General features: G+C 64.2%; 49 protein-coding genes (1 of these 49 only partly in view). 35 read left to right on the top strand and 14 right to left on the bottom strand.

Going from position 1 to position 57,671, the window contains the following annotated elements; translation table 11 throughout:
- A protein-coding gene (locus tag A9971_RS07970) for a CaiB/BaiF CoA-transferase family protein (protein WP_011059458.1) crosses the window boundary here: on the bottom strand, positions 1–397 show its start. The gene continues 803 nt to the left of window position 1, outside the view; 397 of the gene's 1,200 nt are visible here — the first part of the coding sequence; the start codon lies at positions 395–397; its stop codon lies off the left edge, out of view.
- Positions 398–717: 320 nt separating this feature from the next.
- Between A9971_RS07970 and A9971_RS07975 the strand changes: the two genes are divergently transcribed.
- The 6 genes from A9971_RS07975 (at position 718) to A9971_RS08000 (ending at position 10,920) form a co-directional block, all read left to right on the top strand.
- Positions 718–1,338 carry a YjfI family protein gene (locus tag A9971_RS07975; protein ID WP_011059459.1) on the top strand — a complete coding sequence of 207 codons (621 nt, stop codon included), beginning with the start codon at positions 718–720 and terminating at the stop codon, positions 1,336–1,338.
- 15 nt (positions 1,339–1,353) lie between these two features.
- Positions 1,354–2,049: a PspA/IM30 family protein gene (locus A9971_RS07980; protein ID WP_183001371.1), complete on the top strand. Its 696-nt coding sequence runs from the start codon at positions 1,354–1,356 to the stop codon at positions 2,047–2,049.
- Between the two features lie 66 nt (positions 2,050–2,115).
- Positions 2,116–2,757: an OB-fold-containig protein gene (locus tag A9971_RS07985; protein WP_011059461.1), complete on the top strand. Its 642-nt coding sequence runs from the start codon at positions 2,116–2,118 to the stop codon at positions 2,755–2,757.
- A gap of 37 nt (positions 2,758–2,794) precedes the next feature.
- Positions 2,795–4,870, top strand: coding sequence for a flotillin family protein (locus tag A9971_RS07990; RefSeq protein ID WP_011059462.1), 2,076 nt, complete (start codon positions 2,795–2,797; stop codon positions 4,868–4,870).
- A gap of 176 nt (positions 4,871–5,046) precedes the next feature.
- On the top strand, positions 5,047–10,194 hold the full coding sequence (locus tag A9971_RS07995; protein WP_183001372.1) for a DNA repair ATPase: 5,148 nt from the start codon (positions 5,047–5,049) through the stop codon (positions 10,192–10,194).
- 36 nt (positions 10,195–10,230) lie between these two features.
- Entirely contained in the window at positions 10,231–10,920 is a 690-nt protein-coding gene (locus tag A9971_RS08000; RefSeq protein WP_060842572.1) for a phospholipase D-like domain-containing protein, read from the top strand.
- 29 nt (positions 10,921–10,949) lie between these two features.
- On the opposite strand, the gene A9971_RS08005 is transcribed toward A9971_RS08000, so the two are convergent.
- Both A9971_RS08005 and A9971_RS08010 read right to left on the bottom strand, forming a co-directional pair.
- Entirely contained in the window at positions 10,950–12,680 is a 1,731-nt protein-coding gene (locus A9971_RS08005; RefSeq protein ID WP_183001373.1) for a hypothetical protein, read from the bottom strand.
- A gap of 138 nt (positions 12,681–12,818) precedes the next feature.
- A complete protein-coding gene (locus A9971_RS08010; protein WP_183001374.1) occupies positions 12,819–14,555 on the bottom strand; it encodes a hypothetical protein in 1,737 nt (578 codons plus the stop codon).
- A gap of 219 nt (positions 14,556–14,774) precedes the next feature.
- Here A9971_RS08010 and A9971_RS08015 point away from each other — a divergent pair, with 219 nt between their 5' ends.
- The 3 genes from A9971_RS08015 (at position 14,775) to A9971_RS08025 (ending at position 18,601) form a co-directional block, all read left to right on the top strand.
- The gene (locus A9971_RS08015; RefSeq protein ID WP_183001375.1) at positions 14,775–15,317 is read left to right on the top strand and encodes a YaeQ family protein; all 543 of its coding nucleotides are present in this window, start codon (positions 14,775–14,777) and stop codon (positions 15,315–15,317) included.
- Positions 15,318–15,374: 57 nt separating this feature from the next.
- Positions 15,375–17,084 (top strand): single-stranded-DNA-specific exonuclease RecJ, encoded by a 1,710-nt coding sequence (recJ, locus tag A9971_RS08020; RefSeq protein WP_060842575.1) that lies wholly within the window; start codon positions 15,375–15,377, stop codon positions 17,082–17,084.
- 410 nt (positions 17,085–17,494) lie between these two features.
- Positions 17,495–18,601: an NADH:flavin oxidoreductase/NADH oxidase gene (locus tag A9971_RS08025; protein WP_174394816.1), complete on the top strand. Its 1,107-nt coding sequence runs from the start codon at positions 17,495–17,497 to the stop codon at positions 18,599–18,601.
- A gap of 159 nt (positions 18,602–18,760) precedes the next feature.
- Here A9971_RS08025 and A9971_RS08030 read toward each other — a convergent pair whose 3' ends face one another.
- Positions 18,761–20,380: a glucan biosynthesis protein D gene (locus tag A9971_RS08030; protein WP_183001376.1), complete on the bottom strand. Its 1,620-nt coding sequence runs from the start codon at positions 20,378–20,380 to the stop codon at positions 18,761–18,763.
- A gap of 200 nt (positions 20,381–20,580) precedes the next feature.
- Here A9971_RS08030 and A9971_RS08035 point away from each other — a divergent pair, with 200 nt between their 5' ends.
- The gene (locus tag A9971_RS08035) at positions 20,581–21,114 is read left to right on the top strand and encodes a GNAT family N-acetyltransferase (RefSeq protein ID WP_019093920.1); all 534 of its coding nucleotides are present in this window, start codon (positions 20,581–20,583) and stop codon (positions 21,112–21,114) included.
- Here the strand turns inward: A9971_RS08035 and A9971_RS08040 are convergent.
- From A9971_RS08040 to A9971_RS08055, 4 genes are all read right to left on the bottom strand, one after another.
- Positions 21,111–22,304: a DUF418 domain-containing protein gene (locus A9971_RS08040; protein WP_183001377.1), complete on the bottom strand. Its 1,194-nt coding sequence runs from the start codon at positions 22,302–22,304 to the stop codon at positions 21,111–21,113. The genes A9971_RS08035 and A9971_RS08040 overlap by 4 nt on opposite strands.
- Positions 22,305–22,451: 147 nt before the next feature.
- Complete coding sequence (locus A9971_RS08045; RefSeq protein WP_227454104.1) at positions 22,452–23,474, bottom strand: hypothetical protein; 1,023 nt, start codon at positions 23,472–23,474, stop codon at positions 22,452–22,454.
- A gap of 50 nt (positions 23,475–23,524) precedes the next feature.
- Positions 23,525–23,968, bottom strand: coding sequence for a hypothetical protein (locus A9971_RS08050; protein ID WP_183001378.1), 444 nt, complete (start codon positions 23,966–23,968; stop codon positions 23,525–23,527).
- Positions 23,958–24,368: a hypothetical protein gene (locus tag A9971_RS08055; protein WP_123473877.1), complete on the bottom strand. Its 411-nt coding sequence runs from the start codon at positions 24,366–24,368 to the stop codon at positions 23,958–23,960. The genes A9971_RS08050 and A9971_RS08055 overlap by 11 nt, the downstream gene beginning before the upstream one ends.
- 272 nt (positions 24,369–24,640) lie before the next feature.
- Here A9971_RS08055 and A9971_RS08060 point away from each other — a divergent pair, with 272 nt between their 5' ends.
- The 8 genes from A9971_RS08060 (at position 24,641) to A9971_RS08095 (ending at position 34,073) form a co-directional block, all read left to right on the top strand.
- On the top strand, positions 24,641–25,366 hold the full coding sequence (locus A9971_RS08060; RefSeq protein ID WP_011059476.1) for a tellurite resistance TerB family protein: 726 nt from the start codon (positions 24,641–24,643) through the stop codon (positions 25,364–25,366).
- A gap of 216 nt (positions 25,367–25,582) precedes the next feature.
- Entirely contained in the window at positions 25,583–27,205 is a 1,623-nt protein-coding gene (locus A9971_RS08065; protein ID WP_065364560.1) for a methyl-accepting chemotaxis protein, read from the top strand.
- Positions 27,205–27,741, top strand: a complete 537-nt coding sequence (locus A9971_RS08070; protein ID WP_015634303.1) for a chemotaxis protein CheW — start codon at positions 27,205–27,207, stop codon at positions 27,739–27,741. Before A9971_RS08065 ends, A9971_RS08070 begins: the two co-directional genes overlap by 1 nt.
- A complete protein-coding gene (locus tag A9971_RS08075) occupies positions 27,738–29,012 on the top strand; it encodes a protein-glutamate O-methyltransferase CheR (RefSeq protein ID WP_041116174.1) in 1,275 nt (424 codons plus the stop codon). Before A9971_RS08070 ends, A9971_RS08075 begins: the two co-directional genes overlap by 4 nt.
- The gene (locus A9971_RS08080; RefSeq protein ID WP_015634305.1) at positions 29,009–29,695 is read left to right on the top strand and encodes a chemotaxis protein CheW; all 687 of its coding nucleotides are present in this window, start codon (positions 29,009–29,011) and stop codon (positions 29,693–29,695) included. Before A9971_RS08075 ends, A9971_RS08080 begins: the two co-directional genes overlap by 4 nt.
- A complete protein-coding gene (locus tag A9971_RS08085) occupies positions 29,692–32,016 on the top strand; it encodes a hybrid sensor histidine kinase/response regulator (RefSeq protein ID WP_123430116.1) in 2,325 nt (774 codons plus the stop codon). Before A9971_RS08080 ends, A9971_RS08085 begins: the two co-directional genes overlap by 4 nt.
- Positions 32,013–33,023 carry a chemotaxis response regulator protein-glutamate methylesterase gene (locus A9971_RS08090; RefSeq protein WP_011059482.1) on the top strand — a complete coding sequence of 337 codons (1,011 nt, stop codon included), beginning with the start codon at positions 32,013–32,015 and terminating at the stop codon, positions 33,021–33,023. The genes A9971_RS08085 and A9971_RS08090 overlap by 4 nt, the downstream gene beginning before the upstream one ends.
- Positions 33,024–33,071: 48 nt before the next feature.
- The gene (locus A9971_RS08095; RefSeq protein WP_011059483.1) at positions 33,072–34,073 is read left to right on the top strand and encodes a PleD family two-component system response regulator; all 1,002 of its coding nucleotides are present in this window, start codon (positions 33,072–33,074) and stop codon (positions 34,071–34,073) included.
- 5 nt (positions 34,074–34,078) lie between these two features.
- On the opposite strand, the gene A9971_RS08100 is transcribed toward A9971_RS08095, so the two are convergent.
- Positions 34,079–34,594 carry a hypothetical protein gene (locus tag A9971_RS08100; protein ID WP_015634307.1) on the bottom strand — a complete coding sequence of 172 codons (516 nt, stop codon included), beginning with the start codon at positions 34,592–34,594 and terminating at the stop codon, positions 34,079–34,081.
- A 188-nt stretch (positions 34,595–34,782) separates the two neighbouring features.
- Between A9971_RS08100 and prfB the strand changes: the two genes are divergently transcribed.
- From prfB to A9971_RS08135, 7 genes are all read left to right on the top strand, one after another.
- Positions 34,783–35,878 (top strand): peptide chain release factor 2 gene (gene prfB / locus A9971_RS08105; RefSeq protein WP_100255254.1). Its coding sequence is split into 2 segments (ribosomal slippage): positions 34,783–34,854 and positions 34,856–35,878, totalling 1,095 coding nucleotides; the frame shifts between segments, so codons are not numbered across the junction.
- Between the two features lie 112 nt (positions 35,879–35,990).
- Positions 35,991–37,493 (top strand): lysine--tRNA ligase, encoded by a 1,503-nt coding sequence (gene lysS / locus A9971_RS08110; RefSeq protein ID WP_072451182.1) that lies wholly within the window; start codon positions 35,991–35,993, stop codon positions 37,491–37,493.
- Positions 37,494–37,598: 105 nt separating this feature from the next.
- Positions 37,599–38,315 (top strand): TetR/AcrR family transcriptional regulator, encoded by a 717-nt coding sequence (locus A9971_RS08115; RefSeq protein WP_065364558.1) that lies wholly within the window; start codon positions 37,599–37,601, stop codon positions 38,313–38,315.
- 88 nt (positions 38,316–38,403) lie between these two features.
- On the top strand, positions 38,404–38,949 hold the full coding sequence (locus A9971_RS08120; protein WP_011059488.1) for a hypothetical protein: 546 nt from the start codon (positions 38,404–38,406) through the stop codon (positions 38,947–38,949).
- Between the two features lie 35 nt (positions 38,950–38,984).
- Positions 38,985–40,262, top strand: a complete 1,278-nt coding sequence (locus tag A9971_RS08125; RefSeq protein ID WP_011059489.1) for a flavohemoglobin expression-modulating QEGLA motif protein — start codon at positions 38,985–38,987, stop codon at positions 40,260–40,262.
- Positions 40,263–40,379: 117 nt separating this feature from the next.
- On the top strand, positions 40,380–41,306 hold the full coding sequence (locus A9971_RS08130) for an alpha/beta hydrolase (protein ID WP_183001379.1): 927 nt from the start codon (positions 40,380–40,382) through the stop codon (positions 41,304–41,306).
- On the top strand, positions 41,303–41,629 hold the full coding sequence (locus A9971_RS08135; protein WP_011059491.1) for a hypothetical protein: 327 nt from the start codon (positions 41,303–41,305) through the stop codon (positions 41,627–41,629). Before A9971_RS08130 ends, A9971_RS08135 begins: the two co-directional genes overlap by 4 nt.
- A gap of 112 nt (positions 41,630–41,741) precedes the next feature.
- Here A9971_RS08135 and A9971_RS08140 read toward each other — a convergent pair whose 3' ends face one another.
- The 3 genes from A9971_RS08140 to A9971_RS08150 all read right to left on the bottom strand — a co-directional run bounded on the left by A9971_RS08140 (position 41,742) and on the right by A9971_RS08150 (position 43,630).
- Complete coding sequence (locus tag A9971_RS08140; RefSeq protein WP_011059492.1) at positions 41,742–42,530, bottom strand: OmpA family protein; 789 nt, start codon at positions 42,528–42,530, stop codon at positions 41,742–41,744.
- A gap of 53 nt (positions 42,531–42,583) precedes the next feature.
- A complete protein-coding gene (locus A9971_RS08145) occupies positions 42,584–42,997 on the bottom strand; it encodes a DUF4398 domain-containing protein (RefSeq protein WP_011059493.1) in 414 nt (137 codons plus the stop codon).
- Positions 42,998–43,285: 288 nt separating this feature from the next.
- Entirely contained in the window at positions 43,286–43,630 is a 345-nt protein-coding gene (locus A9971_RS08150) for a hypothetical protein (protein ID WP_015634311.1), read from the bottom strand.
- Between the two features lie 204 nt (positions 43,631–43,834).
- Between A9971_RS08150 and ppc the strand changes: the two genes are divergently transcribed.
- The 7 genes from ppc (at position 43,835) to A9971_RS08185 (ending at position 51,089) form a co-directional block, all read left to right on the top strand.
- Complete coding sequence (gene ppc / locus A9971_RS08155; RefSeq protein WP_011059495.1) at positions 43,835–46,465, top strand: phosphoenolpyruvate carboxylase; 2,631 nt, start codon at positions 43,835–43,837, stop codon at positions 46,463–46,465.
- 289 nt (positions 46,466–46,754) lie between these two features.
- Positions 46,755–47,402 carry an adenylate kinase gene (adk, locus tag A9971_RS08160; protein ID WP_015634313.1) on the top strand — a complete coding sequence of 216 codons (648 nt, stop codon included), beginning with the start codon at positions 46,755–46,757 and terminating at the stop codon, positions 47,400–47,402.
- 90 nt (positions 47,403–47,492) lie between these two features.
- Positions 47,493–48,167, top strand: coding sequence for a tRNA (adenosine(37)-N6)-threonylcarbamoyltransferase complex dimerization subunit type 1 TsaB (tsaB, locus tag A9971_RS08165; protein WP_152685980.1), 675 nt, complete (start codon positions 47,493–47,495; stop codon positions 48,165–48,167).
- A gap of 186 nt (positions 48,168–48,353) precedes the next feature.
- Positions 48,354–48,656: a hypothetical protein gene (locus tag A9971_RS08170; protein WP_015634315.1), complete on the top strand. Its 303-nt coding sequence runs from the start codon at positions 48,354–48,356 to the stop codon at positions 48,654–48,656.
- A complete protein-coding gene (locus tag A9971_RS08175; RefSeq protein WP_026020060.1) occupies positions 48,653–49,513 on the top strand; it encodes a DUF72 domain-containing protein in 861 nt (286 codons plus the stop codon). Before A9971_RS08170 ends, A9971_RS08175 begins: the two co-directional genes overlap by 4 nt.
- Before the next feature lie 33 nt (positions 49,514–49,546).
- Complete coding sequence (locus A9971_RS08180; protein ID WP_015634316.1) at positions 49,547–50,377, top strand: oxaloacetate decarboxylase; 831 nt, start codon at positions 49,547–49,549, stop codon at positions 50,375–50,377.
- A 13-nt stretch (positions 50,378–50,390) separates the two neighbouring features.
- On the top strand, positions 50,391–51,089 hold the full coding sequence (locus tag A9971_RS08185) for an extensin family protein (protein WP_183001380.1): 699 nt from the start codon (positions 50,391–50,393) through the stop codon (positions 51,087–51,089).
- Positions 51,090–51,097: 8 nt separating this feature from the next.
- Here the strand turns inward: A9971_RS08185 and A9971_RS08190 are convergent, their stop codons facing one another.
- Positions 51,098–51,715 carry a hypothetical protein gene (locus A9971_RS08190; protein WP_015634318.1) on the bottom strand — a complete coding sequence of 206 codons (618 nt, stop codon included), beginning with the start codon at positions 51,713–51,715 and terminating at the stop codon, positions 51,098–51,100.
- 94 nt (positions 51,716–51,809) lie between these two features.
- Here A9971_RS08190 and A9971_RS08195 point away from each other — a divergent pair, with 94 nt between their 5' ends.
- A complete protein-coding gene (locus A9971_RS08195) occupies positions 51,810–52,592 on the top strand; it encodes a class I SAM-dependent methyltransferase (protein WP_183001381.1) in 783 nt (260 codons plus the stop codon).
- A gap of 98 nt (positions 52,593–52,690) precedes the next feature.
- On the opposite strand, the gene A9971_RS08200 is transcribed toward A9971_RS08195, so the two are convergent.
- A complete protein-coding gene (locus tag A9971_RS08200; RefSeq protein WP_011059504.1) occupies positions 52,691–53,326 on the bottom strand; it encodes a TetR/AcrR family transcriptional regulator in 636 nt (211 codons plus the stop codon).
- Positions 53,327–53,420: 94 nt separating this feature from the next.
- Here A9971_RS08200 and A9971_RS08205 point away from each other — a divergent pair, with 94 nt between their 5' ends.
- The gene (locus A9971_RS08205; protein ID WP_011059505.1) at positions 53,421–54,509 is read left to right on the top strand and encodes an efflux RND transporter periplasmic adaptor subunit; all 1,089 of its coding nucleotides are present in this window, start codon (positions 53,421–53,423) and stop codon (positions 54,507–54,509) included.
- A 6-nt stretch (positions 54,510–54,515) separates the two neighbouring features.
- Positions 54,516–57,572: an efflux RND transporter permease subunit gene (locus A9971_RS08210; RefSeq protein ID WP_011059506.1), complete on the top strand. Its 3,057-nt coding sequence runs from the start codon at positions 54,516–54,518 to the stop codon at positions 57,570–57,572.
- Positions 57,573–57,671 lie beyond the last annotated feature (99 nt).

Raw genomic sequence — 57,671 nt, forward strand, 5'->3', positions numbered from 1 at the left:
CGGTCTGGCCAAAGCCCGATAGCCGCACCATCACCAGTTTGGGGTTGAGGGCGTGCAGCACGTCCCAGCCCAGGCCGAGTTTTTCCAGCACGCCGGGGCGAAAGTTCTCGATCAGGATGTCCGCTTCGCCCAGCAGTTGCTTGAGCACCGCCAGGCCTTCCGGGTGCTTGAGGTTCAGGGTCAGGGACTTCTTGTTGCGTGCCTGGACGAACCACCACAGCGAGGTGCCTTCATACAGCTTGCGCCACTTGCGCAGCGGATCGCCGCCATCGGGTGACTCGACCTTGATCACCTCGGCACCGAACTCGGCGCAGATGCGCGAGGCGAAAGGGCCGGCGATCAGGGTGCCGAGTTCTATCACTTTCAATCCGGCGAGGGGCTTGCTGAGGCTGGTCATGGGGCATCCGCTGGGCAGGAAAATCCGCCTAGCCTAGACCATTGGTCGCCATTAAGGCAGCGCCTGACGCCTGCCTTTGCCGATTATTTCCCGCCCGGGCCAAGGATTATTGTGCTTCTCATTCTATTGGGCGGCAGGGTTTAATGACGCCGCTTGAAAAAAGAGCGGTTGCGAAAGCTGTAAAAGGGTCTATGCAGCGATGGACGCCTTGCGGCTGTTTGCCGAGCGATCTTCCTGATATTTCTTGTTACAAATGTCGCCTGTAAATTTTACATGTGATGAATTGAAAACCTTACATGTGATGTTCTAGTCTCTGCGCCATGGAAAACAAATCCTCAGCCCATTACCAACGTTTATTCCGCCAGCGCCTGCGTGATCAGGGCCTGGTGAAAAAGGAAGTCTGGATACTGCCGGAGAACGCCCAGGCGTTGCTGGCGGTTGAACGCAAACTGCGTCAGCCCTCAGAAGGGCTGGCTCCTGTGGAAAAGGATGGAGAAATGAGCATGCCGCAGATCTGGAATGCCCGATCGCTGTGCCAGGCCCTGGTAGCCACCGAGTTGTTCAGCAGTGGCGAAGCCAGCGTTGAACTGCTGGAGGGTGCCGAGCCGAGCTTGCACGTGACCATGCGCGAATACGGCGACCTGCCGTTGTTCGTGGCCCTGTCCGGCGAGCAGATCCTGGTGGAGGCGCTGCTGTGGCCGCAAAGCGAAGTGACCGATGTGGCCGCGTTCAACGAGGAAGTGTTGCTCAGCCGCCAGTTGTTCCCGCTGTCGAGCATCGGCCTGGAAACCCGCTTTGGCGGTGAGCGCCACTACATGATGTACGGCGCCCTGAGCGCAACCTCGATTCTCTCCAACGTGCTCTACGAGATCGAAACCCTGGCCAGCAACGTGATCAGGGCAACCGAGGCCTACGAAGGCTACCTGAAGGCTCAGGCCTGACCTGGAGGAATGCACATGAACGTATGGAGCAAGCTGCTCACCGCGCTGCGCGGTGGTGCCAATGAGGCGGGCGAGGCCCTGGTGGACAGCCAGGCACTGAGGATTCTCGATCAGGAGATCCGCGACGCCGACCAGGAACTGCGCAAGTCCAAGGAAGCCCTGGCCGAGATCATGGCCCGGCAGAAACTCGCCGCCGAGCGCGCCAACGGCAGCGCGGCCAAGATCGCCGAGTATGAAAGCTACGCCCTCAAGGCCCTGGAAGCGGGCAACGAAGCCCTTGCCCAGGAAGTGGCGCAAAAGATCGCCAACCTGGAAAATGACCTGGCCGTGGAGCGTGAGCAGGCCGATGGTTTTGCCGCCAGCGTCGCGCAGTTGCGCAAGGCCGTGACCCAGGCCGAGGGCAATATCAAGCATTTGAAACAACAGGTGGATACCGTCAAGGCCACCGAAAGCGTGCAGAAGGCCCAGCAGGCCGTGGCCCAGCGCTACGGCGGCTCCCAGAGCAAGCTGTACACCGCCGTGGAGTCCCTGGAGCGGATCAAGCAGAAGCAGGCCGAGCGCGCGGCAAAGATGGACGCCGCGGCCGAGCTGGCCAATACCAGCAGCCCGGACGATGCCCTGGATGCCAAGTTGCGTGAAGCCGGGATCGTTGCTGGCAGCACCAGCGCCGACAGCGTGCTGGCGCGCCTCAAGGACCGTAGCAAGTCCTGATTCACCGTTGTGTTGTAGGGGCGGGGCCGCCTGGCCTTGCCCGGCTTTTTCAGGGATAGGAAAGCAATGGAAATCTTCCTGCAGACAGTGTTGTCGTTCCCCACAGTGCTGTTCAGCTTCATGCTCTGCCTGGCCGTGATCTACTGGGCCGTGGTGGCCATGGGCATGCTTGAAGTCGACCTGCTGGACTTCGAGGCCGACTCGCTGCTCGACAGTGCCCACGCCGGCGAAGGCCTGGCCGGGCTGCTGATCAAGTTCAAACTCAACGGGGTGCCGGTCACCCTGGTGCTGACCCTGCTGATGTTCTTCAGCTGGTTCCTGACCTATTTCGCCGAACTCTACGTGCTCAGCCACCTGCCCCTGGGTTGGCTGCGCTATCCCCTGGGCCTGTTGCTGGCGGTGCTCGCACTGTTCCTGGCAGCGCCCATCAGCGCGACGATCTGTCGTCCGCTGCGCCCGCTGTTTCTCAAGATGGAGGCCACCAGCAGCAAGTCGGTGCTGGGGCAGACGGCTGTGGTACGCAGCGGCAGAGTCACCCTGGAACATGGCGAAGCCGTGCTCGAGGACGGCGGCGCGGGCCTGATCCTGCGTGTGCGTGCCGATGAGGCACGAGCTTTCAAACGCGGCGATCGCGTCGTGTTACTGGAGTATCTGGAGGCGCAACACGCCTATCGGGTCATTACAGAGGACGAGTTTCGCGGCCTCTGAGCCCGGGCTCCCTCAAGAATCAAAGGAGATTGATTGCATGAATTTACCGTCGCTGCTGCCCATCCTGCTCGGGATCGGCCTCGTCGTCCTGGTGGTCTTCGGCCTGTTGGCCCTGTTCAAGGCCTTCTATATCAAGGTTCCCCAAGGCACGGCGTTGATCGTCAACGACATGTCCTCGACCCCCAAGGTGCATTTCACCGGTGCCCTGGTGTACCCGGTGATCCACCTCAAGGAGTTCATGCGCATCTCGCTGATCACCCTGGAAGTCGACCGTCGGGCCAAGGACGGGCTGATCTGCCGCGACAACATGCGCGCCGACATCACCGTGGCCTTCTACCTGCGGGTCAATGAAACCCAAGAAGACGTGCTCAAGGTGGCCAAGGCCATCGGTGTCGACCGTGCCTCCGACCGCGCCGCGGTCAACGAACTGTTCAACGCCAAGTTCTCCGAAGCGCTGAAAACCGTGGGCAAGCAGTTCGATTTCGTCCAGCTGTTCGAGAACCGCCAGGACTTCCGCGACCGCATCATCGAGATCATCGGCAACGACCTCAACGGCTATGTGCTGGAAGACGTGGCCATCGACTACCTGGAGCAGACCGCCAAGCACTCCCTGGACCCGAGCAACATTCTCGACGCCGAGGGTATCCGCAAGATCACCGAGCTGACCGCGGCGCAGAACGTCATCACCAACGAACTGGAGCGCAACCAGGAACTGGCGATCCAGAAGAAGAACGTCGAGACCCGCGAAGCCTCGCTGTCCCTCGAACGCCAGCAGGCCGACGCCGAAGCCCGGCAGAAGCGCGAGATCGAAACCATCCGTGCCCGCGAGGAAGCCGAGACCGCCAAGGTCAAGGAAGAAGAGCGCCTGAAGGCCGAACAGGCACGCATTCAGTCCCAGCAGGAAATCGACGTACGCACCGAGAACCATCAGCGCGAAGTCGAAGTGGCCCAGCAGAACCGTCAGCGTGCGGTGGTCATCGAAGTCGAGAAAGTCACCCGCGCCAAGGACCTGGAAGTGGTGGCCCGCGAGCGTGAAGTGGAACTGCAACGCATCGAGAAAGAAAAGGCTCTGGAAGAGCAGCGCAAGAACATCGCCACCGTGATCCGTGAGCGGGTAGCGGTGGAGAAGACCGTGGCCCAGGAGGAAGAGCGGATCAAGGAAGTGCGCGAAGTCTCCGAAGCCGAGCGCGCCAAGCAAGTGGTGGTGATCCAGGCCCAGGCCGAAGCCGAGCAGGACCTGGTGCGCCAGGTGAAGCAGGCCGAAGCCGACGAGACCCGCTCCAAGCACAAGGCCGTGGAAATCAACAACCTGGCCCAGGCCGAACTGGAAGCCGCGGCCAAACAGGCCGAAGCCAAGAAACGCCTGGCCGAAGGCCTGGAAGCCGAGCGCGCCGCGCCTGGCCTGGCTGATGCCCGCGTGCTGGAAATCACCGCAGCGGCCCAGGAAAAAGAAGGCCTGGCCCAGGCTCGCGTACGCACCGAGCAGCTGATTGCCGAAGCCCGTGGCGAGCAGGAAAAAGGCCTGGCCGACGCCCGCATCATGGAAGCCCAGGCGGCCGCCAAAGAGAAGGACGGCCTGGCTGAAGCCAAGGTCATGGAAGAGAAGCTCGGTGCCCAGGCCCGTGGCGAAGAACAGTTGGGCGCGGCCAAGGCCAAGGCCACCAAGGACCTGGGTTCGGCCGAAGCCGAAGTGCTGCTGCAGCGCCTGAACGCCGAAGCCGAAGGCCTGGGCAAGAAGTTCGGTGCCCTGGACTCCCTCAGCGACAGCGCGCGGTCCCACGAAGAGTTCCGCATGCAACTGGAGAAGAACTTCGAGGAAGCGATGGCCGCCATCGCCGCCAACAAGGAAATCGCCAAGGACCAGGCCGAAGTGCTGTCGGCTGCCCTCAGCAAGGCCAAGATCGAGATCGTCGGCGGCGAAGGCGACTTCTTCAATTCCTTCGCCAAGTCGCTGTCGGTGGGCAAGGCCATCGAGGGCGTGGTGGGCAAGAGCCCGGTGGTCCAGGACGTGCTGGCACGCCTGCTCAATGGCAAGGGCGCTCCGGCCGTAGCCGCTGAGCTGGCCGCCGCTGCCGTTACGCGCAAGGCCGACGCTCCGTCTGCCGAAGCCTGAAATGCCTGACCACAGCTGATTCGCCAGCCCTCGCCTGATCCTGTAGCCGTCGTTTTTATCGACGGCTGCAGGGCAGGTGTCAGGCGGCGGGTTTCAGCTGGCTGGTTTCAGGTGCTGGGCTCCAGGTTTGAGGAGCCCGCTTTTTTGCATACCGCCGTAGATCCAGGAAGGCCACGATGTCGGACGCTCAAGTCGCAACTCCCCCACAGGACGTATTGGATAAGGCCGTCGCCGAAGGCGGCGCCTATGAGGTGCTGCACAAGCGCCTGCTGGACCAGGGCCAGCGCCTGCGGGCCACCACTGACGACCTCAACCAGCGGCGTCTCGACGAGTTCGGCAACAGCCGCATGGAAGTGGTCGGGCGGGTGCGCATCCGTACCGAGAACAACTGCATCGCCCGGGACATCGTCCAGGTCGGCGACTGCCTGTTGTTCGGCTACAACGTGTTTATCGGCCTGAAGAAGGAAACCAGCGTCGCCGACGTGTTTTCCCTTTACCGGCTGGTGGAAGAGGGCGAAGGCTACGAAGCCGAGCCCGTGCCCCTGGAAGGCAGTTTCCTTTCTGCCCAGGGCTTCCTCAACGATTTCAACGAGCTCTACACCTATTACAAGAACACCCGCCTGCTGCAACTGGCGATCCGTGACGGCAAGCTGCTGGCGAGTTTCCAGATCGGCGAGCGCGTCACCGATGTGCGGGTGTTCCGCTGGTCGATCTCGGTGGACGGACGGGACGTCCGTTACATCGACAACCGTGGCGAGCGGGATATCGCCCTGCCGGCGCCCTTCGATTTCGAATGGAAGAAGGCCACCCGCGAGATGGTGGTCGAAGGCCGCTTCCCGCACCTGAACATTCTCGACACGGTGTTCGTCGAAACCATCGGCGGCGACCTGACCATCAAGGTCGAGAACAACACCGAATCGGGCCTGGGCATCTATCGCGAAGAGGTGCTGGACAAGACCCAGTCCCTGGACGACTCGCAGATCGAATTCGCCCGCCTGGGCAGCCTGATCCTGCTCAAGGTCCTGCCGTACCGCGAAGAGCAGTGGCGCTATCTGGTGTTCAACAGCCTGACCCGCCAGGTGGAGCGCATCGACGCCATCGGCCTGGCCTGTGTGCAGTTGCCGGAAGACCACGGGATCATCTTCCCCGGCGGCTACTACCTGCAAAGCGGCGAGTACAAGACTTTCGAGCAGTCCATGGAGGGCATGCGCTACAAGCGCTCTGTGCGCTCGCCCAACGGTGAAGATGTGCAGTACATCTTCTACCACCCGGAGCAGGGCCGCTCGGTGCTGCTGACCTACAACATGATCAACCGCCAGTTGCAGAACCCGCTGTTCGGCCACGGCTACGCGCGGCTGGAAGACGGGCGCATGGTGATCTTCGCCGCCGAGGGCGACGAGCCGACCCGGGTGCATCCGATGCAGGTCTGGCAGACACCGTTCTTCACCGAGGAGTACGCCGCGCGGCAGCCGACCCGCAGCGGTTTCCTCGGGCGCATCGGCAACGCCGAACTGGTGCGCAGCGTTTCCGACCTCTACGACCTGTGCCGCGAGATCGACACCCCGGCGGTGTCGGTGCAGCGCTATTCGCTGCTGTGCCAGAACACCCGTCGGCTGTTCGATGTGTACCACTGGCTGGGCAGCGACGAGCTGGACGGCCTGGCCCCGCTGCTGCGGGAAGTGGCGTCCACGTCGGAGTTGGTGCTGGACGAATACGAGAAGGTCGAAAGCATCCGCCGCCAGTCGGACCAGGCCATGGTGGCCGCGGAGGCCAAGCAGAAAGCCCTGCTGGACAGCCTGCTGGTGGACAGCTGGGACCAGGTCCAGAGCTTCGTCGATGCGCTGAACGGCATCACCACCCAGCGCGGCCTGCTGCTGACCATTCGCGACTACCGCTACATCGACGTGGCGCGCATCGACGCCATGGAAGCCGAGCTGCTCAAGGCCCAGGAACGCACTGCCGCCGGCACCGCGACCTTCCTTGCCAGCGAGCAGGCCCTGCAACCCTTCGTCACCCAGCTCGAAACCCTGGACGCCCAGGCGCAGAAAGCCGAAACCGTGGCCCAGCTCAGCGAGCCCCTGGGCGCCCTGCAAGCCATGGCCGGGGACCTGGACATGCTGTCGAGCCTGATGGCTTCGTTGCAGATCGACGACGCCACCCAGCGCACCCGGATCATCGAATCCATCTCGCAGATCTACGCCCGCCTGAACCAGGCCAAGGCCCGCGCCGAACAACGGCGCAAGGCCCTGGGTTCGACCGAGACCGTGGCCCAGTTCGGCGCCCAGTTCAAACTCTTCAGCCAGGGCATCACCAACGCCCTGGCCCAGGCCCAGGACCCCGAGCGTTGCGATGAGCAACTGTCGCGCTTGCTGGTGCAGCTTGAGGAGCTGGAGAGTCGCTTTGGCGATCACGAACAGTTCCTCGGCGACATCCTCGGCAAGCGCGAGGAGTTGCTGGAAACCTTCGAGGCCCACAAGCAATCGCTGCTCGACGAGCGCCAGCGCAAGGCCCAGGGGCTGCTGGATGCCGCGCGGCGGATTCTCGACAGCCTCGGTCGGCGCACCGCCAAGTTCACCCAGGCCGAAGAGCTCAATGCGTTCTTCGCCGCCGACCCGCTGATCCTCAAGCTGCGGGAGCTGGCCGAGCGCCTGCGCGAGCTCAAGGACAGCGTCAAGGCCGACGATGTCGAGTCGCGCCTCAAGGGCGCCCGGGACCAGGCCGTGCGTGCCCTGCGCGACAAGACCGAGCTGTTCGAAGAGGGCGGCAACGTCATCAAGCTGGGGCCGCGCCACCGCTTCAGCGTCAACACCCAGGAGCTGGACCTGACCCTGATGCCCCGGGGCGATGAGCTGCACCTGCACCTCACCGGCACGGATTTCCTCGAACCCCTGCGCGACCCCGATCTGGAGGCCCTGCGGGACTTCTGGCAGGTAGCCCTGGAGTCGGAATCGGCCCAGTTGTACCGCGCCGAATACCTGGCCGGGCAGGTGCTGGACGCTGCCGACCGCGGCCAGGAAGGCCTGAGCCTGGAAAGCCTGAAACCCTTGCTGGCGCACCCTGAAGAACTGGCGCGGGTGATCCGCGACTTTGCCGCGCCGCGCTACAAGGAAGGCTACGAGAAGGGCATCCACGACCACGACGCCGCAGCGATCCTCCTGCAGCTGCTGCCCCTGCGCGACAGCGCCGGCCTGCTGCGTTTCGGCGCGGCGGCCCGTGCCTTTGCCTGCCTCTACTGGGATCGCCAGCAGGAACAGCCGCAACCTCGGCAATGGGTGGAACGTGCCCGTACCAGCCGGCATATCCAGCAACTGTTCGGGCGTCGTGAAGGCTTGCTGCAATTGCAGGAGGAAATCCTCGTGGCGCTGGGTGACTGGCATCAGCAGCACGCCTTCACCTTGGCCGCGGAGCTGTTGCCCGAGGCTGCCGAGTACCTGGTTCAGGAACTGGCCGCAGAACGCATCGAATTCACCTTCAGCAAATACGCCAAGCAGCTGCAGGAAGCCCTGACCCTGCGTCTGCAGGGCGCACGGATGTGGGACGACTACCAGCAGGCCCTGGCGCGGCTGGTGGAACGGCCTGCTGCACAGTGGGCGCTGACCGAGAACTGGCTCTCGGCCCTGTGCGCCGAGGGCGAGTTCGCCGAGTGGGCCGACTACGTGCCCGAGGCGGTGGCCCTGTCGCTGCTGCGGGAAGACTTTGCCAAGCGCATCACCGAAGTCGATCTGCGGTTCAAGGTCGACAACCTGATGGGCGAGCACCCGCGCATCCAGGAGCGCAGCCTGTCCCTCACCGTGGACGGCTTCTTCGCTCGCCTGCGGGCTCACCGCGAACAATTCCTGCCTGGCCTGCAGCGTTACCAGAGCCTGCGCCAGGGCATCATCAGCCGCGAACGCTCGGCCCTGCGCCTGAGCGAATTCAAGCCGCGGCCGCTGAGCTCGTTCGTGCGCAACAAGCTGATCAACGATGTGTACCTGGGCTTTATCGGCGACAACCTGGCCAAGCAGATGGGCACCGTGGGCGAGAACAAGCGCACCGACCTGATGGGCCTGTTGATGCTGATTTCGCCACCGGGCTACGGCAAGACCACCCTGATGGAGTACGTGGCGCACCGCCTGGGCCTGATCTTCATGAAGATCAACGGCCCGGCCCTGGGGCACCAGGTCCGTTCCCTGGACCCGGCCCAGGCGCCGGACGCCACTTCGCGCCAGGAACTGGAGAAGCTCAACCTGGCCCTGGAGATGGGCAACAACGTGATGCTCTATGTCGACGACATCCAGCACACCCACCCGGAATTCCTGCAGAAGTTCATCTCGCTGTGCGACGGCACCCGGCGCATCGAAGGCGTGTGGAAAGGCCGCACCAAGACCTACGACATGCGCGGCAAGAAGTTCTGCGTGGTGATGTCGGGCAACCCGTATACCGAGTCCGGCGAAGTGTTCAAGATCCCCGACATGCTGGCCAACCGGGCCGACATCTATAACCTCGGCGACACCCTGGGGGGCATGCAGGACGCCTTCGCCCTGAGCTACATCGAAAACGGCCTCACCTCCAACCCGGTGCTGGCGCCACTGGCCACCCGCGACATGGCGGACGTCTACCGCTTCGTCGCCAAGGCCGAGGGCAAGGCCTTCTCCAGCAACGAGCTGAGCCACAGCTACAGCGGTGCCGAGATCAACGAGATCACCACCACCCTGCAACGCCTGATGCAGGTGCGCGACGTGGTGCTGCGGGTCAACCAGCAGTACATCGCCAGCGCCGCCCAGGCCGACCAGTACCGCAGCGAGCCGCCGTTCAAGCTGCAGGGCAGCTACCGCAACATGAACAAGATGGCGGAGAAGATCTCGGCGGTGATGAACGACGCCGAGCTCCTGCAACTCTTGGCCGACCACTATCAGGGCGAATCCCAACTGCTGACCACCGGCGCCGAGGAAAACCTGCTCAAGCTCGCCGAGCTGCGGGGCAACCAGACCCCGGAACAGAGTGAACGCTGGGCCCAGATCAAGCGCGACTTCGTGCGCAACCGCTCCATGGGCGGCAGCGACAGCGATGTCGGCACCCGGGTCGTGGCCCAGCTCAACGATCTGGTGGAAGGCGTGCGCGGCCTGGCCCGGCCGGCGGAACAGCAGGGCATGCGTGAAGTGCTGGAAAACCTCTCCGAGCACCTGGAGCAGAGTTTCCTGCCGCTGCTCAAGGTCATGCACAAGAAGATCGACGTCGACCTGCACAGCCACCAGCGCATTGGCGACATCGCCACGCGGGTGGACGAATTGAGCCGCATGCTCAGCCACGGTGATGTGCCGACCCTCAAGGACCCCCAACCGTAGGCGCCGGCTTGCCGGCGAACAGCCAAGGATCACGACATGGATTTTGCCCACCTGGACCGGCAACTGCGCGACAGCCTGCTGGACCTGAAACTGAGCAACGAAGAACGGGACGAACTGCGCCAACTGGGCAGCGAACTGGGCAGCGACCAGGTGCGCTACCTGCGCAACCGGGCCTTTGACCTGGTGCGCGAGCTGGCGCTGGCGGACAGCGCCAATGTGCTGCCGGCGCTGAAATGGCTGGAGCAGGTGATCAAGACCCTGGACACCCACAGCGCCCCGGTGCGCGACATGGCCAGCGCCCACTTCAGCCCCGGTGAAGACTGCCGGCGCAAGATCCGCGACCTGTGCCGCCAGGCGCGAGTCTCGGTGGATATCTGCGTGTTCACCATTTCCGACGATCAACTGAGCGACGAAATCCGCGCCTGCCACCAGCGCGGCGTGGCCGTGCGGGTGATCAGCGACAGTGAAAAGCAATTCGATGTCGGCAGCGATATCGCCGCGCTGCGCGAGGCCGGGGTGCCGGTGCGGATCGACGACACGCCGTTCCACATGCATCACAAGTTCGCCGTGTTCGATGGCCGAACCCTGCTCAATGGCAGCTTCAACTGGACCCGCAGCGCCACCACCGGCAATGAGGAAAACCTGCTGGTGATCGACCACCCGCAACTGGTGGCCAGTTACCTCAAGGAGTTCAACGAACTCTGGGCCCGCTACGCGCCGCGTTAAGGCGTGTCGCGGCGGGCCAGCACCCGGCCTCAGGCAGCGCTCGGCTGACTCCAGAGGCTGTCGTCGGCCAGCCTGTCGAGGAGTTTCTGGCGCAACCTATGGGCCTGTTCCGGGGCGCTCTGGCTCAGGGTTTCCAGGGCCAGGTGCAACTGCTGCAGCGGGTTTTCGCTGTTAAACAGGCTGCCCAGTTCCAGGCCGGCAATGGCTTCTTCGAAACGTTGCTGACGGATATGGTTCAGCAGCGTGGCGTGGCTCAACTGGCTGGTATAGGAAACGTGCTGTTCCAGGCGGCTCTTGAGCTCGGCGGCCTTTGCCTGCTCGTCGATGTAGAGGTAGACCAATGCCAGCTGTGCCAGGTGGTAGTTTTTTTCCGCCGGGTCCATCGCCGCATTCTGAGCTTCGTCGTCGAGCGCTTGCACAGTCTGGTCCAGCAGTTCGATGGCTGGCCGGGTCTGTTCCAGGTCGTGCAGTAATTTGGCCTGTGCTGCCTGTTTCACCGGGCGATCGGCGTATTCGAGCTGGGTGTTGAGGAGCGCCACTTCCTCAAGACCGTTGCGGATCAGTTCGCTGTCGCGCCGCTCGGGCGCCAGGGCTGCCTGCACCCACAACTGGGTTTCCACGATCAGCAGGCGATGCCACGGCCATTGCTCAGCGCCACGCCAGGTCTCCAGTGTCAGCAGGGCCTGCTCCAGCAGGTGGGCGCACCAATGCGGGTGTTCCTCGAAGTAGGTGCGCCACAGAGAGAGCAGGCACCACAGACGCTGCGAGGGCGCGACCGCGCAGGCCTGCAAGGCCGCCTCGGCCTCGGCCAGCTCATGGCGCGCGACATGCCAGTGCAACAGGCTCAGCAGCATCTCGCTGGCGTGTCTCACCGGCACCTGGGCGATCAGCGATGCCGCCAGATCCGGACGGCTGGCGTCCAGGATCAGCTTGAGCAGCGGTGGGTAGCCGCAGTAGTCCTCGGGCTCGGGGTTCTGCGCCAGCAGTTCGAACCCGGCGTCGAATTCCCCGGCTTGTATCAGCAAGACCACGACGATGATCTGGGCCGACGCGGGCAATTGCGCGGCCATGGCCGGGAACTGCACGTCCTGCCCCTGGGCACGGTACTCGCGCAGGGTCTGTTCCACTTCATACGGGTCCAGTTCGTCGGCCGGTTGTTTGAGCAGCAGTTGCCAGGCCAGGCCGATGCTGATGGCGGCTTGCTCGGCCAGGCCCACATTGCGTTGCAGGGTTGCCAACTTTCGGTGCTCACTGGCACAGCCCTGGTTCAACTGCTCGACACCGAAGGTCACCAGCAAGGCGCGGGCCTGCTCAAGCTCACCGCGGGCCACCAACAGCGGGATGCGCAGCAGGGGGGCTGATGGCAGGGGCTGATGCAGGCGTTCCAACAGGCTCAGCACCGCCTGCGGGCCGTCCTTGTCGAGCAGGGTTTCGAGCAGTCGGTACAGCGCCATGGGCTGGCAGGTTTCATCGAGCTCGGCCAGGATTTCCAGGGCCTGGGCCTGGTTGCCTTGCCGGTACAGCGCGGCGGGCATCGGCAGCAGCCCCTGTTGCCGGGCTTTGCCCGTCAGGCGCTGGGCCAGTTGCAGGGCCACCTGCGGTTCGACGGCGCTCAGGTACGCCGCGCGATAAATCTGCGCCTCCTCGTCCAGGTTGATGCCCAGGCTGCTGCCCTGGTCATTGCTGCTGCCCTTGTGGGCGTAGACCACCAGCAGCGAGATCACGCCGGTGATGAGCAGCAGGATGAGAAACACTTCCATGATTCGGTTTTCCTTGGGGGCGAGAACTGAGCCTGGCGGACCGCGGCAATCTGCTGCCGGCATTGAAACGGCTGGAGCCGATGGTCAAGCCCTTGGACGCCAATAGCACCCCGTTGGGGGGCGCCAAAGGCCGCTGGGTCAGTTCGCCTGAGAGGCGCGCCAGGCCTGCCCGCTGCTGAACCGCTCCATCAGTTGTTGCTGAAGTTCGGCGGCGCGCTCGGGGGCGCGCTGGTGCAGCTCTTCCAGGGCCTGATACAGGCGTGACAGAGGTTTCTTGTCGCTGAGCAGGACGCTCAGGTTCAGGGCCTCGATGGCCTGGGCGTAGCGCTGGTGCTCGATGTGATTGAGCAGCAGGTCCTCTTCCAGGTCGCGACTGCCGGCCTCCAGGCTGTGCAATCGATCCTGCAGGGCCTGGGCCTGCTGTGCTTCGTCGATGCTCAGGTAGGCGCTGGCGATGTCCTCCAGGTAGAAGGTTTTGTCCATCTCATCGACCTCCGGCAGGCTGTCGCTGTCCAGCAACGCCAGGGCCTGCTCCAGCAGGGTCCTGGCCTGGGCCGTCTGCCCCAGGTCGTGCAGCAGCTTGGTCTGCTCGCGAATGCACAGCAATTGCTGTTCGCCTTCCTCCTGCTGATGCAGCCTGTGCAATTCCTCAAGGCTGCTGCGTACCAGCCAGCTGTCCCGACGATGGGCCGGCAGTCGGCTTTGCAGCTGGAGTTGGGTTCGCAGCGCCTGGATGCGCATGCCGCTCCAGAACTCATGGTCATGCTTGTAACCGTCGATCTGTTGCAGCGCCTTGGCCAGCAGTGCCTCGGCCCATTGCGGCTGCGTGGCGTGGTGCTGTTCACAGAGACTGAGCATCAGCCCCGGATGCTGGCTCGGCTCAGTTTCCAGCGTCGGCAGCAATGCTTCGGCTTCTGCGGTCTGGCCTTGTGTCGCCATGTGGTTCAGCAGGCTCAGCAGCAGGCTGTAGCGATGCAGGTCGGGGGCCTTCTCCAACAGGCGCAGGGCGTTGTCGATGGGCGGCAGGGCCAGGGCCAGGTCCATCAGTTCGCTGTGCGTAGTGGAGTAGAGATCGTCGCTGATGGGGGCCAGCAGGCTGAGGGCAGAGTCCAGTTGACCGGCCTTGATCAGGGCGGCGACCGCCTGGGCCTGCTCTTCGGCCGGTAGCGACGCGGCGCGGGTGAGGATCGAGTCGAACTGGCCCAGGGTCGCGCTGGCCTCGAACAGTTGGCGCAGAATCGACTGGCGATGGCCCTCCTCGGGCCCCTCGAACACCGACCATGCCTGCTCGACGCTGACCAGCGCCGCGTCCTGCATCCCGGCCTGATGCTGCAGGCGCGCCAGGGTCAGCAGGTTGCCGATGCTCTGGCGCTCATGGGCGGCCGCTTGGCGCGGGTCGCTCAGTTCGCCGAGCACGGCCAGGGCCCGCTCCTGTTCGCCACGGGCCTGGAGGATACGCACTTGCAGCAGCGGCCAGCTGGGCAGGGATTCCCCCCAGTTCTCCAGGAGTTCCAGGCAGGCTTGGTTATCGTCGGTGTCGAGCAGCGTTTCGATCAGGGTATTGAGTACGTAGTCCCGGGCGTGGGGCGGCAGTTGCTGGTACAGCTCCCGGGCCTGGGCCTTGTGGCCCGCCAGGTAGAGCTCGCTGGCCACCAGCTGCGAGGCCAGTTCCCGGGCTTCGCCGGGCAGTTGCTCTGCCAGTTTCAGCGCCAGCAGCGGTTCGGCCTTGCTCAGCAGCAGGGTCTGGTTGATCTGGGCGGTGAGGTTGCCGGTCAGCTCCAGGCTCTCGTTGCGATCGGCGGTTTTCTGGCGGGCATACAAAATCAGCGCGATGAACAGCAGCACGATGACAAGCAGGGTGACAAAGAGAGTCATGGACGTCCTTTTCTATTGAACTGCGGCGTTGGCGCGGTGCGCGCCGGCCGATTCGCGCGGGGGTTATAAAACCCTGGTGGCAGGCTGGCAACCAACTTTACCGAGGCAATGCATTTCTGCGGATTTCAGCGCAAGGGCCTCCGGCCGGTCAGCGGTCGGGCAGGGCGGCAGGTTTCGGGTTAGACTTGCCGCCTTTTCGCACACTCAAGAAGCCCGCACATGGCCCAGCCGTCCACCACCTACAAATTCGAACTGAACCTGACCGACCTCGACCGCGGGGTCTACGAAAGCGTCAAGCAGACCATCGCCCGTCACCCTTCGGAAACCGAGGAACGCATGACCGTGCGCCTGCTGGCCTACGCCTTCTGGTACAACGAGCAGCTGTCGTTTGGTCGTGGTCTGTCGGAAGTGGATGAGCCGGCCCTGTGGGAAAAGAGCCTGGACGACCGCGTGCTGCACTGGATCGAAGTCGGCCAGCCGGACGCCGATCGCCTGACCTGGTGCTCGCGCCGTACCGAGCGCACCAGCCTGCTGGCCTACGGCAGCCTGCGGGTCTGGCAGACCCGGGTGGTGGACGCGGTGAAGAACCTGAAGAACCTCAACATCGCCGGCGTGCCCCAGGAGGTCCTTGAGACCCTGGCCAAGGACATGCCGCGGGTCATCAAGTGGGACGTGATGATCAGCGAAGGCACGATCTTCGTCACCGACGATCGCGGCCAGCACGAAGTGCAGCTGGAATGGCTGCTGGGCGATCGCGGCTGATTGCCCGCGCCGCTCCTGAACGACCCACCGTCCCCCAAGAGAAGTTGCTGTTAGCCCATGCGTATCGAACCCCGTGAGTTGCCCGCCGTCCTGCCCTTTCTCGGCGACCTGCCGCCACTGCTGACCCGCCTCTACGCCGCCCGGGGCGTGCAGTCGGTGGAGGAGCTGGACAAGAGCCTGGCGCGGCTGATCCCGTATCAGCAGCTCAAGGGTATCGATGCCGCGGTGGACTTGCTGGTGACCGCCCTGGACCAGCGCCAACGCATCCTTATCGTCGGCGACTTCGATGCCGACGGCGCCACCGCCAGCACCGTGGGCGTGCTGGGCCTGCGCCTGCTGGGCGCGGCCCATGTCGATTACCTGGTGCCCAACCGCTTCGAATACGGCTACGGCCTGACCCCGGAAATCGTCGCCGTGGCCCTGCAGCGCGAGCCGCAACTGCTGATTACCGTGGACAACGGCATCTCCAGCGTCGAAGGCGTGGCCGCGGCCAAGGCTGCAGGCTTGCAAGTGCTGGTCACCGACCACCACTTGCCCGGCCATGAACTGCCGGCGGCGGACGCCATCGTCAACCCCAACCAGCCGGGCTGCGAATTCCCCAGCAAGGCCCTGGCCGGGGTCGGGGTGATCTTCTATGTGCTGATGGCCCTGCGCGCGCGCCTGCGCAGCCTGGGACGCTATGAAACCCGGCCGCAGCCGAACATCGGCGAGCTGCTGGACCTGGTGGCCCTGGGCAGCGTGGCGGACGTGGTGCCCCTGGACGCCAACAACCGCATCCTGGTGCACCAGGGCCTGGAGCGGATTCGCGCCGGTCGCGCCCGGCCGGGGCTCAAGGCGATTCTCGAAGTGGCCAAGCGCGATCATTCGCGCATCACCTCCACCGACCTGGGCTTTATCCTCGGCCCGCGGCTCAACGCCGCCGGGCGCCTGGACGACATGAGCCTGGGCATCGAGTGCCTGCTCAGCGACGACGTCTCGGCGGCCCGGGCCATGGCCGCCCAGCTCGACGAGCTGAACCAGGACCGCAAATCCATCGAGCAGGGCATGCAGCGCGAAGCGTTGGCCCAGCTCAAGGAACTGCCGGTGGAGTCGATGCCGTTCGGCCTGTGCCTGTTCGACGCCGACTGGCACCAGGGGGTGATCGGGATTCTCGCCTCGCGCCTGAAAGAGCGTTACCACCGGCCGACCATCGCCTTTGCCGATGCCGGTGACGGCATGCTCAAGGGCTCGGCGCGTTCGGTGCCGGGCTTTCATATCCGCGACGCCCTGGACGCCGTGGCCGCGCGCCATCCGCAACTGATCAGCAAGTTCGGCGGCCACGCCATGGCCGCCGGGCTGTCGCTGCCGGAACAGAACTTCCCGGCCTTTGCCGAGGCCTTCGACGAAGAAGTGCGGCGCCAGCTGCGCGAAGAAGACCTCACCGGGCGCCTGCTGTCGGACGGCACCCTGGCCGTGGAAGAGTTCCACCTGGAACTGGCCCGCGCCCTGCGCCATGCCGGGCCCTGGGGCCAGCATTTCCCCGAGCCGATGTTCCATGGCGTGTTCGAACTGGTGGAGCAGCGCATCGTTGGCGAACGCCACCTGAAAGTGGTGCTGCGCAGCGAATGCGGCTCACTGAAGCTGGACGGCATTGCCTTCGGCATCGACCGCGAAGTCTGGCCCAACCCGACCATCCGCTGGGTGGAGCTGGCCTACAAGCTCGACCTCAACGAGTTCCGTGGCCAGGAAACCGTGCAGTTGATGATCGCCCACATCGAACCGCGCTGACCTGCGAAAGGGCGCCGGGCCTTGCCTTGTGCGTCCTCACCACCTTCCCCCGCCTCTGCTGGCAACCCCTGTAGCCGCTGCCGAGCCTGTGGCGAGGCTGCGAAAAGGCCTGCAGGGCCTTGCCGGCAATCTTGCGCCGACCTCTGAGGGCCTTTGAAGCCCCACGTCTGCTACGCAGCCGATCGCAGCCTGCGGCAGCGGCTACAAGGGGAGCAGCGCCTTTTTTGCCCGGGCACGCATCAGGAACCCTGCCGGCGACAGTGTTGTCGACTAGTCTCTAAGCACTGTCTGATTGGCCTTGTGACCTTTTGTCATTCTTCTACCCGCGGGGGCGGGCGCTTCATTTCGCAGTCACTCGTCGACCGTTCAAACAGAACCCTGGAGCCTGACCATTGACCGAGAGGTGCCCCATGAGTCTGCTGCTTGAACCCTATACCCTGCGTCAACTGACCCTTCTCAACCGCATCGCCGTGTCGCCCATGTGCCAGTACTCGTCGGTGGACGGGTTGGCCAACGACTGGCACCTGGTGCACCTGGGCAGCCGCGCCGTCGGCGGCGCCGGGTTGATCTTCACCGAGGCCACGGCGGTCACCGCCGAAGGCCGGATCACCGCCCAGGACCTGGGCCTGTGGAACGACGCGCAGATCGAACCCTTGCAGCGCATCACCCGTTTCATCACCGCCCAGGGCGCGGTGGCGGGTATCCAGCTGGCCCATGCCGGGCGCAAGGCCAGTACTCATCGGCCCTGGCTCGGCAAGTCCGGCAGCGTCAAGCCCGAGGACGGCGGCTGGGTGCCGGTGGGGCCCTCGCGGATTGCCTTCGACCCGCAGCACACACCGCCGACCCAGCTCGATGAAGGGCAGATCGGCGAAGTCATCCAGGCCTTCGTCGCGGCCGCCAAACGCGCCCTGGAGGCCGGTTTCAAGGTGGTGGAAGTGCATGCTGCCCATGGCTACCTGCTGCATCAGTTCCTCTCGCCCCTGAGCAACCAGCGCCAGGACCAATACGGCGGTTCGTTCGAGAACCGCATTCGCCTGGTGCTGCAGGTGACCGAAGCGGTGCGCGGGGTGTGGCCCGAGGAGCTGCCGCTGTTCGTGCGGGTGTCGGCCACCGATTGGGTGGAAGATGGCTGGAACCCGGACGAGACCGTGGAGTTGGCGCGGCGCCTCAAGGACCTGGGGGTGGATTTGATCGATGTGTCGTCCGGAGGCACCGCGGCCAATGCCGAGATTCCCACCGGGCCGGGTTATCAGACGCGCTTTGCCGAGCGAGTGCGCAAGGAGTCGGGGATTGCCACCGGGACCGTGGGGATGATCACCGAACCGGCCCAGGCGGAGCATATTTTGCGTACCTGTCAGGCGGACATCATCTTCCTGGCCCGTGAGCTGTTGCGTGATCCTTACTGGCCGCTGCATGCCGATGACGACCTGGGCGGGCGCAAGGCGATCTGGCCGGCGCAGTACCAGCGGGCGACCCACAGGGACCAGCCGATTCATGAGTCGGATTTGCGCGATTAGGCTTTTGCCGATGTAAAAAACGGCCCGTGTGGGCCGTTTTTTTGTGCCTGGCTTCAGGCTGCCTTCGCTGGCAAGCCAGCTCCTACGGAGGCGGTGCGATCTGTAGGAGCCGGCTTGCCGGCGAAGAGGCCCGTAGGGCGGGCCGGGGCTGGCAGCGGGTCACGGGTATTTGCGTTTGTCCGGCGCCGGCGGGAAGTACTGGTACAGCCAGGTCTCGCTCAGGGTACGGTCGTTGGTGCGGATGAACAGCCGCAGTTCCACCGGTTCGACGCTGTCGTTGGTGGGGAACCAGTCGAAGGTGATGCGATAGCCCTTGATCTCGTCCAGCACCAGTACATTGAAGTCCTTGACCTCGCCGTTAGACGCGGTGACCACCGGCTCGATGCCAGTGCCCGCTGGCAGGCGATCCAGGCCGCCGCCGGTGAAGTCCACGGCAAAGCGCCGCGCCCAGACTTCCGGGTAATGCTCGCCCGGGGCCCAGCCTTCGACGAAACCGCCCATGCCGGAGCGGGTGGCGTGTACTCGCGCCAGGGGCGTGCCCACGGGCGGCAGGGCGCTCCAGTAGAGTTTGTAGCCGTAGTTCAGCGAGTCCCCGGCGGCCACCGGTTTTTTCGGGGTCCAGAAGGCCACGATGTTGTCCAGGGTTTCGCCGGTGGTGGGGATTTCCAGCAGGTCGATGCTGCCTTCGCCCCAGGCAGTGGTGGGCTCGACCCACAGGCTCGGGCGGCGGCTGTACCAGTCCACGGTGTCCTGGTAGCTGGCGAACTCGTGGTCGGTCTGCACCAGGCCGAAGCCTTTCGGGTTGGTGTCGGCGAAGGCGTTGAATTGCAGGGTCGCCGGGTTGTTCAGCGGGCGGCAGATCCACTCGCCATTGCCGCGCCACATGGCCAGGCGGTCGGAGTCGTGGATCTGTGGGTGGATGGTGTCGCACATGCGCCGTTCATGGGTGCCGCAGCTGAACATGCTGGTCATCGGTGCGATACCCAGTTGTTCGATGGCGGTGCGGGCGTTGATGTGGGCGTCGACGTCCATCACCACGCGTTCGGCCTGGCAGTCGATGTCGAAACGGTAGGCACCGGTGGCGCTCGGCGAGTCCAGCAGGGCGTAGACCACGAAGCGGGTGCTGTCCTTGTCCGGGGTCTCGAACCAGAACTGGGTGAAGTCGGGGAATTCCTCGCGGCGTTTGGCGTAGGTGTCGATGGCCAGGCCACGGGCCGAGAGGCCGTACTGGCCGGTGGCGTCCACTGCGCGGAAGTAGCTGGCACCCAGGAAGGACACCACGTCGTGCTTGTCCAGTTCCGGGGCCTTGAACAGCTTGAACCCGGCAAAGCCCAGGTCGCCCTTGAGCTGGGCGGTGTCGACGCTGGTGTTCTGGTAGTTGAACAGTGGCGGACGGAAGTGCACCTCCCGCGCCTGGCGGGTCTTGGGGTCGACACTGTGCATGCGCACCGGCTGCTTGAAGCCCATCCCGACGTGGAAGAACTGCACGTCCAACTGCCCGTTCAACTCGTTCCACAGCGAGTGCTTGCTGTCGTACTGGATGGCGTTGAAGTTCTGCGGGGTCATCTTCGCCAGGGTGGGCGGCAACACCTGCTTGGTGTCCACGTACTGGCTGGCGGCAAGTTGCTTGGCCTGGGCCTTGAGCTGCTCGAAATCGAACGCCTGGGCCTGGCCATCAGCGGCGCCGGCCCAGGCGCGGGCGGCCAGCAGGCCGCTGGCCGAGAGGCCGGTATAGGCCGCCAGGGCCATGGAGGCTTTGAGGAGATTCCTGCGGTGCATGGTTGAACCTTGATCAGAGAAAGATCCCAAGCCGTTCCTGGCTGCGTGGGGGGATCGCGAGGGGTGGTTCGGTCATGCCATCGGCCAAACGCAACGGACTATAAACAGACGCCGGATAGAATAAACGGTTCGCCAGGGGCAGAAAAATGATTAGCTTGTGTCCATTGGTAACCGCCCGATCCCCTTCAGGAACTGCTCCCATGCTGCACCCGCGCTTGCTCGGCGAAGACGATATCCCCTTGCTCAAATGGATCGACCGCGCCGAGGTCATCGATGAGTTCTACCGCCTGTGCAATGGGCAATTGAGCTGCTACGCCCAGCATGAAGTGGTGCAGGGCTGGCCGGAGGGCGAGGCCGAGCATGATGCGCTGATCTTGCAGCAGTGTTACCGGCGTGGCGGTTGGCTGTACGGGGTGTTCGACGGCCCGGCGCTGGTGGCCGCGGTGGTGGTGGATTGCCTGCCGATCGCCTGTGCCGGGCTGGATCTGCGGCAATTGAAGTTCCTCCATGTGAGCCAGGCCTATCGCGGCCTTGGCCTGGGCCGGCAGTTGTTTGCGCTGGCCCGGGAGCAGGCCCTGGTCCTGGGGGGGCAGGGCTTGTATGTGTCGGCCACGCCGTCGCGGCATACGGTGGATTTCTACAGGAGCCTGGGCTGCGAACTGCTGGCCACGCCCGACCCGCAACTGCTGCGCATCGAGCCCGAGGACATCCACCTGTACCTGCGCCTGGCCTAGGCCGCCAGGCGCTTGCGCCAGCTTGGCCAGGCCGCGATGGTCACGGCCCGCAGCAGCCACTCGCAGGGGCCGTACTGGTGGCTGCGCAACCACAGGGTGCTGAGCTGCATCTGCAGCAGGTAGATGGCAACCACCAGCAGCACAATCCACAGCGGCGGCAAGTGGTTGACCAGCCCCAGCCCGTAGCCGGTGAACAGCAGCCCCAGAATCAGCGATTGCAGCAGGTAGTTGCTCAGGGACATGCGCCCCAGCGGCGCCAGCCGTCGGCACAGGCGTTGGCCCGGGGCCGAGCCGAAGGCCTTGAGCAGCAGCATGGCGTAGCTGGCCGAGAGCAGTGGTGCGGTCAGTTGGCTGATGCCGTAGCCAAGCACTTCCAGGCCGCCACCGGGCGCATAGGCCGCCCAGTAGCCGTAGAGCAGGGCGCCACCCAGGCCCAGCGGCAGGGTGATCCTCAGCAGCCGTGCCAGGTGCGGTTCGAAGGCGTAGGGCGCCACCAGCAGCTTGTTGCGCCCCGCCACATAGCCCAGCAGGAACATTGCCAGGGTGCAGGGGCCCTGCAGCAGCCACAGCGCGGAGGCGGTTTCCAGCAGGTGCGAGGCGTTGTAGGCCAGGGTTTGCAGGGCGCTGTCGCTCAGGGCCAGGTCCTTGAGTACCGGCCCGCCATCGGCGGTGCCGGTGTAGAGGCCGGCCTCCAGCAAGGTGATGCCGAACAGCAGGAACAGCGCCGCCGTGCCGCTGATCAACAGTGCGGCCAGGGCCGCCGCCCAGCGGACCGACAAGCCGCGCAGCATCAGCAGGACCAGCCCCAGCACGGCGTACAGCGAGAGAATTTCGCCATAGAACAGCAGGGCGCCGTGGATCAGGCCGATCACCAGCAAGGCCAGTTGCCGGCGCAACATGCGCGGCACGAAGCGCTCCCCCGAGCGTTCGGCGGAGGTCATCTGCAAGGTGAAGCTATAGCCGAACAGGAACGAGAACAGCAGGTAGAACTTGGTCTCGAAGAACACCGACACCAGCCAGCGAACCAGGTGGTCAAGGCTACTGGCGTAGCCCGGGTTGCTCACCGACGAGGCGTAGTACGGATCGGCGAAGGACCAGATATTCACCGCCAGGATGCCCAGCAGGGCGAAACCGCGCAGGGCGTCCACCTGCTCCAGGCGCGCTGCTTGCGTCGCTCCGGAGGCCGTCATCTGCGGGGTACCGGCAACAGCGGTGGTGAAAGCGGGATACAGCGCATGGAACGGACCTCCGGGGTTGATCGAGCCAGAGGCTCAATTAACCCGATCAGGCCGGGGCGCAGCTATGGGGATTTTGTTAAAAAGCGTCAAGATGCGGGCTCAGCTTCCCGCCTGGGCGGGCGCTGAAGGTTCCAGGCACTGGGCGCCGCCGGCCGGCATCTCATTCTTTTTGCTCCACCAGGTCAGCGGCCAGAGGCTATGCAGGTCACCGCGCTTGAGTGCTTCCTGGTGACAGGCCAGGGCCCTGGGTCTGTCGGTGACGCCCCACTGGCCATCGGCATAGCCACTGCCCAGGTAGTAGAAGGCGCTGCCTGAATCCAGTTCCCTGGCGGTGCGCAGCACCAGCTCTTCGGACTTGCGCGGCTGCTGGCATTGGGTGATCGAGCCATCGCCGACTGGGTCGCAGTAGTACATGGACAGCATCAGCGCCGCCTCGGCATCGGTCTTGGCGTAGGGCAGCAGCAGTTCTTCCGGCTCCCCCGGCTTGAGCGCCGGGGCCATGCCCGAGTAGCCCAAGCTGACCGCCTGCACCGCGGCCTTGGGTGAGCCGTGGCGGGCGGCGTCGAGCAGGATGCGTTGCCCGAGCTCGAAGAAGTACGCGGTCAGCGGGTACTGCTCGCGTCCGCCGTAGCCCAGGAACAGGTCAGCCTTGCGCATCTGTCGCTGCAGGGCGCTTTCGCCTGCGGGGGCGTTGTGTGTGAGCAATTCGTCCATGGACCATTGCTCGACGCGCACCAGTTGCCAGCAGGCACCCTGTTCAAAGACGAAGGCTTGCACCACATCGCCCAGGGGATCGTTGACCACCAGGGTATTGCCCTCCCAGAAGGTCTGCAGGCCAGCTTCGGCCTGGGCCTTGGGGGCGAGCCGGGTCAGCAGGTGGTGGGTGTCGCCCGTGAGCTTGTAGCGCGCGGTGACTTCCCGGCCGCGCTCGTCAGTGATCGGCCGTTGCTCGACCAGTGGCACGGCAGTGAATGCCTGCTGCAGTTCCGGGCTGCTGGCAAAGGCCTGGGCAAAGACCTTCAGATCGCTGGACGGGCAGGCAGGTGCGGCGGCGGCCTGGGCGGCGGCACCGAGCATCAGGCTCAGGGCGATCAGGTGCAAACAGCGACGGGGGGTGGGCATCGGCAGGGTCATCCGGGGGCGATACAGAACAGGCATATGGGCAAGCAGGCTCATTGGCTTTGCGGGTCGCAATACAGCACCGAGCTGCCGGGAGTATGGCGGTCTTCGGTGAGCAGCGGGCGTTCCCGGCCATCACCGAAGAAGGCGGTTCCCAGGTGCTGGCGCACGCTGTCGATACTGTCCTTGAGATACAGGGCGTGGACCGAGAACGGCCCGCGATAGGGAATCATCACCGCGCTGACTGCCAGGCCGTGGTACTGGTCGTCGACGCAATAGCGGGCGGCTTCGTCCAGCTCGCAGGGCTGCAGTTGGCGTTCGCTGAAGTACGCGCCCCGGGGCTGGTGGTCGCTGGCGTCCAGATAGACGTTTTCCATGGAGCAGTCGGCAAGCCCGGCGAACTGCTGCTCCAGGCTCATGGCCAGGCAGGGGCGGCCAATGATCAGCAGTACAAGCGCCAGCCAGAAGCGCGCAATTGGGGTGTTTCTACTGGGCATGCAACTGCTCCCCGGGCAGGCACAGCCGGCACAGACCCTGCGCCAGCCAGATCGCCAGCAATGGCGGCACGGTCATCAGGAAGCAATAGACGTAGCCGCGTATCGGATGGTCGGGAAACATTGCCCAGGCGGTGAACAGCGCCAGGGTGCCAATCAGGACCAGCTTGACCTTGAGCTGGGGCACCAGGACCTGCAGGAAGCTGACGACGATCAGCAGCTGCAGCAGCAGTTCCACCATCATCCCCAGACCGAAGCCCTTGGCGAGAGCGCCGAAGTGGCTGCGGTACACCGGTATGCCCCAGACATGGGCGTAGTAGAACAGCAGCGGTGGCAGGCAATGGGGCACCAGGCCGGTGAGGATTCGCGTCACCTGATAACGGCTGGCAGCGTCCAGGCTCATGGGCGGCACTCGCAGGCGGTGGTGGGGTTGTCACGGGGCATGGGAGCATCCTTGCTGCCGGAAGGTATGGGGTGAGCCCGGGCAGTGGCGCCGGTGCTTTTCAGGAGGCGGATAGTGCCGGAACTCGGGGCGCCAATCCAGTGGGGCGACGCCGGTGTTCCAGGCCGGGCAAAGCAACATTCAGAAGCACTATCGCCGCATCGACCCGGGCACTTCTCTCTAGGCTTGCAGCCTTATGTGTCGACATGACACCTATTTTCCGGAGGCAGCAGATGAACACCCGTGGATTGCTCGATCAATTACTCAGGTCCGGCCAGGAAATGCTGCAGAACAAGGCAGGCGCAGCGCCGGCGGAGCACGGCAAGGGCTCGCAGGGCGGCCTCGGCGGCTTGCTCGGTGGCCAGTCCGGCGGCCTCGGTGGGCTGCTTTCCGGTGCCGGTGGCGGTGCCTTGGCAGCCGGGGCCATGGGCCTGCTGCTGGGCAACAAGAAGGCCCGCAAGTACGGCGGCAAGGCCCTGACCTACGGCGGTCTCGCGGCCCTCGGCGTGCTGGCCTACAAAGCCTACGGCAACTGGCAGGCGCAGCAGGGCGCCGCCCCGCGCAGCGAACCCCAGACCCTGGACCGCCTGCCGGCGCAGCAGGTGGAATTGCACAGCCAGGCGATCCTCAAGGCGCTGGTGGCGGCGGCCAAGGCCGACGGCCATGTGGACGAGCGCGAGCGGGCGCTGATCGAGGGCGAGTTCCGCAAACTGGACAACGACCCGCAATTGCAGCAGTGGCTGCACAGCGAGCTGAACAAGCCCCTGGACCCGGCGGACGTCGCCCGGGCCGCGAGCACGCCGGAAATGGCCGCGGAAATGTACCTGGCCAGCGTGATGCTGGTGGATGAAGAACACTTCATGGAAAAAGCCTACCTGGACGAGCTGGCGCGCCAGTTGCAACTGGCGCCGGGGCTCAAGGCCGAACTGGAGAACCAGGTGCGCCAGAACAACCTCTGAAGCAGCGTTGGGAGCGCCGCTGGCCAGGGATGGCGGTTCTGCCGGGTGGATTTGCCGAATTGCCTTGGCTGGGGTGATAAAACTGCCGCTGAGCCGCCATCCAGAGCGGGTGCACAAATTTATCGAAAGTGCCAACCGTGGTGCTAAACCACCCATAAAACCTGCATCGTCCTCGGCTATACTCCCCACATTTTTGAATGGCCTCGAGGACTGACTGTGAAGAACTGGACGTTGCGCCAACGCATTTTGGCGAGCTTTGCGGTGATTATCGCCATCATGCTGTTGATGGTCGTCGTCTCGTACTCGCGGCTGTTGAAGATCGAATCCGGTGAAGAGCGCATGCGCAATGACGCGGTGCCCGGGGTCTATTTCAGTTCGATGATCCGCAGTGCCTGGGTCGACACCTACCTGCAGACCCAGGAAATCATCGGCCTCAAGCAGAATCAGGACATCAGCGCCGAGGACAAGGCGGACTTCAAGGCCTTCGAAGAACGCCTGCAGACCCAGATGACCAATTACAAGCAGACCATCAACAGCCGCGAGGACCAGAGCGAGTTCGATGCCTTCGAGAAGGACCACCAGGAGTTCAACCGCATCCAGGCCGCCGTGCTCGATCTGCACCAGCGTCGCCAGGAGGCCGAGGCAATCCGCCTGTTCAATGAGCAACTGACCCCGGCCTGGACCGCCGGGCGGATGAAACTCAACGACATCATCAGCGAAAACAAGGCCGTGGCCGACTCCGCCACCGCCGCCATCGACGATGCAGTGGCCGCGGCCAAGGTCAGCATGGGCGTGTCGTTGCTGCTGGCGGTGCTGGCTGCCGGGCTCTGCGGCCTTCTGCTGATGCGCGCAATCATGGCGCCGATGAACCGCATCGTGAGCATTCTGGAAATCATGCGCACCGGTGACCTGAGCGGCCGCCTGAACCTGGACCGCAAGGACGAGTTCGGCGCCGTGGAAACCGGCTTCAACGACATGATGACCGAGCTCACCGCCCTGGTGTCCCAGGCCCAGCGCTCCTCGGTGCAGGTCACCACCTCGGTGACCGAGATCGCCGCCACCTCCAAGCAGCAACAGGCCACCGCCACCGAGACGGCCGCCACCACCACGGAAATCGGCGCCACCTCGCGGGAGATCGCCGCGACCTCCCGGGACCTGGTGCGCACCATGACCGAAGTGTCCAGCGCCGCCGACCAGGCCTCGGTGCTTGCCGGCTCCGGCCAGCAGGGCCTGGCGCGCATGGAAGACACCATGCACTCGGTGATGGGCGCGGCAGACCTGGTGAACGCCAAGCTGGCGATCCTCAACGAGAAGGCCGGCAACATCAACCAGGTGGTGGTGACCATCGTCAAGGTCGCCGACCAGACCAACCTGCTGTCGCTCAACGCCGCCATCGAGGCCGAGAAGGCCGGCGAGTACGGCCGCGGTTTTGCCGTGGTCGCCACTGAAGTGCGGCGCCTGGCGGATCAGACCGCAGTGGCCACCTATGACATCGAGCAGATGGTCCGTGAGATCCAGTCGGCGGTGTCGGCGGGGGTCATGGGCATGGACAAGTTTTCCGAGGAGGTGCGCCGCGGCATGGCCGAGGTGCAGCAGGTGGGTGAACAGCTGTCGCAGATCATCCATCAGGTCCAAGCCTTGGCTCCGCGGGTGTTGATGGTCAATGAGGGCATGCAGGCCCAGGCCACGGGTGCCGAGCAGATCAACCATGCCCTGGTGCAACTGGGGGATGCCAGCAGCCAGACCGTCGAGTCCCTGCGCCAGGCCAGCTTTGCCATTGACGAGCTGAGCCAGGTGGCGGTGGGGCTGCGCAGCGGCGTTTCGCGTTTCAAAGTCTGATGGATGAGCTCGCGCACAAGCGCAACGGCGCAACTGGTGCCAAGAATGCTCTGTTCCTGGTGTTCCGCATCGGCCAGGAGCGCTATGCGCTGCAGGCCGTGGATGTGGTGGAGGTGTTGCCGCGCCTGCAGCTCAAGCCCATTGCCCAGGCGCCGTCCTGGGTGGCCGGGGTGTTTGCCTATCGCGGCGTGGTGGTGCCAGTCATCGACCTGTGCGAGCTGACCTTCGGCCGCCCGGCGCAGTTGCGCACCAGTACCCGGCTGGTGCTGGTGCACTACCGTGGCGATGCCGGGCAGCCGGCGCGGATTCTCGGGCTGTTGCTGGAGCAGGCCAACGACACCCTGCGCTGCGACCCGGCGCAGTTCCAGCCCTATGGCCTGGACAACCGCCAGGCGCCATACCTGGGGCCGGTGCGCGAAGACGCCCAGGGCCTGCTGCAATGGGTGCGGGTCGACGACCTGCTGCCTCTCAAGGTGCGTGAGCTGCTGTTTCCCGCCGTGCCCCTGGATCCGGCATCGCTTGAGGAGCCTCGATGAGCGAGGAGCAACGATTTTTCGATTTCCTCAAGGAACGTATCGGCCTGGATGTCGCCTCCGTGGGGCCGGCGATCATCGAGCGCGCGGTACGCCAGCGCTGCAATGCCCTGTATGCCCGCAGCAGCGATGAGTACTGGCAGAAACTGCAAGGCTCGCGGGATGAGCAGCAGGCCCTGATCGAAGCGGTGATCGTTCCTGAAACCTGGTTTTTCCGCTATCCGGAATCCTTCGCTACCCTGGTCAAGCTGGCCAAGGCGCGGCTGGCGCAGATCAAGGGAATGCGGGCCCTGCGCCTGTTGAGCCTGCCGTGCTCCACCGGCGAGGAGCCCTATTCCATCGCCATGGCCCTGCTCGATGGCGGCCTGGCGCCGCATCAGTTCAAGGTCGACGGCCTGGACGTCAGCCCGTTGTCGGTGGAGCGGGCCAAGGCTGCGCTGTACGGCAAGAATTCCTTTCGTGGCCAGCCCATCGAGTTTCGCGAGCGGCATTTCAACCCTGAAGAAGGCGAGCGTTATCGCCTGAGCGAGCGGGTTCGTGAGCAGGTGCGGTTGCAGGTGGGCAATGTCCTGGATCCGGGCTTGCTGGCCAGTGAACCGGCCTTCGATTTCGTGTTCTGCCGCAACCTGCTGATCTATTTTGACCAGCCGACCCAGCGCCAGGTGTTCGAGGTGCTCAAGCGCCTGACCCATGAAGAGGGCGTGCTGTTCATCGGCCCCGCCGAAGGCAGCCTCCTGGGCCGCCTGGGCATGCGCTCCATCGGCATCCCGCAGTCCTTCGCCTTCAGCCGCCACCATGAGCCCGAGCCGGCCCCGGTGGTGCTGCCGCAACCCTTGCCGCTGCCGGTTCCCGTGCGCAGCGTGGTGCCCCCGGCGCCGCGCCCACGGCCGTTCGCCAGGCGCCCGGTAGCGGCGCCGTTGAGCGACGGCGCGCTGATGGAAAGCGATGCCGCCAGCCTGCTGGCCACCATTGCCGCCCTGGCCAACGAGGGCAAGAGCGCCGAGGCCCGTGCCGCCTGCGAGCGTTATTTGCAGCAGCACGAGCCGGTGGCCCAGGTGTTCTACTGGTTGGGCCTGCTCAGTGATGTGGCCGGCAACGCCATGGAAGCCCAGGGTTACTACCGCAAGGCCCTGTACCTGGCGCCCCAGCACCCCGAAGCCCTGGCGCACCTGGGCGCGCTGCTGGCTTCCCAGGGTGATGTGGCCGGGGCCCAACGATTGCAGGAGCGCGCGGCCCGCAGCGTTCGCTCTGCCGACAGTGAGTTGAAACGATGAGCCATCCCTATTCATTGGACGTCACCCGTGAAGATGCGCAGGCCATCGATGATTGCTGGAACCGCATCGGTATCCATGGCGACAAGTCCTGCCCGTTGCTGGCCGAGCACATTCATTGCCGCAACTGCTCGGTGTATTCGGCCGCCGCCACCCGCCTGCTGGACCGCTATTCGTTGCGCCAGGAGGACCGCGAGCATTCGGTGGTGCTGGAGGCCGACAGCGATGTGGTCACTCGCTCGCTGCTGATGTTCCGCCTCGGCGAAGAGTGGCTGGGCCTGCCGACCCGCTGCCTGCTGGAAGTGGCACCGCAGCAGGCGATTCATTCCTTGCCGCACCAGCGCTCGCGCGCCCTGCTGGGGGTGGCCAATGTCCGCGGGGCGCTGGTGGCCTGCCTGTCGCTGACCGAGCTTCTGGGGCTGGATCCTTCTCCGGCCGCGCCGGCGGGAGGACGGGTGATGCCGCGCATGCTGATCATCGGCGCCGCCGGAGGCCCGGTGGTGGTGCCGGTGGACGAAGTGCACGGCATCCACGCCATCGACGAGCGCATCCTCAACGGCGCCTCGGCCTCCGGCGAGCAGGCCAATGCCAAGTACACCCGTGGTGTGTTGCAATGGCAGGGGCGCAGCCTGCGCCTGCTGGACGAAGAGCAATTGCTCGCGGCCGTGACCCGGAGCCTGACATGACCCCCGATCAGATGCGCGACGCCTCGCTGCTGGAGCTGTTCAGCCTGGAAGCCGAAGCCCAGACCCAGGTGCTCAGCACCGGGCTGCTGGCCCTGGAGCGCAACCCGACCCAGGCCGACCAGCTGGAAGCCTGCATGCGCGCAGCCCATTCCCTCAAGGGCGCGGCGCGGATTGTCGGGGTCGATGCCGGGGTCAGCGTTGCCCACGTGATGGAAGACTGCCTGGTGAGCGCCCAGGAAGGGCGGCTGTACCTGCAGCCCGAGCATATCGACGCCCTGCTGCAGGGCACCGACCTGCTGATGCGCATCGCCACCCCGGGCGGTGCGGAGCTGGTCGCCGCGGACATCCCGTTGTACGTGGCCCTGATGGAGCGCCTGTTGACCCCAGGGGCCGCGATGCCGGCGGCGCAAATGCCGGAACCGCCAGTACCGGAGCTGCCAATCGCACAACCGCAAGCCCCGGTGCAAGCCCATGGAGCGTTCCTGGGCGAGCCCGAGGCCGAGCCCGTGCTGCTGGCTGCCAGCGAACCCGCCCATGAGCCCGCTCGCCCGGGCAAGCGCATGACCGAAGGCGGCGAGCGGGTGCTGCGGGTCACGGCCGAACGTCTCAACAGCCTGCTGGACCTGTCGAGCAAATCCCTGGTGGAAACCCAGCGGCTCAAGCCCTACCTGGCCACCTTGCAGCGCCTGCGACGGATCCAGAGCAACAGCCTGACCGCCCTGGAAAACCTCAACCTGCACCTCAAGGAACATGCCTTGAGCCTGGAGGCTCAGGAGGCCCTGGCGGATGCGCGGCGCCTGCTGGCCGAATCCCAGCAGTTGCTGGCGGAGAAAACCGCCGAGCTCGACGAATTCGGCTGGCAGGCCAGCCAGCGCGCCCAGGTGCTCTACGACACCGCGCTGGCCTGCCGCATGCGGCCTTTTGCCGACGTACTCACCGGCCAGGTGCGCATGGTTCGCGACCTGGGTCGCAGCCTGGGCAAGCAGGTACGCCTGGAGATCGAGGGTGAGAAGACCCAGGTCGACCGCGATGTGCTGGAAAAACTCGAAGCGCCGCTGACCCACTTGCTGCGCAACGCCGTCGATCACGGCATCGAACTGCCGGAGCAGCGCCTGCTGGCGGGCAAGCCGGCGGAAGGGGTGATTCGCCTGCGGGCATCCCACCAGGCCGGTCTGCTGGTGCTGGAACTCAGTGACGACGGCAATGGGGTCGATCTGGAGCGTTTGCGCCAGAGCATTGTCGAGCGCCAGTTGTCGCCGGCGCAGACAGCGGCCCAGCTCAGTGAGGAAGAGTTGCTGACCTTCCTGTTCCTGCCGGGCTTCAGCCTGCGGGACAAGGTCACCGAGGTCTCCGGTCGCGGCGTCGGCCTGGATGCGGTGCAGCACATGGTGCGTCAGCTGCGCGGGGCGGTGGTGCTGGAACAGGACACTGGCCAGGGCAGCCGTTTCCACCTGGAGGTGCCGCTGACCCTGTCGGTGGTACGCAGCCTGGTGGTGGAGGTCGGCGACGAGGCCTACGCCTTCCCGCTGGCCCATATCGAACGCATGTGCGACCTGGAGCCCGAGGCCATCGTCCAGGTGGAAGGGCGCCAGCATTTCTGGCACGAAGGCCGGCATGTCGGCCTGGTCGCCGCCAGCCAGTTGCTGCAGCGGCCGGCAACCCAGGAAAGCGCGCCAACTCTGAAGGTGGTGGTGATCCGCGAGCGCGATGCGGTGTACGGGATCGCCGTGGAGCGTTTCATCGGCGAGCGCACCCTGGTAGTGCTGCCGCTGGACGACCGCCTGGGCAAGATTCAGGACATCTCCGCCGGAGCCCTGCTCGATGACGGCCGGGTGGCGCTGATCGTGGATGTCGAGGACATGCTGCGCTCGGTGGACAAACTGCTCAATACCGGGCGTCTGGAGCGCATTGCGCGCAACCATCAGCAGCACGCACAGGCCGCGCGCAAGCGTATTCTGGTGGTGGACGATTCGCTGACGGTGCGTGAATTGCAACGCAAGCTGCTGATCAACCGCGGTTACGACGTGGCGGTGGCAGTGGATGGCATGGATGGCTGGAATGCCTTGCGTTCGGAAAGCTTCGACCTGTTGATCACCGACATCGACATGCCGCGAATGGATGGAATTGAATTGGTCACACTCTTGCGTCGTGACAATCGCCTGCAGTCCCTGCCGGTGATGGTGGTGTCCTACAAGGACCGTGAGGAAGACCGGCGCCGTGGACTGGATGCCGGTGCCGACTATTATCTAGCCAAAGCCAGTTTCCATGACGACGCCCTGCTGGATGCAGTGGTGGAACTGATTGGAGGAGCGCGGGCATGAAGATAGCGATAGTCAATGACATGCCCATGGCCGTGGAGGCCCTGCGCCGTGCGCTGGCCTTCGACCCCAGCCACGAGGTGGTGTGGGTCGCCACCAATGGTGCGGAAGCGGTGAAGTACTGTGCCGAACTGACCCCGGACCTGATTCTCATGGACCTGATCATGCCGGTGATGGATGGCGTCGAGGCCACGCGGCGGATCATGGCCGAGTCGCCGTGCGCCATCGTGATCGTCACCGTCGATCGCCAGCAGAATGTGCACCGGGTGTTCGAAGCCATGGGCCACGGCGCGCTGGATGTGGTGGACACTCCGGCCCTGGGCGCGGGCAATGCCCAGGAAGCGGCGGCGCCACTGTTGCGCAAGATCCTCAATATCGGTTGGCTGATCGGCCAGCGCGGCAGCCGGGTGCGTTCCGCGCCCCAGCCACTGCGCAGCGGTGCGCCACGCCAGAGCCTGGTGGCCATTGGCTCCTCCGCGGGTGGGCCGGCGGCTCTGGAAGTGTTGCTCAAGGGCTTGCCAAAGGACTTTGCCGCCGCCATCGTGCTGGTCCAGCACGTTGATCAGGTGTTTGCCGCAGGCATGGCCGAATGGCTCAGCAGTGCCTCCGGCCTGGAGGTGCGCCTGGCCCGGGAAGGCGAGCCGCCGCAAAGCGGCAAGGTCCTGCTGGCGGGCACCAACCATCATATCCGTCTGTTGAAGAACGGCACCCTGGCCTATACCGCCGAGCCGGTGAACGAGATCTACCGGCCCTCCATCGATGTGTTTTTCGAGAGCGTTGCCAGTTTCTGGAATGGCGATGCGGTGGGGGTGCTGCTGACCGGCATGGGCCGTGACGGCGCCCAGGGCTTGAAGCTGATGCGTGATCAGGGTTATCTGACCATCGCCCAGGACCAGAACAGCAGTGCGGTGTATGGCATGCCCAAGGCGGCCGCTGCCATCGGCGCCGCCTCAGAGATTCGCCCGCTGGACAAGATTGCTCCACGTTTGCTGGAGATATTTGCCAAATGACTGATAAACGCAGCTGTCCTGGCCAGGTAGCAATTCAGGTGACAACCCATGAATGATTTACAGCTCGACGAATTCAAGACCGACGAAAATGCCGCCATGGTGTTGCTGGTGGACGACCAGGCCATGATCGGCGAAGCGGTGCGGCGTGGGTTGGCGAACGAGGAAAACATCGATTTCCACTTCTGCGCCGATCCGCACCAGGCCATTGCCCAGGCGATCCGCATCAAGCCCACGGTGATTCTCCAGGACCTGGTGATGCCGGGCCTGGACGGCCTGACCCTGGTGCGCGAGTACCGCAACCACCCGGCGACCCAGAACATCCCGATCATCGTTCTCTCCACCAAGGAAGACCCGCTGATCAAGAGCGCGGCCTTTGCCGCCGGGGCCAACGACTACCTGGTCAAGCTGCCGGACAACATCGAGCTGGTGGCGCGCATTCGCTATCACTCCCGTTCCTACATGACCCTGTTGCAGCGTGACGCGGCCTACCGCGCCCTGCGGGTCAGCCAGCAGCAACTGCTGGACACCAACCTGGTGCTGCAACGGCTGATGAACTCCGACGGCCTGACCGGGCTGTCCAACCGCCGGCATTTCGATGAGTACCTGGAGCTGGAGTGGCGGCGGGCGATGCGTGAACAGAGCCAGCTGTCGCTGTTGATGATCGACGTCGACTACTTCAAGACCTACAACGACACCTTCGGCCACCTGGAGGGCGACGAAGCCCTGCGCAAGGTGGCCACGGCGATTCGCGAGGCCAGCAGCCGGCCTTCCGACCTGCCGGCCCGCTACGGCGGCGAAGAGTTCGTGCTGGTGCTGCCCAATACCTCGCCGGGCGGGGCGCGACTGGTGGCCGAGAAGCTGCGCCAGACCGTGGAAGCCTTGAAAATCCCCCATATCGCGCCGGTGGAGGGCGCGAGCCTGACCATCAGCATCGGTCTTTCCACCGTAACGCCGCAGCCCAACAGCCATTGCCGGCAGTTGATTTCGGCGGCGGACAAGGGGCTGTACCTGGCCAAGAACAACGGCCGCAACCAGGTCGGGATCGAGTAACCGCCTCAGCTTCCAGGCTGCTCGTCGGTCGCCGGGTCCCGAGGGACGGTGACCAGGGTGTCGCCGAACAGGTAGTAGCTGTGGCTCGCGGTTTGCGAGCAGGTGAGAAGGGCGGCTTCGACCCTGTATCGGGTGTGCAGGTCGAGCCTTTTCTCGTTGAAGAGGTTGTTCAGCCGGCAGCAGGCGGCGATGGGGTAGTCACCGAAGCTGTAGCTGAAGTGGCCATTTCTGTGGCTGGAGACCCAGGTCGCACTAAATTGGCCTTGCAGCCACTGGGTCCGGGCTGCCACCTCGCTTTGCTGGCCTTTCAGACGATGCAAGACCCACCACCACAGGAAGATCGCCCACGGCACCAGCAGGGCGCAGGCCAGTTGTGGGGAGATCAACAGCCAGACCCCTTGCAGCAGGATCAGCACGAACAGGCTCAGGAACAGGCATATGAATGCCTGTGCTCCCCTGAGATTGCGACGCTCGCGGGCCTTGATGTAGCGGATTTGCGAGTCGCTGAGGGTTCTCTCCATGGCGGGCTGTTTCCTGGTTCTGCTGGCAATCGAGTGCGAGAAGTGGCATTCACGCTCGGATTGTATAGGTCCTGGCGCTTAAATTAGCGGGTCTAATTGCGCTTAAAGCCGCTAAGCGGGCTGCCGTGAATCAGTGATTCCGTTATAATCTCCGGCTTTCAAAAGTTCGCCAACGAGTGCCGCCCCCCATGGAAATCAACCCGATCCTGAACACCATCAAGGACCTGTCCGAGCGCTCCGAAACTATTCGGGGGTATCTTTGACTACGATCAAAAGCATGAGCGTCTGACCGAGGTCAATCGCGAGCTTGAAGATCCGAGTGTCTGGAACAAACCCGAATACGCCCAGGAACTGGGCCGCGAGCGCGCAGCGCTGGCACAGATCGTCGAGACCCTGGACGAACTGAACGGCGGCCTGGCCGATTGCCGCGATCTGCTGGACATGGCGGTCGAGGAAGAGGACGAAGGCGCGGTGGGCGATGTCGTCGCCGAGCTGGCCCGTCTCGAGGAAAACCTCGCCAAGCTCGAATTCCGCCGCATGTTCAGCCACGAAATGGACCCGAACAACGCCTACCTGGACATCCAGGCCGGCTCCGGCGGCACCGAGGCCCAGGACTGGGCCAACATCCTGCTGCGCATGTACCTGCGCTGGGCCGACAAACGCGGTTTCGACGCGACCATCATGGAACTGTCGGCCGGTGAAGTCGCCGGTATCAAAGGTGCGACCGTGCACATCAAGGGCGAATACGCCTTTGGCTGGCTGCGCACCGAGATCGGCGTGCACCGTCTGGTGCGCAAGAGCCCGTTCGACTCCGGCAACCGTCGCCACACCTCGTTTTCCGCCGTTTTCGTCTCGCCCGAGATCGACGACAAGGTGGAAATCGAAATCAACCCGGCAGACCTGCGGATCGACACCTATCGTTCCTCCGGTGCCGGTGGTCAGCACGTAAACACCACCGACTCGGCCGTACGTATCACCCACGTACCGACCAACACCGTGGTCAGCTGCCAGAACGAACGTTCCCAGCACGCCAACAAGGACACCGCCATGAAAATGCTGCGGGCCAAGTTGTACGAGCAGGAAATGCAGAAGCGCAACGCCGCGTCGCAAGCGCTGGAAGACACCAAGTCGGACATCGGCTGGGGTCACCAGATCCGCTCCTACGTGCTCGATGCGTCGCGGATCAAGGATCTGCGCACCAACATCGAACGCAGCGACTGCGACAAGGTACTCGACGGCGACATCGACGAATACCTGGAAGCCAGCCTGAAATCGGGCTTGTAATACTGCAATACGGGATCGGCTGACACGGTGCGATCCCGTAGGAGCCGGCTTGCCGGCGATCTCCAGGCCGAAGGCCTGGGGGCAATGAACCTGTGATGGAATTTCAAAAGACATGAGCGACCAACAACTCGACCCGCAAGCCCTGCAACAGGAAGAAAACTCCCTGATCGCCCTGCGCAAGGAAAAGCTTGCTGCCGAGCGCGCCAAGGGCAATGCCTTCCCGAACGACTTCCGCCGCGAAAACTACTGCGAAGATCTGCAGAAGAAATACGCGGACAAGACCAAGGAAGAGCTCGCAGAGGCTGCAATCCCGGTCAAGGTTGCCGGTCGCATCATGCTCAACCGTGGCTCGTTCATGGTGATCCAGGACATGACCGGTCGCATTCAGGTCTACGTCAACCGTAAAACCCTGTCCGAAGAAACCCTGGCCTGCGTCAAGACCTGGGACATGGGCGACATCATCGCTGCCGAAGGCACTCTGGCCCGTTCCGGCAAGGGTGACCTGTACGTTGAAATGACCAATGTGCGCCTGCTGACCAAGTCGCTGCGCCCGCTGCCGGACAAGCACCACGGCCTGACCGACACCGAGCAGCGCTACCGTCAGCGCTACGTCGACCTGATCGTCAACGAAGAAGTACGCCAGACTTTCCGCGTGCGTTCGCAAGTGATCGCCCACATCCGCAGCTTCCTGATGAAGCGCGACTTCCTCGAAGTCGAAACGCCGATGCTGCAGACCATCCCTGGCGGCGCGGCGGCCAAGCCGTTCGAAACCCACCACAACGCGCTGGACATGGAAATGTTCCTGCGTATCGCCCCTGAGCTGTATCTGAAGCGCCTGGTGGTTGGCGGTTTCGAGAAAGTGTTCGAGATCAACCGCAACTTCCGTAACGAAGGCGTTTCGACCCGTCACAACCCTGAATTCACCATGTTGGAGTTCTACCAGGCTTACGCCGACTACGAAGACAACATGGACCTGACCGAAGAACTGTTCCGCGAACTGGCGCAGCTTGTGTTGGGATCTACCGACGTGCCGTACGGCGACAAGGTGTTCCACTTCGGCGAGCCGTTCGCGCGCCTGTCGGTGTTCGACTCGATCCTCAAGTACAACCCCGAGCTGACCGCTGATGACCTGAACGACATCGACAAGGCTCGCGCCATCGCCAAGAAGGCCGGTGCCAAGGTGCTGGGCTTCGAAGGCCTGGGCAAGTTGCAGGTGATGATTTTCGAGGAACTGGTGGAGCACAAGCTGGAGCAGCCGCACTTCATTACCCAGTACCCGTTCGAAGTGTCGCCGCTGGCCCGTCGCAACGACGATAACCCCAACGTCACCGACCGTTTCGAGCTGTTCATTGGTGGTCGCGAAATCGCCAACGCCTACTCCGAGTTGAACGACGCGGAAGACCAGGCAGAGCGCTTCATGGCCCAGGTGGCGGACAAGGACGCCGGTGATGACGAAGCCATGCACTACGACGCCGACTTCGTCCGTGCCCTGGAATACGGCATGCCGCCCACCGCCGGCGAGGGCATCGGTATCGACCGCCTGGTGATGTTGCTGACCAACTCGCCGTCGATTCGCGACGTGATCCTGTTCCCGCACATGCGGCCGCAAGCTTAAGTGCTCTGAATAATCAGCCGCCTTCATCAGGCGGCTTTTTATTGTCTGGTTGGAACTGACGTACCGCTTCTAATTCTGTGTGATTTTTAAGAGGGAATACCTGTCGTGAACCGCGCAATTGCTCAAGAAGGTGCAGCTGGCATCGCCACTGCGGTGGCTGAAAGTGTTCAGTACCAGGGCCGCAAGGCCAGCCGCCAAGGCAGTGAGCAGCGTAGACAGGACATTCTCGATGCCGCCATGCGCATTGTCGTGCGTGACGGCGTGCGGGCCGTGCGCCATCGTGCGGTGGCCGCCGAAGCCGGTGTGCCCTTGTCGGCCACCACCTATTACTTCAAGGATATCGATGACCTGCTCACCGATACCTTCGCCCAGTACGTGGAGCGCAGCGCGGCGTTCATGGCCAAGCTGTGGGCCAGCAACGAGGGGCTGCTGCGGGAAATGGTCGCCTATGGCGACGGCAGCGCCGCCTCGCGCTCGCAACTGGCCGACGATATCGCGCGTATGACCGCCGATTACGTACGGCGCCAGTTGAATACCCGTCGTGAACACTTGATGGCCGAACAGGCCTTCCGCCAGGAAGCCTTGCTCAACCCGCGCCTGGCGCAGCTGGTGCGCTCGCACCAGCAGATCCTGCTGCACGGCACTTGCCAGTTTTTCCAGGTCTTGGGCTCGCGGGAGCCGCAGCAGGATGCCAAGGTATTGACGTCGATAATCGGCCGGATGGAATATCAGGGCCTGCTCAACGGCGCCGAGCCGCTGGTGGAAGAAGAGATGCTCGGCATCCTCACGCGCTACATGCATCTGGTTCTGGCTTCGGTCTGAGCCGCCCGGCCTGGCTTGCCGGCTGCGGCCTGGCGGTCGTGGCCCGCGCCAGCGGCTACAGTGATTCTGGTGTTCATGGGAGAGTTGCATGCAAGCCTGGCGCGTCCTGATTGCCCTGTCGTTCCTGCTGCTCAGCGGTTGCCTGGTGGCCTTCAAGGAGCCGCTGCCGGCTGCGCAGGCGGCGCCTGCCCAATTGCTGGGCAAGTGGGCCAGCAAGAATGCCTGGGGCGAGCCGCTGAATATCCAGCTCAGCCAGATCGGCGCCAACCGCTACCGTGCCTCGAGTTACCCAGGCGGCACGGCGCGCCCGCGGGACACCTATGATTTCACCGTGTCCCGGCATGGCAACCGCTGGTACCTGTCGGCGGCGGTGCCCCAGGCCTTTGGCGGGCACTACAGCATTGCCGGCTTCGAGTTGACGGCAAGGCACGAACTGGTGCTTTACACCCTGGACCTGGAACAGATTCGCCAGGCCCTGGGTCAAAAGGCCTTGAGCGGTGAGCCCATGGCCACGGCCGAAGGCGATGGCGTGCTGATCAGCAGCCCCTTGCCCGAGGTCTTCGCCTACCTTGACGACCCCGCCAATTCCGACTTGTTCGTCGAGGCGGCGCGCTTCAAGCGCGTGGGCAAGTGACCCCGCGCTACAGACCCATTCAATAGGAGCTTTTGGTGGACGATTACCAGCAGACGATACGCACCTTGTCCGATCGCATAGTGCTGGCCCAGACACCGATCCGCGTGCTGGATGCGGTGAAGTGGGACGAGAACGTCCGCAAAGGCTTTCTCAAGGCCAAGGGCAAGGAAATGCCGGCGGTGGACCGCGCCTATTACGAGGGGCGGCCACTGTCTTTCGATTCTGGCGCAGTGAAGCTGGAATTCCAGAACATCGAGCGCGACATCACCCGCCAACTGGGCCAGTTCAACCCGGTGGGGCAGATCATGCGCCGCATGTGCAAGGAATACCGCATGGTGGTACGCATGCTCGAAGCACGGGGTACCGGCGACTTCGGCCTGATCTCGCAGGAGCTGTACGGCGCCGCATCCGATGCCTTCCATGCCGGCGACCCGACCCTGGCGGACCTGGGGCTGATGATGTCCGATTACCTGAACAACATCGACGGTCGGGGCGATCTCAAGGACGAACCCAAGACCCTGAGTGCCAAGGATGCCGTGAGCCTGCTGCAGAGCCGCCTGAACAAGGTGTTCGGCGAGGCGGAGGAAACCATCCGGGTGTTCGAGTCCGACGGTATCGTCGCCGACGCCGCGGCGGGCGCCGACTACATCAAGATCCGCAGCGATGCGATGTTCAACAACCGTGACGTGCGAGCCCTGGAAGTCCATGAGGGGCTGGTGCACGTGGGCACCACCCTGAACGGCCTCAACCAGCCGATCTGCACCTTCCTGGCCAAGGGCCCGCCCTCGTCCACGGTGACCCAGGAGGGGCTGGCGATCCTGATGGAGATCATCACCTTTGCCTCTTACCCCAGCCGCTTGCGCAAGCTGACCAACCGCACCCGGGCCATCCATATGGTGGAGGAGGGCGCGGACTTCCTGCAGGTGTTCGAGTTCTTCCGCGAGCAGGGCTTCGAGATGGCCGAGAGCTACGGCAATGCCAGCCGGGTGTTCCGCGGGTCGGTACCCACGGGGCTGCCGTTTACCAAAGACTTGTCCTACCTCAAGGGCTTCATCATGGTTTACAACTACATTCAGCTGGCTGTGCGCAAGGGCAAGCTGGAGCAGGTGCCGCTGCTGTTCTGCGGCAAGACCACCCTCGAGGACATGCGCACCCTGCGCCAGCTGGTGGACGAAGGGCTGGTGGTGGCACCCAAGTACCTGCCCGAACAGTTTCGCGACATGAACGCGCTGTCGGCCTGGATGTGTTTCTCCAACTTCCTCAACCATCTGAGCCTGGACCGGATCGAGGCGGACTACTCCAACATTCTTTGACTTCTGCCGGGGGGCGCACATGGACGTATCCACAGACAGCTGTAGCCACTGGCACAGGCTGCGACAAGGCCCGCAGAGCCTTCAGCGCCCATCCGGGTACAGGCCAGGGGGCTGCGGATGAGCCGGCTACTGAAGTATTGCGCGGTATTTGCCCTGCTGCTGGGCCTGCAGGGCTGCAGTTCGTTGCTGTTCTATCCCGAACCCGGGCTGCCTTTCACCCCTGAGCGGGCCAGGCTCCAATACTGTGACGTGACCCTGACCACCGCCGATGGCCTCAAGCTGCACGGCTGGTGGCTGCCGGCCAAACCCGGAGTGGCGGTCAAGGGCACGGTGCTGCACCTGCATGGCAACGGCGGCAATCTGGCCTGGCACCTGGGGGGTAGTTGGTGGTTGCCGGAGCAGGGCTATCAGGTGCTGCTGGTGGACTATCGCGGTTATGGCCTGTCCGAAGGTGCACCGAGCCTGCCGGCGATCTATCAGGATCTGGATGCCGCGTTCAAGTGGCTGGACCAGGCACCCGAAGTGCAGGGCAAGCCATTGATCGTGCTGGGGCAAAGCCTGGGCGGCGCCCTGGCCATCCACTACCTGGTACAGCACCCCGAACGTCAGGCCCAGCTCAAGGCCATCGTCCTCGATGGCGTACCGGCCAGTTATCGCGATGTCGGGCGCTATGCCCTGAGCACTTCCTGGCTGACCTGGCCGTTGCAGGTGCCGTTGTCGTGGCTGGTGCCGGACACCGACAGCGCGATTCACTCGATGCCGCGCCTGACCGGGGTACCGAAACTGATCTACCACAGCATCGACGATCCCATCGTGCCCCTTTCCAATGGCATCCGTGTGTATCAAGCTGCGCCCCCGCCCAGGGTCCTGCAACTGACCCGCGGCGGCCATGTGCAAACCTTTGCCGATCCGACCTGGCGCCGCGTGATGCTGCGCTACCTCGATGATCCGCAGCATTTCGACGGGTTGCGCCGCCTGGGGGAGATCCCCAATTACCCGACGCCCCCGAATTCAGCAGTTGAACCTCCAGAGAGTCCGCAATGAGTGAAGAACGCAACGCCATTCCCATGATCATCACCGGTATCTGCAGCATCATCGTCACCGTGGGCAGCCTGTGGTACTACGGCTACCTGCACTTCGCCAAACCGGAGGATGCATTGCTGCTCAGCGACTTCACCATGCTCAAGACCGTGCCCGGCGAGGACTACAAGATCTCCCTGCAACCGGCCGATGAAGTGGCCCAATGCATCGACGGTGTACTGGTGCTGTTCGACACCCAGCAGAAAGGCCTGACCGGGGTGCTGGTGAACAAGAAGAAGCAGGCCGTGCGCTGCATGGGGCAGGAAACCCCGCAACTGGAGCAGTGATCTGTTCGCCGGCAAGCCGGCTCCTACATGGATAACGGCATAAAAAAACGCCGCCGACCTGAAGAGGTCGGCGGCGTTTTGTCTTACCTGCCTATATAGGCAGGGTGCCCGATCAGTTGCGGCTGACCGACGAACGTGGTGCTACCGGCTGGTTGTCGTTGGAGATGGTGACTTCCACGCGACGGTTCATGGCGCGGCCGGAAACACTGCCGTTATCGGCCACCGGATATTCCTTGCCATAACCCTGGCTGACGATGCGCGCCGGGTCGATACCCATGCGGATCAGAGCCATCTGCACCGAGCCGGCACGGCGCTCGGACAGCGACTGGTTGTAGGAATCGCTGCCGGTGCTGTCGGTGTAGCCTTCGACGATCACCTTGCGATCGGGGTTCTGCTGGAGGAATTGCGCCAGCTTGTTGATGTTCACCAGGCCGCTGGATTTCAGGTCGGACTTGTTGGTGGCGAACAGCACGTCACCGAAGGTCACCAGGGTGCCGCGGTCGGTCTGCTTGGCGTTGAGGCTGTCCTGCAGTTGCTTGATCTGCGCGTCGCGGGCATCGAGGATGGCGCGGGCGCGCTGGTCGCCGGCATCCTTGAGCTTGGCTTCGGCGGTGCGCAGGGCAATGGTTTCCTTGGCCACTTCAACCCGCTGGTTGGTCAGGTAGGCCAGTTGGTCGACCTTCTTCTCGTCGTCCTTGTTCAGGTAGGCCTTGTCGGCCTTGTCCATCCAGTCGGCGGCGTCCTTGGTTTCCAGGGCGGCGACCTTGCTGGCCTGCGGGTTGGCCTGCAGGGCGGAGAAGTTGGTGCGGGCGTTTTCCAGGTTGGCGTTAGGCGGGGTGGAGCAGGCCGCCAGGGCTACGCTCATGGCCAACAGGGCTGGGATCATCAATTGTTTGCGCATAATGGTTCGTCCTTTCAATCAAATACGAGTACGTGGGAATCGGCGGCGGCTTCTTATTGCACGCTACGCATGCCTTCCTGACGCAGTTCCTGAACGCCTTTCTGCGAGTCTTTGAGCGCCTGCTCGGCCTTGGCGGCCTGGGCCTTGCGCTCTGCTACGCGGGCGTCCCACTCGGCTTGTTCAGCCAGGCGGCGGGCTTCGTCGTACTTCTTGTCGTGCATGGCAATCTCGGCTTGCTTGAGCTTGTCCTGCGCCGACTTCATTTCCACGGCAGCAAATTCGGTACCGCCTGCGCTCACTGCGCTATTGACCGCAGATTGCGTGACCGCGTACTGCTCGGTGGGCGGGTTCCCGGCACAACCGGCCAGAACCATGCTGCTACCGAGGGCCAGCGCGGCCAGCTTCAGCCCGCGCAGAGAGGTGAACGAGGATTTGGCAGTGCTGATCTTCATGGTCTTCAACTCCATTGGGTAACTCCTGGAAAACATCAAAATCCATCCTGGTTCTGGCGCCGTGACGCTTCAGTGACGACGAGCGCTGATGGCAAAATTTGAAACGCCCGTTCCAGTGATGGCTAATGGGTGTGACCCGAGGCTTTTTTGAATAGTTCAGAGAAAGATGGCGATTGGCCGGAAAAAAATCTGACGCATCGGACAGGGCTCTAGATCGGGAACTTTTGCCGTGCGCAGGGGTATCCCCGACCCTTTGCAGGGCCGGGAAGGATGATTGTCAGGTGACCGCGGGAGTGTGGAAGGTCAGTGCTTGGGCTTGTCGGACTGGCTCGCCAGCAGGTGCAGATGCTGGCGCGACAATGCCAGGAAACGAGGGGTGGGACCCACATCCTCGTACAGTGGATCGCCCTCTTCATCGGTGGCCACGACGTGCTGGCCCTGGATGTAGGGGAAGCTCGCCTCCAGCTCTTCCAGGGCGGCGCCGATCAGTTCGCCGAGCAGTTCTTCGGTCTGGCGTTTGGGGTACATCTCGGAAAGGGCGGCCAGGCGTGCGGCGGCTTCCACATCCAGGTGAATCCGGTAGCCGGTCCGGGTCAGGCGACCCTTGGCGTTTTCTTCCCAGTGTTGCGCAAGTTCACGGATTTTCATGATGACCTCAATGAACACCTGCTCGTGGCAGGCTGGGTTGAGTGGACCGGCCGGGGCCGGTAGGCGGCCCTCGTGCGGCCTATGCTTGAGACTAGCTGCATCGCCGAAGGTTTGGTGCGCTTTGCCCCACGCTTGCTAAGCGAGGTGTGCAGGCGGCACTCTTGAGCCTTCCGTGCCGCCTTGAGTCCGCTGGAGAACACCTCGATGACCGATATTGATGCGCGCTTGCGCGAAGACGTTCACCTCTTGGGGGAACTGCTGGGCAATACCATCCGCGACCAGTACGGGGAGGCTTTCCTCGACAAGATCGAGCAGATTCGCAAAGGCGCCAAGGCCGATCGCCGGGGCTCGCCGGGGGCCGAACTGAGCGCCAGCCTCGACCAGTTGAGCGAGGACGAACTGCTGCCGGTGGCCAGGGCCTTCAACCAGTTCCTCAACCTGGCGAACATCGCCGAGCAGTATCAGTTGATCCACCGCCGCGACGAGTCGCAGCCGGCACCCTTCGAGGCTCGGGTGCTGCCGGAGCTGCTGGCTCGCCTGCGCGCCGAAGGGCACAGCGCCGATGCTCTGGCCCGGCAACTGGGGCGCCTGGAAATCGAGCTGGTGCTGACCGCTCACCCCACCGAAGTGGCGCGCCGCACCCTGATCCAGAAATACGATGCGATTGCCGGGCAACTGGCGGCCCAGGACCACCGTGACCTCACCAGCGCCGAGCGCGGGCAGATCCAGGAGCGCCTGCAACGCTTGATCGCCGAGGCCTGGCACACCGAGGAAATCCGTCGGACCCGACCCACTCCGGTGGATGAAGCCAAGTGGGGCTTTGCGGTGATCGAGCATTCGCTGTGGCAGGCGATCCCCAATTACCTGCGCAAGGCCGACAAGGCCTTGTTCGAGGCCACCGGGCTGCACCTGCCGCTGGAGTCGGCGCCGATCCGCTTTGCGTCGTGGATGGGCGGCGACCGTGATGGCAACCCCAATGTCACCGCTGCGGTAACCCGCGAAGTGCTGCTGCTGGCGCGCTGGATGGCCGCCGACCTGTACCTGCGGGACATCGACCACCTGGCGGCCGAGCTGTCCATGCAGCAGGCCAGCCCGGCGCTCCTGGCCAGGGCCGGAGATAGCGCCGAGCCTTATCGGGCGCTGCTCAAGCAATTGCGTGAACGCCTGCGGGCCACCCGCAACTGGGCCCACGCGGCGCTCAGCGCGGCGGTGCCGGCGGGCGCCGAGGTGTTGCACAACAACCGTGACCTGCTGGAGCCGCTGCAGCTGTGCTACCAGTCGTTGCACGAGTGCGGCATGGGAGTGATTGCCGACGGGCCGCTGCTCGACTGTCTGCGCCGGGCAGTGACCTTCGGTCTGTTCCTGGTGCGCCTGGATGTACGCCAGGATTCCAGCCGGCATACCTCGGCCATGACCGAAATCACCGATTACCTGGGCCTGGGGCGTTACGAGGACTGGAGCGAGGAGGATCGCATCACCTTCCTGATGCGCGAACTGAGCAGCCGTCGGCCGTTGTTGCCAGGCTATTTCAAGCCCTCGGCGGACACCGCCGAAGTGCTCGCCACTTGCCGCGAAATCGCTGGTGCGCCAGCGGCGTCCCTGGGTTCCTATGTGATTTCCATGGCCGGCGCGGCCTCTGATGTGCTGGCGGTGCAGTTGCTGCTCAAGGAATCCGGTGTGCTGCGGCCGATGCGCGTGGTGCCTCTGTTCGAGACCCTGGCGGACCTGGACAACGCCGGCCCGGTGATGGAAAAACTGCTGCACATGCCGGGCTATCGTTCGCGCCTGCAAGGGCCGCAGGAAGTGATGATCGGCTACTCCGACTCGGCCAAGGATGCCGGCACCACGGCTGCGGCCTGGGCCCAGTACCGGGCCCAGGAGCGGCTGGTGGACATCTGCCGCGAGCAACAGGTGGAACTGCTGCTGTTCCACGGCCGCGGTGGCACCGTGGGGCGCGGCGGCGGCCCGGCCCACGCGGCCATTCTGTCGCAGCCGCCGGGTTCGGTGGCGGGGCGTTTCCGCACCACCGAGCAAGGGGAAATGATCCGCTTCAAATTCGGCCTGCCGGACATCGCCGAGCAGAACCTCAACCTCTATCTGGCCGCGGTACTGGAGGCGACCCTGTTGCCACCGCCGCCACCGCAGCCGGCCTGGCGTCATCTGATGGACGAGCTGGCCAGCGATGGCGTCCGGGCCTACCGCGAGGTGGTGCGGGACAATCCGCAGTTCGTCGAGTACTTCCGCCAGTCCACTCCGGAACAGGAGCTGGGCCGCCTGCCGCTGGGCAGCCGCCCGGCCAAGCGCCGTGCCGGGGGCATCGAGAGCCTGCGGGCGATCCCCTGGATCTTCGGCTGGACCCAGACCCGCCTGATGTTGCCCGCCTGGCTCGGCTGGGAAGCGGCCTTGAGCAAGGCCCTGGCCCGTGGCGAGGGTGACCTGCTGGGGCAGATGCGTGAGCAATGGCCGTTTTTCCGCACCCGCATCGACATGCTGGAGATGGTGCTGGCCAAGGCCGACGCGGATATCGCCCGCTCCTATGACGAGCGCCTGGTGGAGGCCGAACTGTTGCCGTTGGGCGAGCATTTACGCGACCTATTGTCGCAGGCTTGCGCGGTGGTCCTGGGCCTGACCGGGCAGTCGCAACTGCTGGCGCACAGCCCCGATACCCTGGAGTTCATCCGCCTGCGCAACACCTACCTCGACCCGCTGCATCTGTTGCAGGCCGAGCTGCTGGCGCGCTCGCGCAAGCAGCAGGCGCCGCAAGGAAGCCCCGTGGAACAGGCGTTGCTGGTCTCCGTGGCCGGTATCGCCGCTGGCTTGCGCAATACCGGCTGAGGTGCGAGAGGGCTGCCGGCCAGCTGCGCGGCAGCCCCGATCAAGGCAATTGCGAGGTGTCGTTCTGGTTCATCTGGCGACACTTTGTTGTCGGGTTGCGACTTGTTCTACCCGGCCAATGGGGCACAAAAGGGCCGGGTTCCTCCGACTTTCGACTGCTTGTGTGCGCTGTGTCGGCTGTGTATCTTGATCAGCCTTTGGCCGTTTGGGCGGCCACACCCCCATTTTTGAGATTGGCCCCACGAGGCGAATCCGAGCGTTTCTAAATAAAAAATTGAGGAGCACATCGATGCGCGTAATTCTGCTGGGAGCTCCCGGGGCCGGTAAAGGTACTCAGGCAAAGTTCATCACCGAAAAGTTCGGTATTCCACAGATCTCCACCGGTGACATGCTGCGTGCTGCGGTCAAGGCCGGCACCGAGCTGGGCCTGAAGGCCAAGAGCGTGATGGACAGCGGTGGCCTGGTGTCCGATGACCTGATCATCAACCTGGTCAAGGAACGCATCAGCCAGGCCGACTGCGCCAATGGCTTCCTGTTCGACGGCTTCCCGCGCACCATTCCCCAGGCCGAAGCGCTGGTGAAGGCCGGTGTCGAGCTGGACAACGTGGTGGAAATCGCCGTCGACGACGAAGAGATCGTCCAGCGCATCGCCGGTCGCCGTGTGCACGAAGCTTCGGGCCGGGTCTACCACACCGTCTACAACCCGCCGAAGATCGCCGGCAAGGATGACATCACCGGTGAAGACCTGGTGCAGCGCAAGGACGACACCGAGGAAACCGTGCGTCATCGCCTGTCGGTCTACCACTCGCAGACCAAGCCGCTGGTGGAGTTCTACCAGCAACTGGCTGCCACCCAGGGCAAGCCTAAGTACAGCCATATCCCTGGCGTCGGTTCGGTGGAAGTGATCACCGGCAAGGTACTCGAAGCCCTGAGCTGAGTTGCCTGAGCGTTTGATCGTTGAACGGCCCGCTTGCGGGCCGTTGCTGTTTATAATGCGTCACTTTTTTCAATGCCTATGGAACCCCGAATGAGCACCTTGCTGGCCCTGGACACCGCGACTGAAGCTTGCTCCGTTGCTTTGCTGCATGACGGCAAGGTCACGAGCCATTACGAGGTGATCCCGCGCCTGCATGCGCAGAAGCTGTTGCCGATGATCCAGGAACTGCTGGCCAATGCCGGGGTGACCTTGCAACAGGTCGAGGCCATTGCCTTTGGCCGTGGCCCGGGGGCCTTCACCGGGGTGCGCATCGCCATCGGCGTGGTGCAGGGCCTGGCCTTTGCCCTGGAGCGCCCGGTGCTGCCGGTATCCAACCTGGCGGTGCTGGCCCAGCGGGCTCTGCGCGAGCATGGCGCGACCCAGGTGGCTTCGGCCATCGATGCGCGCATGGATGAAGTCTATTGGGGCTGCTACCAGGAAGTTGCCGGTGAGATGCGCCTGGTGGGCGCGGAAGCGGTATTGCCGCCGGAAGTCGCGGCCCTGCCCGCAGGCTCCAGCGGCGACTGGTTCGGTGCGGGCACCGGTTGGGGGTATGGCGAGCGCATTGCCGTCGAACTCAGCGGCCAGGACGCCGGCATGCTGCCGCATGCGGTCGACCTGCTGACCCTGGCGCAATTTGCCTGGGAGCGCGGCGAGGCGATCGTTGCCGACCAGGCCCAACCTGTCTATCTGCGGGACAAGGTCGCTACTCCCAAGGCCCGTTGAACCCAGAACAAATGTGCGCGGTTATGCGGATAACTCCTGCATACGCCCGCCAATCGTCCGTTTTTTCAGCCTGAACCTGCCCGGTTTTAAACCTTTTGGCTTTTCTGTGTTCTAGTTATCACTTGGGCATTTGCTAAGTCGAAGCGGTGCCGCTAAATTGCCATCATCGACCCCGGGCTTTTCTGTATGCGTATAGACGGCATCTCCTCTCAGTCCTACCCCATCAAGCGCAAGCCTCGCAAAGGCCGTGCGCTGGTAGACGAGTCCCTGGACGATGCCGACGCGATTGAAGTGCAGCCCGAGCCTTCGGCCCAGAGCCGTTCCCAGGCTTCTTCCCCACGTACCGGCAATCTTCCCGCCCGCCCCCAGGACATGATCTTCCAGCGGGCGATGAAAAAGAGCGTGGCCAACGCCCTGGCCAGCTACCTGACCACCGCCGGCTTTGTCGATTGGGATATGGAAGTGGTGGGTCTCGACCTGCATATCTGATGCTGCCTTATTTCCTCGGTTGTCCTTCCTGGAGCGAAAACGCCTGGCGTGAGTACCTGTACCCGGAAGACGCCCGGCCCAATGATTTCCTCGGCCTGTATTGCCAGGTCTTCAACGCCGTCGAAGGCAATACCACCTTCTATGCACGGCCGGCGCCCGGAACCGTGCAGCGCTGGGCCGAGATCATGCCCGAGCACTTTCGCTTTACCGCCAAGTTCCCCGGTGACATCAGTCACGGCGGCGACCTGCGCGAGCAGTTGAGCGCCGCTGAGTCCTTTATCCAGCTGCTCAGCCCCCTGGGTGAGCGGGTGTCGCCGCTGTGGCTGCAGTTGCCGGCCAGCTTCGCGCCCCAGCGTCTGGCGGAACTGGCCGGGTTCATCGATGGCCTGGAGCGGCCGCTGGCGGTGGAAGTGCGGCACCCGGAGTTCTTCACCAAGGGCGATGCCGAGCGCATGCTCAACCGGCTGCTGCGCGAGCGTGGCGTGGAACGCATCTGCCTCGACCCGCGGGCCCTGTTCAGTTGCACGTCGACCGCTCCTGCGGTGCTGCATGCGCAGTCGAAAAAGCCCAAGGTGCCACCGCGCCCCGCAGCCTTCACCCAGTTTCCCCAGGTGCGCTTCATCGGTCATCCGGAGCTTGAGGCCAACGATCCTTTCCTTGAGCCCTGGATCGACAAGGTCGCCGGCTGGATCGAAGAGGGGCGTACGCCCTACGTGTTCCTGCACACTTCGGACAACCGTCTGGCGGCCGAACTGGCGCGGCGTTTTCACGCCCGGCTGATGCAACGTTTGCCTGGCTTGCCCGCATTGCCTGAGTTATACAGAGAGCCCGCTGCGGAGCAACTCGGCTTGCTCTGAAGCGCCTTCACGGCCTTCTTCAGGAGCGAGCCAATGGACGCGCAAACCCTTCGAGCCACTGCCTTCAGGGCCCTGCATGAACGTGCCGGAGCCTTCGTCATTCCCAACCCCTGGGATGCCGGTTCGGCGAAGATGCTCGCCAGCCTCGGCTTCGAGGCCCTGGCCACCACCAGCGCCGGCTATGCCTTTTCCCTGGGGCGCCCGGATGCCGAAGGTGCACTCAGCCTGGAGGACACGCTGGACAACGTGCGCAGCATCGTCGGCGCCAGCAGCCTGCCGGTGGCGGCGGACCTGGAAAACGGGTTTTCCGACAGCCCCGAAGGCTGTGCCCAGGCGCTGCTTCTTGCGGCGGCCAGCGGTGTGGTCGGTGCTTCGATCGAGGACGCCACGGGCCATGCCGAGCAGCCGATCTACGATTTCCAGCTGGCGGTGGAACGCATCGAGGCCTGCGTGGCGGCCGTTCGCAGTCTGCCCTTTCCCTTTACCCTGACCGCCCGGGCGGAAAACCTGCTGCACGGGCGTGATGATCTGGCAGACACTATTCGCCGCTTGCAGGCCTTTGCCGAGGCCGGTGCCGATGTGCTCTATGCCCCGGCCCTGGGCAGTGCCGAGGATATCCAGCAGGTGGTGCGAGCGGTGGCGCCCAAGCCGGTGAACGTGCTGATGTCGGGAGGCCTCAACCTCAGCGTGGCGCAACTGGCGGAGCTGGGCGTCAAGCGCATCAGTGTCGGTTCGGCCCTGGCGCGGGCCGCTTACGGAGCCTTCTACCGGGCTGCGCTAGATATCCATAGCCACGGGCGTTTCGATTTTGCCGACCGGGCGATGCCGTTCGGGCAGATCAATCAAATGTTCAAGCAGCCGTGAAACGGGAGTGTCTGTGCGGGTAGTGAGAGTCCTGGGCGCCTTGTTGTTGCTGGGCGCCCTGTTGTTGATCGGTGTCCGCCTGGGCTGGTTGCCCGTCGCGGACAGTTGGAATCCCTGGGCGCCGCTGGACGTGCGGGCCAAGCCCAACCTGTTGACCCGTTTCAAGCTGGCGCGGCTGCGGGATGACCCGCAACTGTGCGACCAGGTGCTGGCGGGCTCGGGTTTGCGTACCAGCCGCCAGCCCGACAGCCGCAGGGACGTCGCTTGCCCATTGAGCAGTACCCTGCGTGTACAGGGTGGCGACGTGGCCCTGAGCAGCAGCTTTCTCGCCAGTTGCCCGCTGGCGGTGGCCTTTGCCCTGTATGAGCGCCATGGGCTGCAGTCGGCCGCGCAGGCGGTGTACGGCCAGCGGGTGGCGCGAGTCGATCACCTGGGCAGTTTCGCCTGCCGCAACATGTACAGCCGCGAGAGCGGTGCCCGCAGCCAGCATGCCAGTGCCAATGCCCTGGACATCGCCGGCTTTCGCCTGGGGGATGGGCGCAGCATCAGCGTGCTCCGGGATTGGCCCAAGGACAGCAATGAAGGCCGGTTTCTGCGCCTGGCCCGGGATGGCGCCTGTGATGCGTTCAACGTGGTGCTGGGGCCAGACTACAACGATGCCCATCGCAACCACTTTCATCTGGATGTAGGGCCTTGGTGGGTGTGTCGCTGAGGCTGGGCTCAGGCGGCGATGCGCAGGTTCTGCAGGATCAGCGGGCGGGCCCAGCCGATATCGAAGTCCATCGCCCGCTGTTGCTCGATGAGTTCCTGAGGCGGGAACGGCTCCGCGGGTTTGTCCAGCAGGTCCAGTTCGAATTCGGCGATCGGCAGGTGCAGTGGGCGGGGCTCCGGCGCAGGGCCTGGAGCAGGAATCGGCTGGCCGGCGTTGAGCACGATCGGGCGTACCCAGCCACTTTCGAAATCCTGCTGGCGCTGCTGGGCCACGATCTCTTCTGGCGGGAAGGGCGGGGCGGGTTTATCCAGCAGGTCCATTTCAAACTCGGCGATAGGCAGGAACAGCGGCTCCGGCGGGCGGACCTCGGTGTCTTGCACGTCGCAATGACGCTGATTGACGATCTGCGCCAGCACATCGCTGCCGCCAGCCGGTTCAACCGGGCCATCGATGGCCACCGCCGGTACCGATTCAACGCTCGCACCTTCACCCCGTTGCTCGGCCAGGGCCTGGGCAAAGAAGTCCTGCCACAGATGGCTGACGCCGCTCAGTGCCTGGGAGTTGCGCAGGCCATAGTCGCCGTGGGGCGAGATATAACCTATCGATGTGCGTTGAATGTCTGACATTGCTCTCGGTCGACGCTTGAGCTCTGGCAAAATGGCCGATAGTCCTGTTATCGGCAGTTTTTGCCGATCATTAATTTTTTGAGTGTGTTTTCAGATGAATGAGCAACCCGCAGCCTGCCGCATCAAAGTCGAAGCCCTGGGCGCCGGATTCGCCCCAGCGGCCGAGCAATGGGCCGAGCGCCTGGGGCTGGCGCTGCAGGTCGATGAGGCCGAGTTCGCCTTGCAAGTGGGGGAGCAGGGCCTGCAGTTGCAGCAATTGGGGCCGGACGCGCCCGGGCCGGTACGGGTGGATTTCGTCGAGGGTGGTGCAGCCCATCGGCGGCTGTACGGCGGCGGCAGCGGGCAGATGATCGCCAAGGCGGTGGGCGTGGCCCAGGGCGTGCGACCACGGGTGCTGGATGCCACGGCCGGTCTGGGCAAGGATGGCTTCGTGCTGGCGACCCTGGGTTGCGAGATGAGGCTGATCGAGCGCCAGCCATTGATTGGTGCGCTATTGGAAGACGGCCTGGCCCGCGCTGCGCAGGACGCCGAGGTAGGGCCTATCGTGGCCCGCATGCACCTGCTCAAGGGCAATTCCATCGAGCTGATGCGCAACTGGCAGGGTGAACCGCCCCAGGTGATCTACCTCGACCCGATGTTTCCCCATCGGGAGAAAAGTGCCCTGGTGAAGAAGGAAATGCGCTTGTTCCGGCCACTGGTGGGCGATGACAACGACGCCCCGGCCCTGCTCGCCGCGGCCCTGGCCCTGGCCAGCCACCGGGTGGTGGTCAAGCGTCCGCGCAAGGCGCCGTGCATCGAAGGGCCCAAGCCCAGCCATGGGCTGGAGGGCAAATCCAGCCGCTACGACATCTACCCGAAGAAGGCCCTCAAGGCCTGAGCCCCCTGTAGCAGCCAGCTTGCCGGCGAAGGCGGTCTTCAGTCCGCTTCGCTGGCAAGCCCGCTCCTACATCAGCCAGCGCTTGCACCTGCCGGTTTCTACGGCCGGTAGGCGCGGATGAACAGCGCCACCACTTCCTGCACATGCTCCTCTGCGGCGGCGCCCCTCAAGGGTTCGCCGCAGCCGTAGAGCAGGCGGAAATTCGCCCCGCCCTTGAGCATGCAGAAAAAGTGCTCGGCGGCGTTGCGCGGCTTGTCGATGCGCAGGGTGCCCAGCTGATTGATCTTCGCCAGCAGCCGCTCCATGCCCTGCAGCACCCGTTCGGGACCGGCCTCGATGAAGATCTGCGAGAGCTTGGGGTCCTGGCTGCCCAGCGTCATGATCAGGCGGTGCAGGTTCACCGACTCGTCGCTGTTGATCAGATGGTGAAAGCCCCGGGCGATGTTCAGCAGGACATTCTCCACCGGCGTTTCGGGGGTCAGTTCGTAGATCAGCGTGGGCAGCTGTTCTTCGCACTTGGCCACCACAGCGGCGGTGAACAAGGTCTCCTTGTCATTGAAATGGCTGTAGACCGTGAGCTTTGAAACCCCGGCCTCAGCGGCGACCGCATCCATGCTGGTACTGGCGTAGCCATTGCTCAAGAACAGGACTTTGGCTGCTTCGAGAATGGCCTGGCGCTTGGCCAGATCCTTGGGCCTGCCTGGCCCAACGTTTGCGGAAATATTGTCGGACATTTTTTCGCTGTTAATACTGGACTGGTGAGTTTGCTATTAATAACATACCGGCCAGTATAAATATTCCAAGCACCATTAGCGAAAGGTCGCCGCCATGTTCCGCTATGCCTTGCCAGTCAGCCTGGCTTTTTTTCTGTCTGCTTGTGGGCACGAAGAGCCCGTTCAAATTGGCATCCGGCCGGCCATGGTGGTCCAGCCAGAGCCCTCGGCAAGAGCTTCGGACAGCTACCCGGGCGAGGTGCGCGCCCGCTATGAGCCGGACCTGGCATTCCGTATCGGCGGCAAGGTCAGCCGACGGCTGGTGGAAGAGGGCGAGCGGGTCAAGGCCAACCAGCCCCTGGCGGAGCTCGACCCGCAGGACGTGCGCCTGCAACTTGAAGCCACCCGGGCCCAGGTCACTGCAGCCAGCGCCAACCTCAACCTGGTGCGCGCCGAGCGTGATCGCTACAAGACCCTGCTGGAGCGGCAGATGGTCAGCCATTCCCAATACGACAACGCCGAGAACCTCTACCGTTCCGGCGAAGCGCGCCTGAAGCAGATCAAGGCCGAGTTTGATGTGGCCAACAACCAGGCCGGCTACGCGGTGCTGCGCGCGCCGCAGGACGGCGTGGTGGCCAAGCGCGCGGTGGAAGTGGGGCAGGTGGTGGCGGCCGGGCAGACGGTCTTCACCCTGGCCACCGATGGCGAGCGTGAGGTGCTGATCAGCTTCCCCGAGCAGAACTACGGCCGCTTCAAGGTCGGCCAGCCGGTATCGGTGGAGCTCTGGACCCAGCCGGGCCAGCGTTTCGACGGGCGCATCCGCGAGCTGTCGCCTGCTGCCGATCCCAAGTCCCGGACCTTCGCCGCGCGTATTGCCTTCACTGCCGGCAAGGTTCCCGCCGAGCTGGGCCAGAGTGCCCGGGTGTTCATCCAGAGCGGCGATGCGGTGCCGCTGTCGGTGCCGCTGTCGGCGTTGTCCGCGGAAGGCGGGGCGACTTATGTCTGGCGGGTGGATGCCAACAATACCCTGCACAAGACCCCGGTGCGGGTCGGCGCCTTCGGCGAGAAGAGCGTGCCGGTGCTGGAAGGGCTGAGCGCCAGCGATTGGGTGGTGGCCGCGGGGGTGCATGTGCTCCATGAGGGCTTGCAGGTGCGCCCGGTGGATCGCTCCAACCGCGTGGTCAATCTGGCGGCCAAGGAGTAATCCCCGATGGGTTTCAACCTTTCCGCCTGGGCGTTGCGCAATCGCCAGATCGTTCTGTTCCTGATGCTGCTGCTGGCCATTGTCGGTGCGCTGTCCTACACCAAGCTGGGGCAGAGCGAGGATCCGCCTTTCACCTTCAAGGCCATGGTGATCCGCACCAACTGGCCCGGGGCCACGGCCCAGGAAGTCTCGCGCCAGGTCACCGAGCGCATTGAAAAGAAGCTGATGGAGACGGGCGAGTACGACCGCATCGTGTCCTTCTCGCGGCCGGGGGAGTCCCAGGTGACCTTCATCGCCCGGGACTCGATGCACTCCAACGAGGTTCCCGAGCTGTGGTACCAGGTACGCAAGAAGATCAGCGATATCCGGCAGACCCTGCCGCCCGGTATCCAGGGGCCGTTCTTCAACGATGAGTTCGGCACCACCTTCGGCAATATCTATGCGTTGACCGGGCAGGGCTTCGACTACGCGGTACTCAAGGACTACGCCGACCGCATCCAGATCCAGCTGCAACGGGTCAAGGACGTGGGCAAGGTCGACCTGCTGGGCCTGCAGGACGAGAAAATCTGGATCGAGCTGTCCAACGTCAAGCTGGCGACCCTGGGCCTGCCCCTGGCGGCGGTGCAGCAGGCCCTGGAAGAACAGAACGCAGTGTCCACCGCCGGGTTCTTCGAGACTCCGAGCGAGCGGGTGCAACTGCGGGTGTCGGGCAATTTCCAGACCGTGGAGCAGATCCGCAATTTCCCGATCCGCGTCGCCGGTCGTACCTTCCGCATCGGTGATGTGGCGGACGTGCGTCGTGGTTTCAACGATCCGCCCGCGCCGCGCATGCGCTTCATGGGTGAAGACGCCATCGGCCTGGCTGTGGCGATGAAGGAGGGGGGGGACATCCTGGTGCTGGGCAAGGCCCTGGAAGGCGAGTTCTCGCGCCTGCAGAAAAGCCTGCCGGCGGGGATGGAACTGCGCAAGGTGTCCGACCAGCCGGCGGCGGTGAAGACTGGGGTGGGCGAGTTCGTCCGGGTGCTGGCCGAGGCCCTGATCATCGTGCTGCTGGTGAGTTTCTTCTCCCTGGGAGTGCGGACCGGGATGGTGGTGGCCCTGGCGATTCCCCTGGTGCTGGCGATGACCTTCGCCACCATGTACTACCTGGGGATCGGCCTGCACAAGATTTCCCTGGGAGCGCTGGTGCTGGCCCTGGGCTTGCTGGTGGACGACGCGATCATTGCGGTAGAGATGATGGCGATCAAGATGGAGCAGGGTTTCGACCGGATCAAGGCCGCCAGCTTCGCCTGGACCAGTACCGCCTTCCCCATGCTCACCGGCACCCTGATCACTGCGGCGGGCTTCCTGCCGATCGCCACGGCCCAGTCCGGCACGGGCGAATACACCCGTTCGATCTTCCAGGTGGTGACCATTGCCCTGGTGGCCTCGTGGATTGCAGCCGTGGTGTTCGTGCCGTACCTGGGGGAAAAACTGCTGCCGGACCTGGCGAAGATCCACGCCGCCAAGCACGGCGCCGAATCCAATCCCCACGGTACACCCTTCTATCAGCGGGTCCGGCGGGTAGTGGGCTGGTGCGTGGAGCGGCGCAAGACGGTGATCGTCCTGACCATCCTGCTGTTCGTCGGCTCGGTGATGCTGTTCCGTTTCGTTCCCCAGCAGTTCTTCCCGGCCTCGGGTCGCCTGGAACTGATGGTCGACCTGAAGCTGGCGGAAGGCGCGTCCCTGAGCAACACCGCCGATGAGGTCAAGCGCCTGGAAGCCTTGCTCAAGGAGCATGCGGGCATCGACAACTACGTGGCCTACGTGGGCACCGGTTCGCCGCGGTTCTACCTGCCGCTGGACCAGCAACTGCCCGCCACCAGCTTTGCCCAGTTCGTGGTGCTGGCCAAGAGCATCGAGGAGCGTGAAGAGCTGCGCGGCTGGTTGATCGAAACCCTCAACGAGCAGTTCCCGGCGCTGCGCTCGCGGGTCACGCGCCTGGAGAACGGGCCGCCCGTGGGCTACCCGGTGCAGTTCCGGGTCACCGGCGAGCACATCGAGGAAGTCCGCGCCCTGGCGCGCAAGGTAGCGGCCAAGGTGCGAGAGAACCCCCATGTGGTCAACGTGCACCTGGATTGGGAAGAGCCCAGCAAGGTGGTCTACCTGAACATTGACCAGGACCGGGCCCGGGCCTTGGGAGTGAGCACCGCCAACCTGTCGAAATTCCTCCAGAGTTCGCTGATCGGTTCCACCGTCAGCCAGTACCGGGAAGACAACGAGCTGATCGAGATCCTGCTGCGGGGCACCCGCGAGGAACGCACCGAACTGTCGTTGCTGCCGAGCCTGGCGGTGCCTACCGAGAATGGCCAGAGCGTGTCCCTGTCCCAGGTGGCGACCCTGGAGTACGGCTTCGAGGAAGGGGTGATCTGGCACCGCAACCGCCTGCCCAACGTCACCGTGCGCGCCGATATCTACGGCAAGGAGCAGCCGGCGACCCTGGTGCAGCAGATCCTGCCGACCCTGGAGCCGGTTCGCGCCGAGCTGCCCGATGGTTACCTGCTGGAAGTGGGTGGCACGGTCGAGGACTCGACCCGGGGCCAGAACTCGGTGAAGGCCGGCGTGCCGCTGTTCATCGTGGTGGTGCTGACCTTGCTGATGATCCAGCTGCGCAGTTTCTCGCGCACGGCCATGGTGTTCCTCACGGCGCCCCTGGGATTGATCGGGGTCACCTTGTTCCTGCTGGTGTTCCGCCAGCCCTTCGGCTTCGTGGCCATGCTCGGCACCATTGCCCTGTCGGGGATGATCATGCGCAACTCGGTGATCCTGGTGGACCAGATCGAGCAGGACATCAAGGCGGGGCACAAGCCCTGGGATGCGATCATCGAAGCCACGGTGCGGCGTTTCCGGCCCATCGTGCTGACCGCCCTGGCGGCGGTGCTGGCGATGATCCCGCTGTCGCGCAGTGTGTTCTTCGGGCCGATGGCAGTGGCCATCATGGGTGGGCTGATCGTGGCGACGGCGCTGACCCTGTTGTTCCTGCCGGCGCTGTATGCGGCCTGGTTCAGGGTCAAGAAAACCTAGGAACCGGTATGCGGGAATACATCCTGTAGGAGCCGGCTTGCCGGCGAAGAGGCCCTTGGGGCAGGCGCTTGTCCTGGCGACGTCTTCGCCGGCAAGCTG

It is taken from the genome of Pseudomonas sp. UME65, from assembly GCF_014170225.1.
In the GTDB taxonomy this organism is placed as follows: domain Bacteria; phylum Pseudomonadota; class Gammaproteobacteria; order Pseudomonadales; family Pseudomonadaceae; genus Aquipseudomonas; species Aquipseudomonas protegens.

Coding starts and splice junctions, on each gene's coding strand:
- A9971_RS08025 (WP_174394816.1), top strand. CDS start 17,495: ATGAGTCTGCTGCTTGAACCCTATACCCTGCGTCAACTGACCCTTCTC.
- ppc (WP_011059495.1), top strand. CDS start 43,835: ATGACCGATATTGATGCGCGCTTGCGCGAAGACGTTCACCTCTTGGGG.
- A9971_RS08075 (WP_041116174.1), top strand. CDS start 27,738: ATGAGCGAGGAGCAACGATTTTTCGATTTCCTCAAGGAACGTATCGGC.
- A9971_RS07985 (WP_011059461.1), top strand. CDS start 2,116: ATGGAAATCTTCCTGCAGACAGTGTTGTCGTTCCCCACAGTGCTGTTC.
- A9971_RS08045 (WP_227454104.1), bottom strand. CDS start 23,474: ATGCCCACCCCCCGTCGCTGTTTGCACCTGATCGCCCTGAGCCTGATG.
- A9971_RS08190 (WP_015634318.1), bottom strand. CDS start 51,715: ATGTCAGACATTCAACGCACATCGATAGGTTATATCTCGCCCCACGGC.
- A9971_RS08090 (WP_011059482.1), top strand. CDS start 32,013: ATGAAGATAGCGATAGTCAATGACATGCCCATGGCCGTGGAGGCCCTG.
- A9971_RS07980 (WP_183001371.1), top strand. CDS start 1,354: ATGAACGTATGGAGCAAGCTGCTCACCGCGCTGCGCGGTGGTGCCAAT.
- A9971_RS08015 (WP_183001375.1), top strand. CDS start 14,775: ATGGCCCAGCCGTCCACCACCTACAAATTCGAACTGAACCTGACCGAC.
- A9971_RS08140 (WP_011059492.1), bottom strand. CDS start 42,530: ATGCGCAAACAATTGATGATCCCAGCCCTGTTGGCCATGAGCGTAGCC.
- A9971_RS08120 (WP_011059488.1), top strand. CDS start 38,404: ATGCAAGCCTGGCGCGTCCTGATTGCCCTGTCGTTCCTGCTGCTCAGC.
- A9971_RS08200 (WP_011059504.1), bottom strand. CDS start 53,326: ATGTCCGACAATATTTCCGCAAACGTTGGGCCAGGCAGGCCCAAGGAT.
- A9971_RS08210 (WP_011059506.1), top strand. CDS start 54,516: ATGGGTTTCAACCTTTCCGCCTGGGCGTTGCGCAATCGCCAGATCGTT.
- A9971_RS08080 (WP_015634305.1), top strand. CDS start 29,009: ATGAGCCATCCCTATTCATTGGACGTCACCCGTGAAGATGCGCAGGCC.
- lysS (WP_072451182.1), top strand. CDS start 35,991: ATGAGCGACCAACAACTCGACCCGCAAGCCCTGCAACAGGAAGAAAAC.
- A9971_RS08005 (WP_183001373.1), bottom strand. CDS start 12,680: ATGGAAGTGTTTCTCATCCTGCTGCTCATCACCGGCGTGATCTCGCTG.
- A9971_RS08130 (WP_183001379.1), top strand. CDS start 40,380: ATGAGCCGGCTACTGAAGTATTGCGCGGTATTTGCCCTGCTGCTGGGC.
- A9971_RS08035 (WP_019093920.1), top strand. CDS start 20,581: ATGCTGCACCCGCGCTTGCTCGGCGAAGACGATATCCCCTTGCTCAAA.
- A9971_RS08180 (WP_015634316.1), top strand. CDS start 49,547: ATGGACGCGCAAACCCTTCGAGCCACTGCCTTCAGGGCCCTGCATGAA.
- A9971_RS08040 (WP_183001377.1), bottom strand. CDS start 22,304: ATGACGGCCTCCGGAGCGACGCAAGCAGCGCGCCTGGAGCAGGTGGAC.
- A9971_RS08095 (WP_011059483.1), top strand. CDS start 33,072: ATGAATGATTTACAGCTCGACGAATTCAAGACCGACGAAAATGCCGCC.
- A9971_RS07990 (WP_011059462.1), top strand. CDS start 2,795: ATGAATTTACCGTCGCTGCTGCCCATCCTGCTCGGGATCGGCCTCGTC.
- A9971_RS08055 (WP_123473877.1), bottom strand. CDS start 24,368: ATGAGCCTGGACGCTGCCAGCCGTTATCAGGTGACGCGAATCCTCACC.
- A9971_RS08150 (WP_015634311.1), bottom strand. CDS start 43,630: ATGAAAATCCGTGAACTTGCGCAACACTGGGAAGAAAACGCCAAGGGT.
- A9971_RS08145 (WP_011059493.1), bottom strand. CDS start 42,997: ATGGAGTTGAAGACCATGAAGATCAGCACTGCCAAATCCTCGTTCACC.
- adk (WP_015634313.1), top strand. CDS start 46,755: ATGCGCGTAATTCTGCTGGGAGCTCCCGGGGCCGGTAAAGGTACTCAG.
- A9971_RS08195 (WP_183001381.1), top strand. CDS start 51,810: ATGAATGAGCAACCCGCAGCCTGCCGCATCAAAGTCGAAGCCCTGGGC.
- recJ (WP_060842575.1), top strand. CDS start 15,375: ATGCGTATCGAACCCCGTGAGTTGCCCGCCGTCCTGCCCTTTCTCGGC.
- A9971_RS08030 (WP_183001376.1), bottom strand. CDS start 20,380: ATGCACCGCAGGAATCTCCTCAAAGCCTCCATGGCCCTGGCGGCCTAT.
- A9971_RS07995 (WP_183001372.1), top strand. CDS start 5,047: ATGTCGGACGCTCAAGTCGCAACTCCCCCACAGGACGTATTGGATAAG.
- A9971_RS08050 (WP_183001378.1), bottom strand. CDS start 23,968: ATGCCCAGTAGAAACACCCCAATTGCGCGCTTCTGGCTGGCGCTTGTA.
- A9971_RS08170 (WP_015634315.1), top strand. CDS start 48,354: ATGCGTATAGACGGCATCTCCTCTCAGTCCTACCCCATCAAGCGCAAG.
- A9971_RS08000 (WP_060842572.1), top strand. CDS start 10,231: ATGGATTTTGCCCACCTGGACCGGCAACTGCGCGACAGCCTGCTGGAC.
- A9971_RS08060 (WP_011059476.1), top strand. CDS start 24,641: ATGAACACCCGTGGATTGCTCGATCAATTACTCAGGTCCGGCCAGGAA.
- A9971_RS08205 (WP_011059505.1), top strand. CDS start 53,421: ATGTTCCGCTATGCCTTGCCAGTCAGCCTGGCTTTTTTTCTGTCTGCT.
- A9971_RS08010 (WP_183001374.1), bottom strand. CDS start 14,555: ATGACTCTCTTTGTCACCCTGCTTGTCATCGTGCTGCTGTTCATCGCG.
- A9971_RS08070 (WP_015634303.1), top strand. CDS start 27,205: ATGGATGAGCTCGCGCACAAGCGCAACGGCGCAACTGGTGCCAAGAAT.
- A9971_RS08135 (WP_011059491.1), top strand. CDS start 41,303: ATGAGTGAAGAACGCAACGCCATTCCCATGATCATCACCGGTATCTGC.
- A9971_RS07975 (WP_011059459.1), top strand. CDS start 718: ATGGAAAACAAATCCTCAGCCCATTACCAACGTTTATTCCGCCAGCGC.
- tsaB (WP_152685980.1), top strand. CDS start 47,493: ATGAGCACCTTGCTGGCCCTGGACACCGCGACTGAAGCTTGCTCCGTT.
- A9971_RS08100 (WP_015634307.1), bottom strand. CDS start 34,594: ATGGAGAGAACCCTCAGCGACTCGCAAATCCGCTACATCAAGGCCCGC.
- A9971_RS08085 (WP_123430116.1), top strand. CDS start 29,692: ATGACCCCCGATCAGATGCGCGACGCCTCGCTGCTGGAGCTGTTCAGC.